The following is a 56481-nucleotide window of genomic DNA, read 5'->3' as shown; positions in this document are numbered from 1 at the left end:
ACGTGCTCGAGGGTGAGGTCATCATCGCGACCCCCGAGGCGACCGTGCACCTCGTCGCGGGCGACTATGGCGTCGTGCCCATCGGCGTACCGCACGCCTGGCGGTCGGTGGGGGACACCGACGCCGTCTGGGCCGACCTCTTCACCCCGCCGGCGCGCGAAAAGTACGGCTTCGACACCTACCGCGTCGCAGACCTGCCCGTCGTCGACCCCATTGCCGTCGATGCTCGCGACCCGCGCACTCGCTCCTTCGGCAACATCACGACCGAGCACATGAACCCGGGCAAGCAGTCCCAAGAGCTGCTCGCCGTCTCCGCGAGCATGCGCACCGCCCTGCTTGTCTACAGCGGAATCAGCCTGAAGATGATGGTCGACTCCGACCTCGGCGCCACGAGCGGCTCGATGTTCATGGTGCAGTACGAGCCCACCGGCAAGGCCGGCCCCCACGACCACCCGCTCGAGGAGGTGTACCTCATCCTCGACGGTGAGGTCGACGCCACCTTCGACGGTGACCACTACCGACTCGTGCCCGGCGACATCGCCTGGGCCGGGGTCGGCTGCGTGCACTCGTTCGAGGCCGTCGGCGCTGAAGTGCGCTGGCTCGAAACGCAGGCGCCGCAGATGCCCGCACGGCACGCCTATCGGTTCTCTCGTGACTGGGAGTACCTGGCCGACAAGCTCAAGGAGGAGCAATGACCCGCACCATCGCCGTCATCGGAGGAACCTCCGGTATCGGCCTCGAGATCGCCAAGACCGTCGTCGCCCGCGGCGACAACGTGCTGTTGACGGGGCGCGACGCTGACCGCACCGCCGAGATCGCCGCATCGATTGGCGAGAACGCGACCGGCCTCGCCCTCGACATCTCCGAACCCGAGACGATTGCCGAGGCGCTGAAGCCCTGCGGCCAGATCCACGGTCTCGTGCTCGCCGCCATCGAGCGCGACGCGAACAGCGTGCGCGAGTACAACATTGCCCGCGCTCGGCGCCTCGTCACCCTGAAGCTCGTCGGCTACACGGAGGTCGTGCACACGCTGCTCGACCGCCTCGAGCCGACCGTCGACACCGGCATCGTGCTCTTCGGCGGCCGCGCGAAGGATGCCCCGTACCCGGGCTCGACGACCGTGGCGACGATCAACGGCGGCGTCGAGGGCCTCGTGCACTCGATGGCCCTTGAGCTCGCGCCCATGCGTGTCAACGCGCTGCACCCCGGCATCATCGGCGACACCCCCTTCTGGGCGGACAAGCCGGCTGGCGTGCTCGAGGCGTACGAGTCGCGCACTCCCGGTGGCAAGCTCGCCACCACGGCAGACATCGTCGACGCGACGATGTTCCTGCTGAACAACCGCGGTGTCTCGGGCACGAGCCTGTACGTCGACCGCGGCTGGCGCCTCACCTAGCCGTTCGCGGTCCCGGCACCGTTCGGCTGGGACGCGAGCCCAGCATCCCTCGTCTGTGAGCCACCACGGCGAGGGATGCGGCCGTTAAGGCGGCGATGAGCGCGAGCGTCGCGACCGCCCGGAAGCCGCCGACCAGGTAGAGCGGGGCCGCCGCGGCGGTGGCCGCCGAGCCGCCGAAGAACGCCGCCGCCATGAAGACGGTGTTGGCCCGCCCGTTCTGCGCGGGGTCCACAGACGCGAGCGCGAGAGGCTGCGTCGACACCTGCTCGCTCGACATGCCGGCCGACACGAGAAGCAGGCCGGCGGCCGCCAGGGGCAGGATGCTCGGTGCCGCGACGATGAGGCCGGTTCCGATCACGACGGCCCCGACACACACCGCGAGCGAGCGCGGAGCGCCCACGCGCGCGTGCAGGGGAGCGCCGAGGATCGTCAGCACTCCGCCGACAAGGCCGGCCAGCCCGAGCAGCGCCGCGAGGCCGACGCTCGCCCCGAGCTCGTCGACCGCGTAGAGCGTCGCCATCGACCACAGGGCGATGAAGGCCATGAAGCACAGCGCGTGAACCGCCGTCAGCAGTCGCAGGGTGGGCGACGCGGCTGCCACCGCCGGGATCGTGCGCAGGATCGTCGCGTAGCGCGGCGGGGCGGCTGGCTTCTCGCGGGGAGAGGTGGCGAGGCTCACCGGGACCAGCGCGATGACGACGAGCGCGATCACGACGAGCGCGCCGCGCCAGCCCAACGCCGCCGCGATGCCCCCGAGCGCGGTGCGCACCACGAACAGTCCGACGATGAACGACCCGAGCAACGTGGCGGCGGTCCGGGCCCGACGCGCCGGTGGGGCGAGCTTCAGGGCGGCGGCCACCAGCAGCTGGCCGATCGTTGCGGTCGCGCCGGCGACGAAGCACAGGGCGACGAAAACGGCGTACGACGGCGAGGCGGCGGCGAGCACCAGCGCTGCGACGGTGATGCCGAGCTGCACAGTGACCTGCCGTCGCGCCGAGAAGCGGTCGCCGAGAGAGACGAGCAGCACGATGCCGAGCGCGTAGCCGGCCTGGACGGCGATCGTGGCGGCGCTCGCCGCGACGCCGACGACACCGAACTCGTCGGCGACCAGGGGCTGAATCGGCTGAGGCACGTAGATGACGGCAACCCCCGTGGCGGCAATGACCGCCATCGCGGCGACCCGGCGGCCCCACCGAGCCGCCTCGGACGCGGGGGCGGAGGGCGGGGTCGAGGCCTGCATCCCGTCGTGATCGGGGGTGTTTCGCATTCTGGGCATCCTCTCGGCGGGGAATGGTCGATGCGACTGGATATATCTGCCCCGACGGCGCTAGTATTTCACTCTGGCTGTACACAGTCGTACACCTTTATTGAATTGCTCAACGAGGAGGAACTCATGACCGATGCCGTCGCACCCCGCGCCGACGACTTCGCGCCCGGCCGACCCGTCGTCTTCCGCAACGCCACGGTGATTACGGTCGACTCGGCAGGCGTTCTCGAGAACGCCGACGTACTCATCACGGACGACACGATCGCTGGCGTCGGACACAACCTCGAGGTACCCGCTGGCACGCTGGAGATCGACGCCAAGGGCGGAATCCTCATGCCCGGCATGATCGACACCCACCGCCACATGTGGCAGACCGCCCTGCGCGGCTACGGCGGCGACTGGGCGCTCAGCCAGTACTTCGTCTTCTACTACCTGACCTGGGGCCACGTGTTCCGCGCCGAAGACATCGCGGCCGGCAACCAGCTCAGCGCCCTCGAGTCGGTCGACCAGGGTGTCACCACCACGGTCGACTGGTCGCACGCGCTGCGCACCCCCGACTACGCCGACGCCGCCGTCGAAGCGCTGAAGAGCATCCCCGGCCGTTTCGTGCTGGCGTACGGCAACTACCTCGGTGCGCCGTGGGAGTGGATGAACGACCCCGGCTTCCAGAACTGGGTGAAGAACTTCAAGGCCGACGACATGATGGGCCTGCAGGTGGCCTTCGACGTCAACTCCGGCCCCGACTTCCACGAGAAGGCGGCCTTCGAGGCGGCGCGCGACCTCGGACTGCGCGTCACCACCCACGCCGGTGTGTGGGGTGTCAACGGCGACCCGAACATCGAGTACATGTACGACAACGGGTTCATGACCGACCAGATCACCTACGTGCACGCCTCGTCGCTCGGCCCCGACAGCTACCACAAGATCGCCGCCACCGGCGGAACGATCTCGATCGCCACCGAGAGTGAGCAGAGCGCCGGCCAGGGGTACCCCTCGGCGTGGGTCGCGAAGAAGTACGGCATCACCGCGTCGCTGTCGATGGACACGAGCGTGTGGTGGAGCGCCGACTTCTTCTCGGCCATGCGCTCGACGCTGTCGTCGTTCCGCTCGCGCGACCACCTCGAGGCCCACAACAAGGGCGAGACGGTCAACGTCAACCGCATGAAGGCGGAAGACGCCGTTTGGCAGGCCACCATGGGTGGCGCCCACACGCTCGGTATGGCTGACAAGCTCGGCTCGATCACCGTGGGCAAGAAGGCCGACCTCGTGCTGCTGAAGAACGACGAGTCGCCGGCCATGACGCCGATCCTCAACCCCTACGCCCACGTCGTGTACCAGGCCGGCACGGCCGACGTGCACACCGTCGTGGTCGACGGCAAGGTCGTCAAGTACCAGGGCGAGCGCATCGGCATGCCGCTGAAGCCGGTCGCCGACCGCGTGGCGGCCTCGGTCGAGTACGTGCGCGGCGAGCTGGGCGAAGAGGCCTGGGCCGAGTGGATGAACCCCGCACTGCCCGAGGACGAGCCGATCGCGAACCCCTACATGTACCTCGACGAGGAGAAGTAGGCAGTAACGCAGTCGCGATCCTGACGGCGGGTGGTCCTGACGGGCCACCCGCCGTTTCGCGCGTCCCGGCGCCCTGTGCGGCGGCTGCCGAGGCGTCGAGCGCTGGTTCTGTGGTGTCGAGCGTCTCGGGCCCGTGGTGTCGGGTGTGGGCCCCGGGGCCTGTGCCGTGGCGGCGGGCTGGCGCATCCCTGTCATGTCTCGGCGGCGGGCGGCGCATCCCTGACGCGCCGTCGCGGCGGGGTCGCGCATCCCCCGCCCCGCTCACGCACACACACGTACGGGGCCGGCGCACCACCCGCGCCGACCCCGTAACCCGGTCCGGCCCCGCACCACCCGCGGGGCCGGGGTCTCTAATTTCTGCGGGTCCTCGACCAGGCGTCGAATCCGACGGCCACGAGGATGATCACGCCCAGCGCGATGCCCTGGAACAGCGGGTCGATGCGCAGCAGCGTGAACCCGTTGTAGAGCATGGCGATGAACAGGATGCCGAGCACGGTGCGCCAGACGGCGCCCGCGCCTCCGAGGATCGACGTGCCACCGACGACGATGCCGGCGAGCACCGTGAAGGTGAGCGTCGTCGCGATCGCGTCGTTCTCGGGCACCGAGGGGGTGCGGGCGAGGTCGATGACCCCGGCGAGCCCCGCGGCGGTGCCGGCAATCGCGAAGGTGGCGATCCGCACCACGTTGACGCGGATACCCGCCAGTCGCGCCGCCTCGGCGTTGCCACCGGCGGCGTACACGTAGCGGCCGAAGGTGGTTCGCCACAGCACGATGCCGAGAATGATGAGCACGACGGCCGCGATCCAGGTGGGCAGGGTCACGCCGAGCGGGCGCAGCAGCGCGAGCCACCGGAACTCCGGCACGTCAACGCGGATCTGCCCGACGCCCTCCTTGCCGAACTGCGACACGAGCTTCGTGGCACCGAGGATGATGAAGCTCATCGCCAGTGTGGCGATCAGGGGATTCACCTTCAGATAGGTACTGATGATTCCGTTGATGAGTCCCACGATCAGGCCAGCCAGGATGCCCGTAATGATTCCCAGCGCCGCTCCCGTTTCGCCTCCCACGCGCACGATGATCGTGCCGCAGATGACGGCGGTGAACATGTAGGTGGCGCCGACCGAGAGGTCGATGCCGCCGGCGATGAGCACGAGGGTCGCCGCTGCCGCGACGATGAGGATGCCGGCCTGACGGTCGAGCACGTTGCCGATGTTCTGCGCCGACAGGAAGGCGGGGCTTCCGATCGACAGCGCGATGAACACGAGCAGGAACGGCACGACGATCGCGACCGAGCGCCACGGGATGTTCTTCAGGAAGCGCTGAACAGCATCCGCATTGCCGCCGCTTGTCACCCGGCCGCGCGGGGCGGGCGGGGGTGCGGCGGGCGCCGTCTTTTCCGGGGTTTCGATGCTCATGGTGGTCAGCTCCCTACGGGGGTCGGATCGGCAAATGCCGCCGTGATGATGTTTTCCTCGGTCATCTCGTCGCCGGTCAGTTCGGCGACGACGCGGCCAGCGCGAATGACGAGCACGCGATGCGCGAGGCCGAGCACCTCCTCGACGTCGGAGGAGATGACGAGCACGCCGATGCCCTGTTCGGCCTGCTGTGCGATGAGTTCGTAGATTGCTCGCCGGCTGCCGACGTCGACGCCCCGAGTGGGTTCGTCGGCGATGAGCAGTCGCCGGGCCTTCTGCAGTGCGCGGCCGAAGAGCACCTTCTGCTGGTTGCCACCCGACAGGGCCGAGACGGCGCGGCGGTCGTCGCCGGCCACTGTGACCCGCTCGAGGAGCCCCCGCGAGGCGCGACGTTCGTCCGCGGTGCGCACCCAGCCGCCCGGCGCGACCTGCGCCATGTTCGACAGGGTCACGTTGTCGCGAATGGGACGGCCCAGCACGAGGCCCTGCTCTTTGCGCGACTCGCCGATGAGGAAGATCCCCTTCTTAAGCGTGCGTGGAACGTCGGCCGGGCAGCTCACCCCGTCGATCTCGACGAGCCCGGATGATCGGGGCGTCGACCCGTAGATCGCGTGCGCAATCTCGCTGCGACCGGCTCCGACCAGTCCGGCGAGGCCGACGATTTCGCCGGCACGCACCGTGAGCGAGACGCCGTTGACGCCGGGTGCGACGAGGTCGGTGACGCGGAGCACCTCGGGCGCGGCCGGATCGACGGTCGGCTTCTCGGGGAAGACGGAGCCAAGGGTGCGGCCGAGCATTCCCTCGATGAGGCTCGCCTCTGTTTCGTCCGCCGCGGGGGCGGTGCGAATGTGCTGGCCGTCGCGCAGGATCGTGACGGTGTCAGCCAGGTCGAGCACCTCGGCGAGGAAGTGCGAGATGAGCAGCACGGTGTGGCCCGAGTCGGCGAGCTGACGCACGACGCCGTGCAGCAGCTCGGCGTCGTGGTTCGACAGCGCGGCGGTGGGCTCGTCCATGATGATGAGCGAGGCGCCGCGGGCCAGCGCGCGCAGGATCTCGACCTTCTGCTGGTCGGCCGTGCGCATGCCGCCCACGACGGCGTCGGGGTCGAGGTCGAAGCCGGTCCGTTCGGCTACGGCCACGAACTCGGCGCGCAGTTGCTTGCGGTCGATCCAGCCCGCGGTGCGCGGCTCCCGCCCGAGGAAGACGTTCTCGGCGACGGTGAGCTCCGGCACGAGGGCCAGCTCTTGGGCGATGGTGGCGATACCGCGGTCGAGTGCCTCGCGGGGCGTCGAGAAGTGGGCGGGCTTCCCGTCGATGAGAAGCTGCCCGGTGTCGGCCGTGTACACCCCCGAGATGATCTTCGAGAGGGTCGACTTCCCGGCGCCGTTCTCGCCGACGAGCGCGTGCACGCTTCCCGGCTCGAGGGTCAGGTCGATATCGCGCAGCACGGGGGTGCCGCCGAAGGACTTGCCGACACCCCGCAGCTCGATGAGGAGCTGCGGGGTGCCAGCGGTTGCCGTGTCAGGCATGGATTATCCGGCCCACTCGCCCGTGAACTGGTCGGCGGTGTCGCGGGTCATGACGCCGTTGTTCGGGAAGTCCGCGAACGGGTCGATGTCGCCGCGGTTCACGCCGTTGCGCAGGGCGTCGACCATGGCCTCCATGGCGAGGCGTCCCTCGGTGGCCGGTGCCTGCACCACGTTCGAGAACACGACGCCCTCGGCCACGCGCTCCTTGCCCCACGCCGATCCGCCGTAGCCGATCATCAGGAAGTCGCTGAGCGAGCGTCCCGCGGCCTCGATGGCGAGCACTGCACCCTGCAGGCCCTGGTCGGAGGTCGCGATGAGGTCGATGTCCGGGTTCGCCGAGAGGATGTCGGCGACGGCACCCTGGGCGGCGGCGGGGTTGTAGAAGGTCTCACCCTCCGCGACAACCCGCACGGGCGTGCCGGCGGTGACCTCGTTGAACGCCTCCCACAGAGCGACGCCGATGGCCGAGGCCTTCACGTCGTGCAGGAACGCCACGTCACACGGGTCGAGGTTCTTCGAGGCGCAGGCCTCGACGGCTTGCTGACCGAACTTCGTGCCGATCTCCGACGGAACGAACACGACGTTCGCGGCGAGGCCGTCCAGCTGGGTCGCTCCGGTGGTGAAGTCGTCACCGAGGATCTGGTCGACGTTGACGACGGTGATGCCGGCGTCGATCGCCTGGCTGACGATGTCGACGAGCGCCGGTCCGAAGATGGGCTGAACGATCATCCCGTCGTACTGACCCGAGGCGATGACGTCCTGGATCAGGGTCACCTGGAGGTTCGGGTCGAGGTTGCCGTCGAAGACGGTGATCTCGATGTTGTTCTCGGCGGCCACGCGCTGAACCTCGGCGAGCATGGGCTCGTCGTAGGTGTTCGCGACGGCGAAGGAGATGAAGGCGACCTGCAGGGTCTCTTCCGTGGGTGCGGGTGCTGCGGTGTTGTCATCGCTCGGGGCCGGGGTTTCGCCAGCGTCGCTGGCACAGGCACCGAGGGTGAGAGCCGCCGCGGCGGCGAGTGCCACAAGCGACAAGCGCCCGCGGCGTGCGATGGGTGAACGCCTCATCTGATTTCTCCCTTGAAATCGTGGGTACCGGTGATCGACAGTGATCAGCCGGGTGGTGCTATTCAGCGTGACTATACATCTGCGTGTACCGAGAGTGAAGCCCTGGCGAAAAAAATGTTCGCAGGGCCGATTCCTGTGGGGTGATTGACAGTCCTGGCTGGACGGTGTTTATCTGTGGTAAACATGACGTACTTGCGACACCGCGCCACGCGCACCGATCTGGAGGACTCGATGAAGAGCACCGGCACCACGGGCATGAACGCCGTTGACTGGGAGGCGCGCGTTGACTTCGACCGCCTGCGCACCGACCGTCTGCTCCGGCTGAAGGCGCAGCTCGATAAGTCCGATGTGGGCGCGCTGCTGGCGTTCGACTTCTCGAACATCCGGTATATGTCGGCGACGCACATCGGCACCTGGGCGATGGACAAGCTGATCCGCTTCGCGCTGATCACTCGCAAGACCGACCCCATCGTGTGGGACTTCGGATCGGCGGCCAAGCACCACTCGCTGTACAACCCGTGGCTCGACCACACCCACTCGGAGGCCGACGCCGACCCGCACGCTCCTCACCACGGCGCCACCCGACCCCGCCTCGAATCGGGGTCGCGCGCCGGAATCTCGACGCTGCGCGGCGCCTTCCCGCCGGATGCCGGCATTGCCGACGAGGTCGCCGCGAAGATTAAGCGCGAACTCGAGAAGTTCGGCCTGCAAAACGAGCCCCTGGGCGTTGACGTCATCGAGCTGCCGATCCTGTTCGCGCTGCAGCGCGCGGGCATCACGGTGGTCGATGGTCAGCAGGTGTTCATGGAGGCTCGACGCATCAAGACGGGCGACGAGATTCGCCTCCTCACGCAGGCCGCGTCGATGGTCGACGCCGCGTACGAGAACCTGTACGAGTTCCTTCGGCCGGGCGTTCGCGAGAACGAGACCGTCGGGCTTGTTGCCAAGACGCTGTACGACCTCGGCTCCGAGTACGTGGAGGGCGTGAACGCGATCTCGGGCGAGCGCTGCTCGCCGCACCCGCACGTGTTCAGCGACCGCCTCATCCGCCCCGGTGACCCGGCGTTCTTCGACATCCTGCACAGCTACAACGGCTACCGCACCTGCTACTACCGCACCTTCGCGGTCGGCTCGGCAAGCCAGGCGCAGAAGGATGCCTACACGCGGGCCCGCGAGTACATGGACCGCGCCATCGCACTCGTGAAGCCGGGCGCCACGACCGCCGATGTCGTTGCGGTGTGGCCGAAGGCCGAAGAGTTCGGATTCCCGAACGAAGAGGCAGCGTTCGCCCTGCAATACGGGCACGGCGTTGGCCTGTCGATCTGGGAGAAGCCGATCTTCTCGCGCCTCACCTCCTTCGACCACCCCGAAGTTCTCGAAGAGGGAATGGTGTTCGCCCTCGAGACGTACTGGCCTGCCGCCGACGGCTGGGGCGCCGCGCGTATCGAGGAAGAGGTCGTCGTCACGAAGGACGGCTGCGAGGTCATCACGAAGTTCCCCGCCGAGGAGCTGCTCGTTGCGGGCAAGCGCTACTACTCGGTCGGTGGTGAGCTGTCGACGCTGCGCGACAGCCAGTCGCACCTGAACACGGTCGACGGCCGTGGTGGACGCTAACAGGTCCGTGGATGCACGGAATGACAGTTAGCATGGATGCACGATGAGCGTTCACTCGGACTGCTCACCACAGAGACGCCGGTAGTTGCGGCGAAGCGGGGAGAGGTGCAACGGTGCAGTTCGACCTGGGATCAGAACTACGCAAGGTTCGTGAGGCGCGCAAGCTCAGCTTGCGGGCGGTGGCGAGCGCCGTAGGCGTGTCTGCCAGCCTGCTCTCGCAAGTAGAGACGGGCAAGACGCAGCCGTCGGTGTCGACGCTGTACGCGCTCGTGAACTTCTTGGGCATTTCGCTTGACAGCCTCATGGGCCACGGGCCGGCGACCAGTGCGCCGCTCGGCCTGAGCTCGGCCGACGACGACCAGCCCCGCGACCCGTCTCGACGCAGCGACAACGTCGTGCAGCGGCGCGAAGACAACCCCGTCATCGAGATGGAGAACGGGGTGACGTGGGAGCGACTGTCGGTCGGCGAGTCGGCCATCGCCGACCCGCTCATCGTGACGTACGAGCCGCAGGGGTCGTCGTCGGTCGAGGGCAAGATGATGCGCCACGCGGCGACCGAGTACGGCGTACTGCTCGAGGGCAAGCTCACCCTACGCATCGAGTTCGACCGCTACGAACTTGAGCCGGGTGACTCGTTCTGCTTCGACGCGATCAAGCCCCACATGTACGTCAACGAGGGGGATGTTCCGGCCCGCGGAATCTGGTTCGTGATCGCCCGCAAAGACATCACGATCGAATCACTCGACGAGCTCGACCACGATCACGGTCACGCCGCCGAGACCGCCGACGTCGCGAAGGCGCCGGCGTCAGCGGTCGACGTGTTGCAGGTGATGCGCGGGATGCGCGCCGAACGCTCCTAGCGCCGCCGCGTTACCTCGGCGACTGCCGACCAGTCGAGGTCGGCGAGCTCGGAATCGGCCAGCGCTCGCTCGAACCGATCGCGCAGAATCGGCGCGGTGGGCAACTCGACGTCTTGTTCTGCGGCGAGCTCTTCCGCGAGCCCGAGGTCTTTGAGGCCGAGCGGCATGCGGAAACCAGGGGGGCTGTAGCGCCGCTCGGCGATCATCGATCCGTATCCGGCGTAGACGGGCCCCGCGAACAGGCTGTTCGACATCAACTCGATGAAGTCGCTGGCGTCGACGCCGTGAGCCTCAACGAGGGTGATCGACTCGGCCATCGCCTGTAGCGCGTGCAGGATCGTGAAGTTCATGGCGACCTTGACGGCGTTCGCCTGTCGCGGAGTGTCGCCGAACCGCCACTGCTTGACGCCGCAGTGCTCGAGGTAGGGGGCGACCGCGTCGCACAGTTCGGGGGCACCCGCGACGAGCAGGTTGAGCTTGCCTTCCGCGGCGACGTTCGGGCGACCGAGCACGGGGCACGAGACATAGCCAACGCCTGCGGCCTCGGCGACCGCCTGGATGCGGTCGGCCGCCGCCGCGCTAATCGACGCCATGTTCACGTGGATGCGCCCCTCACCGTCGCCGGCCAGGTTCGCTTCCGACAGCACGGCTTCCGCCGCCGCGTCGTCGGCCAGCATCGAGAACGAGACGGGCGCCGCGAGCGCCTCACGAGCATCCGCTGCCAGCCGCGCGCCGGCGGCGACGAGCTCGTCTGCGGCTCCCGCGCTCCTGTTCCAGACGACGACGTCGTAGCCGGCCCCAACGAGCCGGCCAGCGATTGCCTGGCCCATGTTGCCGAGCCCCAAAAATCCGAGCGTGATCGACATTGTTCACCCTTCGTGTCAGTTGTTCAATGATACTGAACGAAGGGGGGCGCGTCAGTACGGGTTCGCGACGAACAGATCCTGTGCCGGGAACTTCGTGAGCACCTGGGCCCCGGTCTTCGTGATGACGACCTCCTCCTCGATGCGCGCGGCTGAGATGCCGTCCTCCGCGGGGCAGTAGGTCTCCAGCGCAAACACCATTCCCGCCTTGATTTCGACGGGATTCGTCAGCGAGTTCAGGCGCGAAATAATCGGGCGCTCGTGCAGGCCGAGGCCGAGGCCGTGGCCGAACTGCAGCCCGAACGCCTCCATCTCATTGGCGATACCAATGTCGGTCGCCTTCGGCCAGAGCTTCGCGACCTGATCGGTGCCGACGCCGTCGCGCACGGTATCGATCGCCGCGTCCATCCACTCGCGAGCGCGCTTGTACGCATCGTGTTGCGCGGGGGTCGAGCTGCCGACCGAGAACGTGCGGTAGTAGCAGGTGCGGTACCCGTTGTACGAGTGGATGATGTCAAAGAAGGCCTGGTCACCCGGTCGGATCAGTCGGTCGGTGAAGTTGTGGGGGTGCGGGTTGCAGCGCTCGCCCGAGACGGCGTTGATGGCCTCAACCTGTTCGCTGCCCAGCTCGTAGAGCTTCTTCGCCGCGAGCGCCACAATGTCGTTCTCACGAACGCCAGGCTTCAGCGCGTCGGTGATGTCCTGATAGACGCCGTCGACCATCGCGGCCGCCTGGCTCAAGAGCATGATCTCGTCGACGTTCTTGATCGAGCGTGCATCGAGCATGTTCTGCTGAATGTCAACGACCTCGAGCCCCTGGCGCTGCATCTCGAACAAGAAGGCCGGCTCGACGATGTCGACGCCCACCGGCATGCCGGCGAGGCCCGCGTCGTGTAGCAGGCCCTTGATGACGGTGACGGCCTCCTTCATCAGCCCGACCTCGGGATGAATCGCGCCGCGCAGGCCCAGCATGCCGGCGTGACTGTGACCCTCGTGCAACCACGGGGAAAACAGGCGGTGGTGCTTGGCGGCCGAGCCGAAGTCCCAGAGGTGCGGCTTGCCGTCGCGGGCGAGCAGCGCGTAGCGCGACATCTTGTCGCCGAGGGCGCCACCGATCCAGGTTTGAGTCGTGTACCGGATGTTGTAGAAGTCGAAGAGGAGGAATGCGCCACACTCGGTCGCGCTCAGGGCCTCCATGGCACGCGCGAGGCGGTATTCGCGCAGACGGGCAAAGTCCACGCGCTGCTCGTAGTCGACGCTCATGTGCCCGTGGGCGGGAATCATGCGCGTGTCGAAGTCGGTGGCGGCGTCGGCGTGTGCACGCTCTGCGGTGAGGGAAGGCATGGTCAAAACTCCTGGTGTGGGCACGCTCGTGCTGGCATGCTCGTCGGTGGGCGCGAGGGTGGGCGCATTGGCGGCGCCCACCCTCGCGGTCAATAGGGGTGGATCAGCGGTGGGTGCCGATCACCACTCCGGTGCGACCGACGGGTCGGAGGCGTTTTCTGCGGTGACCTTGACGCTCGGCATGAACAGCTCCGCCTCGAACGGCGCTCCGGTCAAGACGGCATAGGCCAGGCGGATGGCGTTCTCGCCATCCCACGACGACGACTGGAACACGGTGCCGTCGAGCTCACCCGACACCACGAGCGGGTTCCCGAGGAAGGTGTTGCCGATCGAGGTGATGATGAGATCCTTCGGGTCGATGCCGCGGGCCTTCAGGGCATCGATCGCGCCAGCCACCATCGTGTCGTCCGCGGCGTAGATGCCACCGACGTTCTCCGGGCCGACCGCCGTGAGCATCTCAGAGACGGCAATCTGCGAGTCGTCCTTGTTCCAGTTACCGGGCTGCTCGGCGAGGATCGTGACGTTCGGGCAGTTCGCCTCGATCGTGTCGACGAAGCCGGCGTTGCGGTTGATCGCCGTCGAGTTGCCGGTGAGGCCGTTCACGACGAGGATGCCAATCTCCTCGCCTGCGGCGAGGTCACACATGATCTCGGCCGACGAGACGCCCTGACCGTAGGTGTCGGGGCCCGAGTAGGCCTGGATGAGGTCCTTGTCTTCCGGGTTCACGTCAGAGTTCGTGACGGTGACCGGAATGCCAGCTGCCTGAGCGGCGGTGAGGCAGGGACGGATCGTGTCACCGACGGCCGGCCACAGGATGATGAGGTCGGGCTGGGCGGCGACGGCCACCTCGCACTCGCTGGCCTGGCGGTCGGCGTCGTACTGAGAGTTGGTGATGGTCAGATTGATGCCGAGTTCGTCGGCGGCAGCCTGCATCGGGGGAAGGTAGGTCGTACCGTACGGCTGGTCGGTGCCCTGCGGAAGCAGCGCGTAGACCTCGAAGGTCTCCTGACCGCCGTTGCCGGTGTCGCCACCGGGCTCGGGCGCGGCACCGTTTGTGTCACCGTTGGCACAGCCGGAGAGCACGAGCCCCGCAGCGGCGGCGATGCCGATGGCGGAGAGCGTGATGCGAGAGGTTCGCATGGTTTGCCTCTTTCCGTATCTATTGGGGGCGGCCGGAGTGGCCGACTAGGGGTGGGGGGTACAACTCAGCCCGTTGACTGAGCCTTCTCGCGGCCCCGAAGCGACGAACGAACGCCGGCCAGAGCTGCGCGAAGATTTGCGGGGTCAGTGATCACTGCGAGTAGCAGAATCACGCCGATGAAGATGTCCTGGATGTCGACCTGGACTCCCGAGAGGGTGAGCGCCACCTGCAGGATGCCCAGCGAGAACGCGCCGATCAGGGTGCCGAGCACCGATCCGCGGCCGCCGTTCAGGACGACACCTCCGATGATCGCGGCGGCGAAGCTCGCGAGCAGCACGGTGGAGCCCGCCGTAGGATCGGCTGCCGTGCGTTCGAGCGTGTTGATCACGCCCGCCAGCGACGCGACGAAACCTGAGATGAGGAAGCCCGTCAGGATGCGGCGGCGCACGGGGATACCGGCGTCGACGGCCGCCTGGCGGTTTCCGCCGACGGCATAGAACTCGCGACCGGCCTTCATGCGCGTCAGGAAGATTTGCAGCGCCACGAACGCGGCGATGAACAGCAGGATGCGCGGCGTGATGGGCCCGACGAGGGGCGCACCGAACGCAATGCCCGCGTCAATATTCGTCAGCCGCACGGGCTTTTCATCCGACAGGACGAAGGCGAGACCGCGAAGGGCAAACAGCATCCCGAGTGTGGCAATGAAGGAGTTGATGCCCACGATCACCACGAAGAAGGCATTGATCGCACCGATCACGAGTCCGGTGAGAAGTGCCGCCACAATGCCCAGCCCGATGTCGGGAATGCTCGCCATGACGACGCCCGACACCGCGAGCGTGCTCGCGACGCTCAGGTCGAGCTCGCCCATGAGGATCACGGCGGTGAGCCCGAGCGCGACGAGTCCGATGAGCGCGACGCGACCGAGGGTCACCTGGTACGACGAGAACACGACCGGTTCGAGGAGTGCCGTCACGACGACGACCAGGGCGAGCAGGGCAAGGCCGCGGCCCTCCGTGCGTCGCGCGATCGTCACGCGCACACGGTCGAGGAACGATCCGTGGGCCTGGCCCAGTTGCATCGTCTGCTTCACAGGGGTGTCGTGCTGGGTCACTTCTTCGCCGCCCTTCGCGCGAGAGCATCCACCGAGACGGCGAGAACGATCAGCGCTCCGATCGCCATCTGCTGGAAGCCGAATCCGATACCGGAAAGAACCAGGATGTTCGTGAGCACGCTCACGAAGACGACGCCGAGGAGGGTGCGCAGAACGCTTCCGCGTCCGCCGAACACGCTCGTGCCGCCGATGATGATGGCGGCCAGCGCCCGGAACTCGTAGCCGTTCGACATCGACGACACCGCGGTGTTCGAGAAGGCGGCGAGGGCGAAGCCGGCGATCATGGCGGCCAGCGCCGTGATGACGAACGCGCCCACGACCACGGCGGTGGTGTTGACCCCCGCCAGCCGCGTCGAGGCCTTGTTCGATCCGTAGGCACGCACCGCGAACCCGAACGTGGTGCGGGTCAGCACGAACCAGAGCACGGCGGTCACAACGAGCAGCAACAGCGCCGACAGGGGGATGGGACCGAGGCGGGCCTGGCCGAACGCGCGGATCGGACCGTCTTCGGGGCCGAAGAAGATGCTGCCGCCGGAGAGCCAGCGCAGGATGCCCAGCCCGATGAACGTCGTCGACAGCGTCACGATGACCGCGTTGGCCTTGAAGAATCCGACGGCAAGTCCGTTGACCACGCCGTAGATGAGCGCAACGAGGCTGGCGACGGCAAAGGCCGCGACGAGGCCGAACTCGTTGCTCACCGCGATCATGATCACCGCGGCCGTCGCGACTTGGGCGACCACCGACAGATCGAGGTAGTTGGCGCTGATCACGACGAAGGTCATGCCGACGGCGACGATGCCGATCGGCGCCGCGCGATAGAACACGTCGGTGAGGTTCGGCAGCGTGGCAAAGCCGTCGACGAACAGCACGGCCGCGAGAATCAGAACGACCGTGAAGACGATCACGCCGCGCTCGGCGAACCAGTTCAGGATGCTCGCCCGCCGGCTCTCGAGGCCAGCCGCCGGTGGGGTCTTCCCGACGGCGATGGATTCGGTCAGTGTTTCTTTGGACATCAGGACTCCACCAGGGTTTCGCCGGAGGCGAGGGACATGACGGCCTTCTCGGTGGCGTCGGCGCCGTTGAGAGTTCCGGTGATCCGGCCGTCGCGGACCACGTGGATCACGTCGGACAGTTCGAGCAGTTCGGGAAGGTCGGAGCTGACGACGAGCACGGCGGTGCCGTTGTCGGCGAGCTCACGCACGAGACGGTGGATCTCGGCTTTCGCCCCCACATCGACACCGCGTGTCGGCTCGTCGAGCACGATGACGTCGGGCTCGCGCCCCAGCCACTTGGCGATGACCACCTTCTGCTGGTTGCCGCCCGAATACTGACCAACTTCGCGATTGATCTGCGGCGGCCGCAGGCCGACAACATCGGCGAGGCGGGTGGCGAATTTCGACATGGCGCGCCCGCTCAGCACCGAGCCTCGCGACAGGGTTGCGCGGTTCGGCAGCGCGATGTTGTCGGCGACGCTCATGGTCAGGGCGAGTCCGTCAACCCGGCGCTCTTCCGGCACGTAGCCGATGCCGGCCCGCACGGCGGAGCCGTAGCTGCCGATGGAGGTGGTGGTGCCGCCCACCGTGACGGTGACGTACCCGGCACTGCGCGGATCGGCGCCGATAATGGCCCGCACCAGTTCGGTGCGTCCGGCGCCGACGAGGCCACCGAGCCCGACGATTTCGCCCGCACGAACATCCAGATCGACGTTGTCGACGCCGGGGGCGCGGATTCCGCGCGCCGACAGAACGACCTCACCCGGGTTTGCCTCGCGACGCACCTGCAGATCGAGCTTCAGCTCGCGGCCCACCATCGCGTCGATGATCGCGCTGGGGGTGGTCTCGGCGATGCGCGTGCGTGCCACGAGTTCTCCGTCGCGGAGGATCGTCACGGCGGTGCAGATGCGGAAGACCTCGGGGATGCGGTGAGAGATGTAGATGATCGCCATGCCCGAGGCGGCCAGGCGCTCGAGCATGGTGAGGAGGTAGTCGGTTTCCGCCGGGGTCAGGGTCGCCGTCGGCTCGTCGAGGATGAGCACGCGGGGCTTCCGGGCAACAGCGCGCGCGATCTCGACGAACTGGCGAAGCGATACGGACAGGCGCGCGATCGGTTCGTCGAGGTCGACCGAGACGCCGATCTCGTCGAGGGCGTCGGCCGCGATCTTCTTGAGTTCCCGCCTGCGGGTGAAGCCGGCGGTGGTGGGAGGGGCGCCGAGCAGGATGTTCTCGGCAACCGTCATCTCGGGCACCAGGCTGAGCTCCTGATGCACGAGGGCGATGCCCGCGTCGATGGCGGCGCGTGGGCCGGGATCGACGGGCTCGCCGCCCACGGCGACGCTTCCGGTGTCCGGCGTGATGATGCCGGCCAGGATGCGCATGAGCGTTGACTTGCCGGCGCCGTTCTCTCCGACGACGGCGTGAATCTCACCGGGCTGCACGGTGAGGTCGACGTCGTTCAGCGCTACCGCGCCGCCGAAGCGCTTCGAGATTCCCTGCGCGCGGAGCGCGGGGTGCTGATCCTCAGCGGGTGTCGTGTTCATCACTCTCCATTGGGTGCTGACGCGGTGGTGCCGCTCGTCGAGTGTAAACACACACAGAACGAAAGCACCAGGCTTGGGGCGAAAATGTTATCTAAAACAGAACACGGGGGGCCTCGGGAGGCCCCCCGTGTGTACACCGGGGGTGGTTACTGCATCACCATGCCACCGTCGATCATCAGCAGCTGTCCCGTCATGTAGTCGCTCTCGGGGCTTGCCAGGAACGCCGCGGTCCCCACCACGTCTTCCGGATACGAGTAGCGCTTCATGAGAATCATGTTCTCGGCGAGCGAGTCCATCGACTGTCCGGGCTTCTCGAACTTGCCGATCGCGACGAGGTCCTTGTCGAGCTGTTCCCAGAGCTCGGTGCGCACAACGCCGGGTCCGTAGCCGTTCACGGTGATGTTGTGCTCGATGAGCGCCTTGGCCCCGCCCTTGATGAATGCCAATACCGCGTGCTTCGAGGCGGCGTATGGCACGACGTCGTCGAAGGCGTCGCGCGAGAGAATCGAGCCGACGTTGATGATCTTGTACGGGTAGTCCTGCTTGCCCTGCTTGACCATCTGCTTCGCCGCCTCCTGCATGCACACGAGGGTTCCCCAGGCGTTGACGTCCATGATGCGTTGCCAGTTCTCCTCGGTGATGTCGAGGAAGAACAGCGGCTTGTTGATGCCCGCGTTGTTGAGCAGCACATTGATGCTGCCGAATTCGGCCACCGTGTGCGCAACCGCTGCGGCAGCCGACTCGCGCTTCGTCACGTCGAGGGCAACGGCCGTGGCGACGCCGCCCGCGTCGATGATCTCCTGGGCAACGTTCTGCGCGCCCTCGAGATTCACGTCACCGAGGCAGACCTTGGCGCCCTGGGCGGCGTAGTACTTGCCGACGGCTGCGCCCATGCCCTGGGCGGCGCCGGTGATGAGAACGTTCTTGCCGGCGAGACGAGTGGTGTCCATGGGAGCGATTCCCCTTTGCTGAGTCAGTGGTCGGCGGCCGTGGAGGAGGCCGGCACTGTGTGCTTCAGCATCCCGACGACCGTGTCGGTGTTATCCCACACCATACACTTGCCCCATGCGGGGGCGTCAAGAGCCGGCAATTGCCGACAGGCAACGGTTTGCGCGCACCCTTTGCCGTGCTTGTGTACACATAAGGTGAACAGTAGGGTGAAAAAGCCCTCGGTGACGCGGCCTCGGCTGGTCCCGCGCCGGTCCGGCGCGGCGCCGCCCTGTGTTCTGTGGAGCAGTACGGGGGAGCGTCCGGCATACACTGGCACCTGACGCACGAAAGCGAGGAAGCTGGCGATGACGGAGACTGAGAACGAGTGGGCGATCGTCGGCGAGCGCATTCGCCTTGCTCGCGAGGCCCGCGGAATGAGCGTGCGTGAGCTCTCGCGCCGTGTTGACGTCTCCGCCAGCCACGTTTCTCAGGTTGAACGCGGACTCGCCTCGTTCAGTGTCCGGGCGCTCTACACGGTCGTCAGCGAGCTCGGCATCTCCATGGACAGCCTGTTCGAGGAGACTCCTGACGAGGGAGCCGCGCCGCCGTTTCCCGAAGACGACGCCGTGGTCGTGCGCTCGAAAGACACGTCCCTGGAAGAGGCGGGCATCGTGCTCCGGCACGCTGATCGCCCGACAATCAGCCTCAGCTCCGGCCCACGGTGGGAGCGCCTGACCGCGAAGCCTGAGTCGCACGCCGAGTTCATCGACGTCATTTACGCCCCGGCGCCCGGTGCCGAGCCTCCTGCCGACTACGTGCGGCACGACGGTCGCGAGTACGGGGTCATCATCCGCGGTCGGCTCAACGTGCAGGTCGGCTTCGGCACCGCGGTTTTGGAGGTGGGCGACTCTATTTCGTTCGACTCGTCGATTCCGCACCGGTTCTGGAACAGCTCAGACGAGGAAGTGCACGCAATTTGGTTCGTTCTCGATCGGGTCGACGACGAGATGCGCGAAGCGTTCTCGAGCGTCGGCTCGGCGAACCACCTACACCAGCAGCGGTAGTTCGCCGAGCCACAGCGCGCGGCGGGTGAGGGCTCGGATCAGCCCTTCCACACCGTCTTGAGGTTGCAGAACTCGCGGATTCCCGCGGCGGCCAGCTCGCGCCCGAAGCCCGAGTCTTTGATGCCGCCGAACGGTAGCTCGGGGTACGAGATCGTCATGCCGTTGATGAAGACGGCGCCGGCGTCGAGTTCGCGCATCAGGTAGTCCTGTTCGTCAGCGTCCGTCGTCCATGCCGCCGAGCTCAGTCCGAACGTCGTCTGGTTGGCGATGCGGATGGCGTCGTCGATGTCGGCGGCGCGATACAGGGTCGCCACCGGTCCAAACGCTTCCTCCATGACGAGGCGGGCGCTGTCGGGCAGGTCGGCGACCACGGTCGGCGGGTAGAACCAGCCGGCGCCCCCGGGTACCGACCCGCCGGTCAGCACGGTCGCACCCTGGGCGACGGCATCATCGACCAGCTCGGCCAGCTCGTCACGTCCGCTCCGGTTCGCGAGCGGGCCCACCTGCACGTTCTCATCCATGGGGTCGCCAACGGTGAGCGCCGCCATGGCCGCGGTGAATTTCTCGGCGAACACGTCGTAGACGTCCGTGTGCACGATGAAGCGTTTTCCGGCGATGCATGACTGGCCGTTGTTATTGATCCGGGCGGTGACCGCGGTGGCGACAGCAGCATCCAGGTCGGCCGACGGCAGGACGATGAACGGGTCGGATCCGCCGAGCTCGAGTACGGCCTTCTTCACCTGGCCGCCCGCGCGGGCGCCGACCGCGCGACCCGCGGGTTCCGAGCCCGTGAGCGTCACGGCGGCGATGCGACGGTCGTCGATGATGGCGTCCACCGCGCCGGCCCCGATGAGAAGCGTCGTGAACGACCCCTCCGGGAACCCGCCGCGCGTGAAGAGCGTGTCGAGGTACAGCGCCGACTCGGGCACGTTCGACGCGTGCTTCAGCACACCCGCGTTGCCCGCCATGAGGGCGGGGGCGGCGAAGCGGATGACCTGCCACAGCGGGTAATTCCACGGCATAACGGCGAGCACCACGCCGAGCGGCTCGTAGCGGGCCCACGCGGCGCTCGCGCCCACCACGCTGGGGTCGTCGAGCGGCTCGTCGGCGAGAAAGGTTTCGGCGTTGTCGGCGTAGAAGCGCATGTTCTTCACGCACTTGAGCGCCTCGGCGCGCGACTGCGCGATGGGCTTGCCCATCTCGCGCGTGATCATGACGGCGACCTCCTCGGCCTCCGCCTCGAGCAGATCGGCGGATGCGCGCATCCATTCGGCGCGCTGGGCGTACGTTTCGCGACGCAGCACGCGGGCAGCGGCCGCGGCGAGCCCCAGGCGGCGCTCCACCTCGGTCGCGTCATGCGCAGTGAACTCGCGCTCGGTGATTCCGGTGGTCGGGTTGGTCACGGCGATCGCCATGGGGAAGCCTCCTAGTCGGCCGCGGGCGCGGCCTCGGTGAAAATCTCGGGGTGGTCGGCGAGGAGCCGGCGGGTACGCCGGATGTGGCTCTCGACGGTGCGTTCGGCACTCTCGAGGTCGTTCTCGCGAAGGGCGGTGACGATCATGTGGTGCTCGTCGTGCACAATGCGTTGCCGGTGTGAATCGATGAGCAGGGTGTAGGCGCGGCGGTACGGCTGCGTCGCGCCCCACAGTCGGGTAACGAGATCACCGAGCACGAGCGTGTCGGCGCCGGAGTAGGTGCCGGCGTGAAACTCTCGGTCGAGCCGGAGGAACTCCTCGACGTCATCCGTCTCTGCCATGCGCGTGGCAAGCTCCTCGAGCCGATCGATATCGGCGCTGGTGAGCCGCGGCGCAGACATGCGCAGCAGCAGGGGTTCGACGCGTTCGCGCGTCTGGTACACCTCCTCGCACTCGGCGAGCGTCATGCGCGAGACCCAGGCGCCCGTGTTGGCGACGAGGGTGACGAGTCCGTCAGCCTCCAGAATCTTCAACGCTTCCCGCACGGGCACCCGGCTCGCTCCGAAACGAGCCGCTATCTCCTCCTGGCGCAGGCGAGCGCCGGGAGGGTAGGTGCCGTCGAGAATCGCCTCGCGGATCGCGTCGGCGACGCGCGCGCTCGTGTTGCCGTCGCGCGGTTGTGGTGTGGTGATTCGGGCGGCATCGCTCATCGGCCCGGCTCCCTGGTGTCCCAGAGGAGCACGGGTGACGTCTTTTCATAGGCCTTCCCCTGCGGGAAGCTCACGAGCTCGAACTGCATGCCCCAGGGGCTCAGGAAGTACACCCAGCGCTGTCCCTCGCTGGCGTTCTTGCTCCAGGTCGGCTCGCCGAGGATGCGCACCCCGTGCCCGCGCAGGTAGTCAAGCGCGGCGTCGAAGTCGTCGACGTAGAAGGCGAGGTGGTGCCCGCCGATATCGCTGTTGCGGGGCTGCGGCGCCTGCCCGTCCGCGGCGTCGTACTCAAAGATTTCGAAGTTGGTTCCGATCCCGCACCGGTAGAAGCGCAGCTCACGAATCGTGGTGCGGGGATGCACGTTGAGGTTCGTCTGCATCCAATCGGTGTCCGACACATACGGCCCCAGCGAGTAGACGTACTCGCATCCGATGACGTTGACGAAGAAGTCGTGCGCTTCCTCGAGGTTCGGGACGGTGAAGCCGATGTGGTCGGTTCCGCGCAGTCCGGGGATTCCCGTCGTCATCGTGCCTCCCGTGTCCGTCACCATTGCCAGTGCATGCAATATAGCCACACTTCGGGGCTAAGGGCCACCCTCTGGCCGAAAAACGGTTGAGATTGGATGCAATCCTGGGTACTGTGTCCTCACCGCGCATCGCACGATGCTCGCTACGCGCCACCGAAGGAGCGGCAATGCCGAAACGACGACGTTTGGAAACCGGGATCGACTGGGTCGAGTTGTCGACCACTGCCGCCGACTGGAAGAAGGCCGACCCCGGTCTGCTGCAGACGATGCTCGGGCAGCTGCACCTCATCCGGGCCTTCGAAGAGCGCGTTCTCGAGCTCGCCGGTGAAGGCCTCGTGCACGGCCCCGCCCACTCCTCCATCGGACAAGAGGGTGGCGCGGTCGGCTCGATCGTGGGCCTCCGAACGACCGATGCCGTCAACGGCTCGCACCGTGGCCACCACCAGTTCCTCGCCAAAGCGCTGACGCACGTGGCGCCCGATGGGCTGAACCCGTCCGAGCTGGTGACCCCGCGCATCCAGGAGGTTCTGCAGAAGACCCTCGCCGAGATTCTCGGGCTTGCCCAGGGCTACTGCCGCGGACGCGGCGGCTCGATGCACCTGCAGTGGTTCGAGGCCGGCGCCCTCGGCACGAACGCCATCGTCGGCGGCGGCGCGCCCATGGCGACCGGCAACGCGTGGGCGCAGAAGCGCTCGGGCACCGACGACCTCACCATCAACTACTTCGGCGACGGCGCCGCCCAGATCGGCTCGGTGCTCGAATCGATGAACCTCGCTGCGGCCTGGAAGCTGCCGGTCGCGTTCTTCGTCGAGAACAACCTCTACGCAGTCTCGACCCACATCGAAGAATCGGTCGCCGACACCCGCCTGTCGGTGCGCGGTCAGGGCTTCGGTATCCCCTCGTGGCGCGTCGACGGCATGGACCCGCTCGCCGTGCACCTCGCGATGGAGGAGGCCGCCGCCCACATGCGGGCCGGCAACGGCCCCGTCGTCATCGAGGCCGAGGTCTACCGCTTCTTCCACCAGAACGGGCCGTACCCGGGCAGCGCCTTCGGCTACCGCACGAAGGAGGAAGAGGAGGAGTGGAAGAAGCGCGACCCGCTGATCAAGGTCGCTGACGAGATGCAGAAGCTCGGCCTCATTGATGAGGCCGGCCTCGAGCAGGTGCGCCAGCAGGCGCTCGCGGCGATGGATGCGGCCACCGCCGAGCTGCTGGAGGCCGACCCCGAGAAGGAGGGTCGCCGCCGCATCCGGCCCGAGCTGTGGCCCGACCCCGCGTTTGTCAACGTGGGCGTACGGGGTGACGGCAGCGAGCTGGACGCGCTGACCGCCCTCGAGCCGACCGCCGACACCCGCCCGCGGAAAGACGTGAAGTTCGTCGACGCGGTCGCCGGTGTGATGGAACACCGGATGGGTCAGGACGACCGAATTATCGTGCTGGGCGAAGACGTTCACCGCCTGAAGGGCGGCACGAACGGTGCGACAAAGAACCTGTCGACGGCGTTCCCCGACCGCACCCTCGGAACCCCGATCAGCGAGAATGCGTTCGCCGGCCTCGGGGGCGGACTCGCCCTCGACGGGCGCTACCGCCCCGTTATCGAGTTCATGTACCCCGACTTCATGTGGGTGGCCGCCGACCAAGTCTTCAACCAGATCGGCAAGGCGCGTCACATGTTCGGTGGCGACAACCCCGTGCCGCTCGTGCTGCGCACCAAGGTCGCCATGGGCTCGGGCTACGGCTCGCAGCACCTCATGGATCCGGCCGGCATCTTCGCCACGAGTCCCGGCTGGCGCATCGTCGCCCCGTCGTGCGCCGAAGACTACGTCGGCCTGATGAACGCCGCGCTCGCCCTGCAGGACCCGGTGCTCGTGATCGAGCACGTCGACCTGTACGGAGCGAAAGACACCATCATCGACGGCGACATGGACTACATCATTCCGCCCGGGAAGGCCGCCGTTCGCCGCGAGGGTAGCGAGGTGACCGTCATCAGCTATCTGTCGATGGTCACGCACAGCCTCGAGGCGATCGAGCAGACCGGCGTCGACGCCGAGCTGATCGACCTGCGCTGGCTCGACCGCGCATCCCTCGACTGGGAGACCATCGAGAAGAGCGTCAAGAAGACCAACGCCGTCTTGATCGTCGAGCAGGGCGCCGTCGGCACGTCGTACGGCTCGTGGCTTGCCGACGAGATTCAGCGGCGCCTGTTCGACTGGCTCGACCAGCCCGTGCAGCGCGTCACCGGCGCCGAGTCGTCGCCGTCGATCTCGAAGGTACTCGAGCGTGCCGCCATCGCGCGCACCGAAGAGGTCGTCGCCGGCCTCGAGACCGTGCGCCGCCACGCGGGAGGAGCGCGCTGATGTCGACCACCATTCGCATGCCGGAGGTGCTCGCGAACGTCACCGAGGCCGCCGTGCAGAAGTGGCTCGTCGCCCCCGGCGACACCATTGAGGTGGGCCAGCCGTTCGCCGAGATCGAGACAGAGAAGGCCGTCGTCGAGTACACGGCCGAGACGGCCGGCACGGTTCTCGAGCTGGTCGTTGCCGAGGGCGACTCGGTGGACGTCGGTGCACCGATCGCGGTCGTCGGCGAGGCGGGCGAAACCCCGACGGTCGAGGACGCACCCGCGGCACCGGCCGCAAGTGCGCCCGCGACCCCGGATGCTCCGAGCGCCCCCGCGGCGCCCGTCGCGTCCCCGGCGCCCTCCGCCCCGGCGTCCCCGGCAGCGCCGGCTGCCGCGAGCACCCCCGCCGAGGCGCCAAACGCTCCGGCCCCCGCCTCTCACGGGGGACGCCAGTTCATCAGCCCCCTCGTGCGGCGGCTCGCCCGCGAGAAGGGCATCAGCCTCGACGGCGTTCAGGGCTCCGGCCCCGACGGCCGCATCGTGCGCAAAGACCTCGAGGCGCTCATCGCCAGCGGGGGCGGCCAGAGTGCCACCGCGACGGGCGCGGGCGATGCGCCCCGCGCATCCGCGCCCGCCTCGTCTGTGTCGGCCGCGAGTGGCACGCCCGCCGCGCTGCCGGAGGGTGCCGAGCTGGTGCCGCACAGCCGCATGCGGGCCACCATCGCGCGACGGCTCACCGAGAGCAAGAACCAGGTGCCGCACTTCTACCTCGAGGCCGAATGCCGAGTCGACGCACTGCTCGACCTGCGCACGCGTCTGAACGAGGGCGCCGCATCGAAGATCAGCGTCAACGACCTCGTCGTGAAGGCCGTTGCCGGTGCGTTCCTCGACGTTCCCGAGGCGAACCGCACCTGGAGCGACGAGGGAATGGTGCGGCACGCCGCGGTCGACATCGGCATCGCGGTGTCGCTGGACGACGGGCTCGTCGTGCCCGTCGTGCGCGGGGCCGAGGCGCTCAGCGTCAGCGCCCTGGGCCGCTCGATCGCCGACCTGGCGACCCGCGCCCGTGAGGGGGGTCTGCGCCCCGACGAGATGCAGGGCGGCAGCTTCTCGGTGTCGAACCTCGGCATGTTCGGCACCCGCTCGTTCAGCGCGATCATCAATCCGCCCCAGGCGGGCATCCTTGCGGTCGGCGCGGCGCGGCAGGCGCCGGTCGTCGTCGACGGTGCGCTCGAGGTGGGCACCGTCATGGCGGTCACGCTCTCGGCTGATCACCGCGCGTGGGATGGGGCGCTTGCCGCACGCTGGCTCGCCGCCTTCGTCGCGCGCATCGAGAACCCGCTGACGATCCTCGCCTGAGGCGTCACGCACAGCCCGATCGGGGGTCCGTCGCGAGGTGGTAGCGGCGGACCCCCGGTCGCGATACGTTCGCCCTGATCGGGTGAATTTCTCCCCCCTAACTCGAAGGTGAGTTCAGACCCATGCAGATTGCCATCCGGCGCGAGCCGATCGAGGGGGAGCGGCGCGTCGCCGCCACCCCCGCGACCGTCGCGACCTATGTACGGGAGGGGTACCAGGTCGTCGTCGAGAGCGACGCGGGGGCCGCTTCCGGATACACCGACCCCGCGTATGCCGACGCGGGCGCCACGATCGTTGACACCGTCGACCTCGCCGCGGCCGACGTCTTCGCTCACGTGCGCCCGCTCGACCCCGCCACGATCGCCGCGCTGAAGCCCGGCGCGGTGACCGTCGGTTTCGCGGCACCCGCCGGCGAGCTGGAGGCCGTTGCGGCGCTCGCCGACCGTGGCGTGACGGCGTTCGCGCTCGAACTGGTGCCACGCATCTCGCGTGCTCAGTCGATGGACGCCCTCACCTCGCAGGCGCTCATTGCCGGCTACCGCTGCGTGCTCGAGGCCGCCACCCGCTTCCCCCGCTTCCTGCCGCTCTACATGACGGCGGCCGGCACTATCCCTCCGGCGAAGGTGCTCGTGCTGGGTGCGGGTGTCGCTGGCCTGCAGGCGATCGCGACGGCGAAGCGCCTCGGGGCCAAAGTGTCCGCGTACGACGTGCGCAGTGCATCCGCCGATGAGGTGCGGTCGATGGGCGGCACGTTCATCCACCTCGACCTCGACGAGAACGCCGATGCGGCGGGCGGCTACGCGAAAGAGCTGGCCGCCGACCGCGCGGCCCGCCAGCGCGAACTGCTGACCCCGCACGTGCAGGCGGCCGACATCATCATCACGACGGCAGCCATCCCTGGCCGCCCCGCTCCGCGTCTCATCACGGCCGACATGCTGAGCGGCATGACGCCGGGCAGCGTGATCGTCGACCTTGCAGCCGAGTCGGGCGGAAACGTCGAGGGTGCGGTCGCCGGCGTCGACACCTCCGTGGCCGTCGATGGCGGCGCGATCACTCTTGTCGGCATGAAGGATCCGGCGTCGACGATGGCGTTCGACGCCTCGCGACTGCTCGCCCAAAACATCGCCCAGCTGATCGGCCTGATGACGGTCGACGGCGCCCTCACCCCCGACTTCGACGACGAGGTCGTCGCCGGGGCGTGCCTCACCCACGGCGGCGCTGTCCGTCACGAGCCGACCGCGCAGGCGGTCGCCGAGCGGAACGGAGCCGCCTGATGGAGGCCATCACCCTGCTCACCTTCTTCGTCCTCGCCGTCTTCGTCGGCTTCGAGGTCGTGTCGAAGGTGTCGAGCACCCTGCACACTCCCTTGATGTCGGGCGCGAACGCGATCCACGGCATCATCCTCGTCGGCGCGGTCATCGTCGCGGGCAGCGCCGACGACCCGCTCACGCTCGTCATCGCCCTCATCGCCGTGCTCATGGCGACGGTCAACCTCGTCGGCGGCTTCGTCGTCACCGACCGGATGCTCGAAATGTTCCGCGGCCGCGGCTCCGCCCCGGCCGCTCGCGAGGGGAGTGACGCCTGATGACTGTGCTCACCCCCGAATGGACCGCCCTGCTCTATCTCGTTGCCGCGGTCTGCTTCATCCTGGCGCTCAAGGGACTGGGGAGCCCCCGCACCGCGCGGCGCGGCAACCTCGTCGGAGCGCTCGGCGCCGTCATCGCCATGGTGGTGGTCTTCCTCTCGACCGAACTCGACAACCTCGCGCTGATCCTCGGTGTCATCGCGGTCGGCACGATCATCGCCGTGCCTGCCTCGCGCATGGTCAAGATGACGCAGATGCCGCAGCTCGTCGCCCTGTTCAACGGCGTCGGCGGTGGCGCTGCCGCTCTCGTCGCGCTGCTCGAGCTCGAGCACTCTGTCTCGTTCGGCGCGTACCTTGCCGTCGCCTTCACGGTGCTCGTCGGCTCGATCGCGTTCTCGGGCTCGGTCATCACCTTCCTCAAGCTGCAAGAGCTGATGCCGACCCGCCCGATCGTGTTCACCGGTCACGCGGCCGTCATCGTCGTGCTCGCCGTCGTTGGCCTCGCCGCCGCAGCGATCATCGTGCTGCCCGAGGCCTGGCTTGCCAGCGTCGGGCTCGGCGGGCTGAAGTGGAGCGCCGCCGTCGCCGGCCTCGGCGTCGGCTCAGTGCTCGGCGTCCTGCTCGTGCTTCCCGTTGGCGGCGCCGACGTGCCGATCGTGATCTCGCTGCTGAACGCCGGCACCGGGCTCGCGGTCGCGGCGTCCGGTCTTGTGCTGAACAACACACTGCTGCTCGTCGCAGGCACCCTGGTCGGTGCCTCCGGGTCGATCCTGACCCGCGAGATGGCGAAGGCGATGGGCAGAAGCGTCACGGGCATCCTGTTCGGGGCGTTCCGCGGCGCCTCCAGCGCCGGGTCGACCGCCGCGAGCGACCGCCCGGTGCGCTCTTCCAGCGCCGACGACGTGGCGATTCTGCTCGGCTACGCCAACCGGGTGGTCGTGGTGCCCGGGTATGGACTCGCCGTCGCCCAGGCACAGCACACGATGGCCGAGCTCGCGCAGACGCTCGAAGCGAAGGGCATCGAGGTCGTGTTCGGTATTCATCCCGTCGCCGGCCGCATGCCCGGGCACATGAACGTGCTGCTCGCCGAGGCGAACGTGCCCTACGAGGCGCTCGCCGAAATGGACGAGGTGAACCCGCAGTTCAAGACCGCCGATGTGGCGCTGGTGGTCGGCGCCAACGACGTGGTGAACCCGGCCGCGAAGACAACGCCCGGCTCGCCGATTTACGGCATGCCGATCCTCGACGTGCAGGAGGCGCGTCAGGTGGTGTTCCTGAAGCGCTCGATGCGGCCCGGGTTCGCCGGCATCGAGAACGACCTGCTGTTCGACCCGAAGACGACGCTGCTATTCGGCGACGCCAAGGAGTCGCTCACGAAGGTGCTCGGCGCCGTCAAGAACCTGTAGCGGCGGCGGGCGTCCGCGCGGGATGCCCGGGGCTGGCTAGACCTTGTCGCGCCAGCTTCCGGGCGCCCCGGCGTCCGCATCCTCGATGACGGGCATCGCGGCCGTGTCGAGCGTGGGCACGCCGATCGACTCGGTGGTCGGCGCGATGACCGTCGCCTCGTCGCGCCGGTGGCGGAGCACGGTGTCGATGTACGAACTGAGCGCTTCGGCGAGCGAGATGGCGCGCGACTCGTTCTGCGACAGGAACCAGCGGTGCTCGAGCAACTGGTGGAAGACTTCGGGCTCTTCGAGCTTCCCGCGCAGGTCGCGGGGAATCGCACGGATCACCGGCTCGAAGACGCGGCTCAACCACTCGTGGGCGACCTGCTCCTCGTCGACGTCGGCGCCGGGATAGGTCGCGGCTGAGTACGAGTCGAGGTCGTTCAACAGGCGACGCGCCTGGTTCTCGCCGGCGTCGATGCCGGTGAGGCGAAGCAGCCTGCGTGAGTGGTGTCCCGCATCCACGACCTTGGGCTTGATGCGCACCTGCGTGGAGTCACCTGCCGTCGTGATGGCGAGTTCTTCGATGTCGAAGCCGAGGTCGTTGAGGCGCTCGACGCGCTGGGTGATGCGCCAGCGCTCCGTCTTGTCGAAGGCCTCCCAGCCGGTCAGTTCGCTCCACAGCGAGCGGTAGGCGTCGACGATGCCGTTCGACACGTCGATCGCGTCGATGTTTTCGTCGAGGCGGCCGCCCGCCTCCAGGTCGAGCAGCTCGCCCGCGATATTGACTCGGCCGATCTCAAGGTCGTTCTCGCGCTGCCCGTTCGACAGGCCCCCCTCGTAGAGTTGCCCGGTCTCGGCATCGACGAGGTAGGCGGCGAAAGCTCCGGCGTCACGGCGGAACAGCGTGTTCGACAGCGACACGTCGCCCCAGAAGAAGCCAGCGAGGTGCAGCCGCACGAGCAGAACGGCGAGAGCATCGACGAGGCGGGTCGCGGTGGAGGGGCGCAGTGTCTGCGAGTAGAGCGCGCGGTACGGCAACGAGAAGCGCAGGTGCCTCGTGACGAGCACGGGCATGAGCGGGTCGCCGTCGTCAGACTCGCGGCCGGTGATGACGGCGACCGGCTCGACACAGGGCACGTCGAGGCGCTGCAGGGTGCGCAACATGTCGTACTCGCGCCTGGCCATCTCCTCGGTCGTCTCCTTGATGGCCACGACGTAGCCGCTCAGGTGCACGAAGCGCACGAGGTGACGCGAGATGCCCTTGGGCAGCGACGCGATCGCGTCGTCCGGCCAGCTGTCGAGGGGCAGATTCCACGGCAGATCGAGCAGCGCAGGGTCGACGACGGCGGAGGTGATGTTGAGCGAGGCACTCATGGATGCTCCCTGTCCGAAACCAGCGGATGTCGCGTCACGACAACGGGGGCGGGGCGTCTGTGCGACACCCGCGCCCCCGGTGGTGCGGTCGGCCCGAGCGTTAGCCCGAAACGACCGGCTGCGTGTTGAGGCGGTCGCCGCTCTCGGCGTTGAACACGTGCACGTGCTTCGGCTCGGGCGTGATGTAGACCGTCTCGCCGCTGTGCGGGTGCACGCGGCCGTCAACGCGGGCGACGATGTCGACGCGCTGGCCGACGACATCGGCGTGACCGTAGAGGTAACCGTCGGCACCGAGCTCTTCGACGATGTCGACCTCGACGGGCAGGCCCTCGCCGGTGGTCGAGACGATCAGGTCTTCGGGGCGAACGCCCACGGTGACGACCTTGCCGCCAGCGGCGTCGATGATGGCGCGCTCGACCGGGGTCACCGCGTTGCCGAACTTCACGCCGCCGTCGGCGAGCTCTGCCGGGAAGAGGTTCATCGCGGGCGAACCGATGAAGCCGGCCACGAAGACGTTGTTGGGCGTTTCGTACAGCTCACGCGGCGTACCGACCTGCTGCAGGATGCCGTCCTTGAGCACGCAGATGCGGTCGCCCATGGTGAGCGCCTCGGTCTGGTCGTGCGTGACGTAGACGGTCGTGACGCCGAGGCGGCGCTGCAGCGAAGCGATCTGGGTGCGGGTCTGCACGCGCAGCTTCGCGTCGAGGTTCGACAGCGGCTCGTCCATGAGGAACACCTGGGGCTGGCGCACGATCGCGCGGCCCATGGCGACGCGCTGACGCTGACCACCCGAGAGCGCCTTCGGCTTGCGGTCGAGGTACGGCTCGAGGTCGAGCAGCTTCGCGGCCTCGAGAACGCGGCTGGCGCGCTCGTCCTTGCTCACGCCGGCGATCTTCAGGGCGAATCCCATGTTCTCGGCCACCGACATGTGCGGGTACAGCGCGTAGTTCTGGAAGACCATCGCGATGTCGCGGTCCTTCGGCGGAACGTCGGTGACGTTGCGGTCACCAATGTAGATGTCGCCCGCGTTGACCTCTTCGAGGCCGGCGAGCATGCGCAGCGAGGTCGACTTTCCGCAGCCCGAGGGGCCCACGAGGACGAGGAACTCGCCGTCGGCGATGTCGAGGTCGAGAGCGTCGACCGCGGGAACCTCGCTGCCCGGATACAGGCGCGTGGCCTTGTCGTACTTAACAGTTGCCATGACTGTTTTTCTCCTTCACCGGCAGGTACGTGCCGGACGATCCGTAGTGAATGGATGAGGGCCCGTCGCCGAGCCCCCGGGCGTCGTTGCCCGTTCGGGACAGTATGCCACCTTCGGTCAGTTGGCGCCGCCCGAGGGTGCGGTCGTACCATCGGTGAGGCGCCACGGGCGCCGCCGACCCGCCGCGGTGCGCCGCGGAATAGAAGGAGCACGAGCATCCATGCCGAATGCTGACGGCGCCACCGAGCGTCAAACGAAGAATGCGCGCCGCGCGGAAGCCCGCGAAAAGGCCCGCCAACTGCGAGAAGAACAGCGCAAAAAAGAGAAGCGCAACACGCTTCTCATGCAGGGCGGTATCGGTCTCGGCGTCGTTGCCGTGATCGCGATCGTCGCGGTGCTCATTTTGAATTCCACCCAGCCGGCAGCGCCAGGGCCGCGCAACATGGCGAGTGACGGCATCACCGTCGGCGCCGACTACATCGCCGTGACCACTCCTGGGCTTGCACCCGAGGCGACCCCGCGACCCCTTCCCGAAAACGAGCCAGGAATTGTCGCCGTCAACATCTGGGTTGACTACCTGTGCCCGGCCTGCGGCGCCTTCGAGGCAGCGAACGCTGACACGCTGCGCTTCCTCATCGAGTCGGGTTCTGCCACGGTGACGTTCCACCCCATCGCGATTCTGAGCAACCAGGGGGCGAGCCAGCGGGCGGCCAACGCGGCAGCCTGCGTTGCCGACCGCGCCCCGAACAGCTTCTTCGACTTCAACGAGCTGCTGCTGACCAGTCAGCCGGGAGACGGCACGGGGTGGAGCGACGAGCAGCTTGTCGACTACGCCGCCAGCGTCGGAGCCGGTTCGTCGGCCGTCGCCGAGTGCATCACGTCGGGCGAGTTCTCGTCGTGGGTGACCGCCGCGACGAACCGCGCCCTGGCCGGACCGCTCCCGCTCGAAGGAACCGACCTGGCCTCGATTCAGGGCACGCCGACCGTGCTCGTTAACGGCGATCAGTTCCTGCCGGCCAACATCGCCGACCCCACCGAGTTCCAGCAGTTCGTTCTGCAGGCGGCCGGGGAAGACTTCACCCTCAACCCGACGCCCGAGCCTGAGGAGGGTGCCGACGACGGCGGCGAGGGGGAGGGCGACGAGTAGTCGTCGCCTGCGCGCCGCCACGGATGCTCGGGCGGCGGTACGCTGAAAGAGCGCCCGCGGGCGCATGGCCGGCTTGGCGCAATTGGTAGCGCACCCGACTTGTAATCGGGCGGTTGGGGGTTCGAGTCCCCCAGTCGGCTCTCTGGCGGAATGCTGGCGCGCATTCCGGGGTTCGAGTCCCGCAGTCGGCTCTCTGGCGGAATGCTGGTGCGCATTCCGGGGGCACCGCCCCCAGCCCGCTCACGGCCAACGCGCTGCTAACGCTCATCGAACCCCCTGCGTACCGGACACGAAAACGCAATACCCCCGTGAGGGGGGAGGAATTTCGGCGACACGCCCCCAATAAAGGGGGTTTCTGTTCGTTTTTCGATTACACGCACTTGGCATATCTCTGCAGGCTCTCTAGCGTGATAAACGTCCGGTCGGGGGGATCGGATACACACACAGGTTCTGGGGGGAGCCTCTTATGTTGCGATCATTTTTCGCAGGGACGGCGCTTGCGACCGTCATTCTGGTGGTGATGCCGTTCGTCGGTTCACCGCCGAGCGATGCACCGGCGCGGGCCGGCGTTTCGGGGGGAGCGCCCGTTCCCGTCATCTCGACCGCCACGGTTGATCCGGATGACCTGTCGCGCGTTTCCATCACTGACCTCGCTCAGCGCCGACTCGGCAGCGAAGCTGACCGCTCCGACGTCGTCGACGCTGACGAGGCGGACGTCGATGAGGCGAAGGTCGACGAGACCGAGGCCGAGGAGGCCGCCACCGACGAGGACGAGGCCGACGAACCGCAGTCCGGCGCCACGGGCTCGAGCGGTTCGACCGGCTCCACCGGTTCGACCAGCTCCCGTGGTTCGACCGGTTCCAGCGGTTCCACCGGTTCGACCGGCTCAAGCGCGCCCGCGCCCGCCCCGTCAACGCCCGCGCCCGCCCCGGCGCCTCCCGCGCCGAAGCCGACGCCCACCCCGTCGCCGACCCCGCCGCCCTGCCCGGGCCCGATCGGTGGATCCACGCCCGGAGCGCCCGGCCGCACCTCCGCCCTCGGCGTCGGCGGCACGACGAGCGCCGACCTCAACGACTTCGCGCAGCGCTTCAACGCCATCCGCGTCGCCAACTGCTTGCCGCCGGTTCCGCCGTCGAACATCCGCTACGACTCCTGCATGGAGGACCGTCTGTTTTGGATGGCCGAAGACCCGAGCGCCGACCCCATGAGCGCGTGGGGGCACAAGGGTCAGGCGAAGCGCAGCGACGGCGTCCCCGACACCGGCTGCGACGGCAACCTCGCGGGCGGCTCGGGCGTGACCGGTGCCACCGCCGCACAGCGCTGGTGGGATTCGAGCGGCCACCGCGCGTCGCTGTACAAGCCGGGCACGAGCGTGCAGGGCGTGTGCATCCTGTTCGCGATGAGCCACGGTGGTGTGCCGAACGAGCCGTACAGCTTCACGCGCGCCGCCGCCCGCTGGGTGAACTGCTAGGCCACTGACATCACACGACCCGCGACCCCTAGGCTGGGGCCGCGGGTCGTGTGACGTTCCTCCCGCGACATGGAGGCGATGATGGCGACACATTCACTCGGCTGGGGCATTCTGGCGACCGGCGGTATCGCCCACTCGTTCGCCTCCGACCTTGCCCACGAGGGCTTCCGGCTCGCGGCGGTCGGTTCGCGGCGAACGGATGCTGCGCACGCGTTCGCAGCGGAATTCGGCATCCCGAACGCGCACGGCAGCTACGAGGCACTCGTCGCCGACGAGAGCGTCGACGTCGTGTACGTGGCAACACCCCACCCGATGCATGTCGAGAACGCGCTGCTCGCGATCGAGGCGGGTAAACATGTGCTGATTGAGAAGCCGGTCACGCTGAACGCGCGCGATGCGGCGCGCATCGCAGAGCGTGCATCCCAGAGGGGTGTCGTCGTCATGGAGGCGATGTGGACCCGATTCCTGCCGCACATGGTGCGCATTCGCGAACTGCTGGCCAGCGGGGTGCTCGGCGAGGTGCGCACCGTCATTGCCGACCACACCCAGTCGCTGCCGACGAACCCCGAGCACCGACTGCAGAACCCCGACCTCGGGGGCGGCGCGCTGCTCGACCTCGGCATCTACCCGGTTTCGTTCGCCGTCGATGTGCTCGGCCTGCCGCAGGGCGTGCGCGCGCACGCATCGATGACGGCGACCGGTGTCGACCGCCAAACCGCGATGATTCTCGACTACCCCGACGGGCGCCAGGCGGTGCTGCACACGGCTCTCGACACGGCGGGTCCCAACCGTGCCGCCATCATCGGCACCGAGGGCACAATCGAGATCGACCGCGTCTTCTACACCCCGACCTCCTTCACGCACTACGACCGGTCGTGGCAGGTCGTCGAACGCTTCGAGCAGCCCGTGGCGACGCGCGGCATGCACTTCCAGGCGGCTGAGCTGGAATCGCGGGTCGCGGGCAACGCGCCGACCGTGCTGCCCTTCGACGAGTCCGTGCGGATCATGGGCGTGCTCGACGAGGTGCGCCGCCAGATCGGCCTGACCTATCCCGCGGAGGTCACCGAGCCTGGCTCGGTATCATGAGCGAGTGACTGAGCCCGAGCAGCCGCGCACGCGACGGGCGGCTCGCCCCGAGCCCGCGGGTTTCGCCGCGTGGGTTCGACGCCACCCTGTCGCCCTCACCGCCACTGGCCTATCGCTGGCCTTTGTGATGCTGGCTGCCGTGGCTCTCGGGGTCGGCATCGCGGTTGGCGACGAGCGGGCGTCCGCGGCCGTCGCGGTGGAACGCGAGCCGGAGCCCGAACCCGAGCCAGAGCCAGAGCCCGAACCTGACCCGCGCCCCGTGCCCGATGAGCTCGTCCCCCCGAGTCCGCTGCGCACCTGCACCATCGCGACCCAGGCCGCCGACCCTCGGCTCGGGCAATTCCAGGCGCACGTCATCGACATCTCCACCGGCGATACGCTCTTCGACCGCGACGGCGCCGTTGCGCAACCCGCCGCGAGCAACATGAAGGTGCTGACGGCCGCCGCCGCCCTCGCCGCGCTCGGCCCCGACTATCGACTGACGACCCGGGTGGTCGCCGGCGAAGAACCCGGCACCGTGGTTCTGATCGGCGGCGGCGATGTGACCCTCAGCGCGCTCCCGCCGGGGCAAGAAAGCTTCTATCCCGGCGCGCCAAAGTTGGCCGATCTCGCCGCCCAGACCGTTCACGCATTCGCGGCCGCGAACCCCGAGGAGCCGGCCATCACGCGGGTGCTGCTCGACACCTCGTACTTCCCCGACGACGACCGCTGGGATTCGAGCTGGGACCGCAGCCTGCAGACGATCGGCTATGCCTCCGAGGTGACCGCACTGCAGGTTGATGCCGATCGCGCGAACGCTCGTGCGCAGGAAAGCCCCCGTAGCACCGACCCGGTCGGCCGCGCTGGTCAGGCGTTCGCCCAGGCGCTCGCCGCCGCCGGTAACCCCGGCGGCGCTCCGGCGGTCGAGCGCGGCGCTGCCGGGGCCGGTGCGCAGCTCGCCGCCGTGCAATCGCAGCCGATGGCGCAGCTGATGGAGCGCATGGTGCTCGACAGCGACAACTCGCTCGCCGACGCGATCGGTCGCGTCATCTCCCGGCACTACGGCCTCGGCGGCACGGCGGCGAGTCTGACACCTGCCTTCATCCAGGCGCTCACGCCCTACGGAATTCCCACCGATGGTCTTGTCGTGCGCGACGCATCCGGGTTGTCGAACCTGAACCAGATTCCGCCGGTCTATCTGGCGCAGCTGTTCACCGTCATCGAGCGCAGCCCCGACCTTCAGATCATCACCCGCTCGCTGCCGGTTGCGGGGCAGTCGGGCACGCTGCGCACCCGGTTCGGCGGAGCCAATGCGGTGGCCGCCGGCCAGGTGACGGCGAAGACCGGCTGGATCGACAACGTCTTCACCCTCTCCGGGCTCATGACCGCCTCGGACGGCGCTCGCATCGCCTTCAGCCTCTACGCACTCGGCCCCGTCAGCTTCAGCGCGCGGGACGCCCTCGACACCGTCACCGCAGCCATCTATGGTTGCGGCGACAACCTCGCCAACATTTGACCCGATATCCCTCCGGAGGCGTCATGTCCCGCGCACTGCTCATCATCGACGTGCAGAACGACTTCACCGAGGGCGGCGCGCTCGGCGTCGACGGTGGGGCCGCGGTCGCGGCGGCGATCACCAACCACCTGCGCTCGCACCCCGACCTGTATGACGTGGTGATCGCATCCCGTGACTGGCACGACGAAGACAACGACAACGGGGGCCACTTCGCGAAGCCGGATGCTCAGCCCGATTTCGTCGCGACCTGGCCGGTGCACTGCGTGGCCGGCACCGACGGCGCCGAGTATCACCCGGCCATCGACACGGGCCTCATCGACATTCACGTGCGTAAGGGGCAGGGTGTTCCCGCCTACTCGATCTTCGAGGGGACGACAGACGACGGTCGGCCCCTGCCTGTGGCGCTCGACGCCCTGGGGGTCACCGAGGTCGATGTGGTCGGCATCGCCACCGATTACTGTGTGCGCGCCTCGGCGCTCGACGCGCTCGGCTCGGGTCGTGAGGTGCGGGTGCTGCGCGATCTGGTGGCGGGGGTTGCGGCAGAGTCGAGCGAGGCCGCGCTGCACGAGATCGCGCAGGCGGGTGGCCGCGTCGAGGTGGCGGGTGGCGCGTAACCCCTAGTCGACGGCGACGTCGTCTTTGGGCACCAACAGCTGGTGCTGTGCCAGATCGCGGTAGAGCGGAACATCGCGCACGAGTTCGGCGTGCGTGCCGGTGCCGATGACCTGGCCCTGGTCCAGCACGACGATCTGGTCGCTGTCGACGACGGTCGACAGACGGTGGGCGATCACGATGAGGGTGCGGTTTTCGGCCACCGCGTCGATGGCGTCGCGCATGAGCTGTTCATTCACGCCGTCGAGCGACGACGTCGACTCGTCGAGCAGCAGAATCGGGGGAGCCGCGAGCAACGCTCGAGCGATTGCGAGGCGCTGACGCTCGCCGCCCGACAGCATGACGCCGTCCTCCCCGACCTGCGCGTCGAGGCCGGCGTCGGTGCGGTCGAGCACTGTGCCGAGGTTGACGCGACGCAGCACCTCGATGCACTGCTCGTCGCTCGCGCCGGGCGTGCCGAGCAGCAGGTTGTCGCGCAGGGTGCCGGCGAGCACGGGAGCGTCCTGCTCGACGTAGCCGATGCGGCTGCGCAGTTCGGTGCGGTCGAGTGCACGAATGTCGACCCCGGCCATGCGGATCACGCCCTCGGTGGGGTCGTAGAAGCGCTCGATGAGCGCCAGCACGGTCGACTTGCCCGCGCCGCTCGGGCCGACGAGCGCCGTGCGCGAGCCCTGCGGCACGGCGAATGAGACCCCGCGTAGCACGGTGGTGTCGCGCGGCTGGTCGCCCACGACTTCGGCGATCGCCTTCTCGGCGTCGGTCTTGTGCGCCGCCTCGGGGTAGCGGAAGTGCACGTCGTGGAAGGCGATTGCCGCATCCTCGTCCGTCGCGGGGGCGGGGGTGAGGTGGGCGTCGCCCTCCTCTTCGCTCGGCAGCGCGATGATCTCCTGGATTCGCCCGAGTGCGCCGAGCGCGCTGTTGACGCTCGTGACGGCACCGAAAGCCTGGCCGAGTGGCCCGATCATCAAGAACAAGAACAGGATGAACGCCACGAGGTCCGCGATTCCGATCGCCCCCGAGGCCACGCGGAACCCGCCGACCCCCAGCACGACGAGGAACGAGATTTGCAGCGCGATGGAGGAGATGGGCACGACGAGGGCCGAGATCTTCGCGACGGTGATTCCTTGCCGCCACGCGCCCCGAGCATCCTCGTCGACCGTCGCGATCTCGCGATCGGTCGCGTTGGCGGCGCGCACCGTGCGCACCGACGAGATGGCCCGCTCGACGGCGGCCGTGAGGTCGCCCACCTTCTCTTGCGCCTTTCGGCTCGCGACGCGGATGCGCAGCGACAGCAGCACAACGGTCACCACCGACACCGTGATGACGAGCAGCGTGAGACCGAGCAACAGCGGGTCGATGACGAGCATGGCGATGAGCGCGCCGACGAAGATCAGGCTGCCGCCGATCGCTTCGACGAGCCCCTGCGTGAGCACGGCGCGCAGCAGCGTCGTGTCGCTGCCGACGCGGCTGACGAGGTCACCTGTGCGGCGCTGGTCGAACTCGCTGATCGGCAGGTGCAGCATGCGCCGCACGAGCGCCCGCCGGCTCGACAGCACGACGCCCTCACCCGTGCGCTGCAGCAGGTAGTGGCCGAAGCCGCTCAACAGCCCGCTCGCGACGACCAGGGCAACCAGGATGATCACGAGGCTGCCGAGGGGTTCGGCCGCCTCGACGCGCGTGATGACCTGGCTGACCAGCAGAGGCTGGGCCAACGACGCGGCGGCTCCGAGCACCGAGATCACGATGACCCACGACAGCACCGTCTTGTGCTCGAACAGGTAGGGCAGCAGCTGTCGGAAGCTAGCGCGCGGGCCGTCATCGGGTGACCGGCCGAACCCGCGGCGTGCGCGGGCGGAGGAGGCGGTGCTCATGACCCCATCCTGCCCGAGCCCGGCTTGGGGCTGGCCGGAGGTCGTTTACGGCCGAACGGGTCTATGCTCAACTCTCGTGCCAGCGCCCGTCATCACCGCATCGTCGCTCGTCAAGAAATACGACGACTTCACCGCCGTCGCCGGCATCGACTTCGAGGTGGCACCGGGCGAGTCGTTCGGGCTGCTCGGGCCCAACGGTGCCGGCAAGTCGACGACGATGCGCATGATCGGCGCGGTGTCGACCCGCACGGGCGGCGAGCTGTCGATCCTGGGGCTCGACCCGAACCTGCACGGTCCGGATATTCGTTCGCAGCTGGGCGTCGTGCCGCAGCAAGACAACCTCGACCTCGACCTGCGGGTGCGCGACAACCTGCTCGTCTACGGCCGCTACTTCGGCCTTCCGCGCCGGGTCATCGCCGAACGCGCCGACGAGTTGCTGGAATTCGCCCAGCTCGCCGATCGCAAGACGGCGAAGGTCGACGAGCTGTCCGGCGGAATGAAGCGGCGCCTGACGATCGCACGCGCCCTCATCAATGACCCGCGCATCCTGCTGCTCGACGAGCCGACGACGGGCCTCGACCCGCAGGCCCGGCACATTCTGTGGGATCGCCTGTTCCGCCTGAAAGAGCGCGGCACGACCCTCGTGCTCACCACCCACTACATGGACGAGGCCGAGCAGCTCTGCGACCGCCTCGTCGTCGTCGACAAGGGCCAGATCATGGCGGAGGGGTCGCCGGCAGCGCTCATTCGCGAGTACTCGAGCCGCGAAGTGCTGGAGGTGCGGTTTGGCAGCGACAAGAACTCCGAGGCCGCCGAGCGCGTCGCCGGCATCGGCGAGCGCATCGAGGTGCTGCCCGATCGACTGCTGATCTACAGCGACAACGGAGAGGCCGAGCTCGAAAAGATCACGAAGCTCGGACTGCACCCCATCACGTCGCTCGTCCGCCGCTCCTCGCTGGAAGACGTCTTCCTGCGTCTCACCGGGCGGAGCCTCATCGAATGACGGCAACTGTCCCCGAATCGGCCCGTGCATCCGGGCCGGATAATGAGGATGCGCGGCGCGCGCTCGCCGCGGGCGTCGCGCCTCGCAGATACGGCGCCCTGTACATCGTTGAGCACCGCATCCGTGCTCTGCGCGGCTACGCGAGCTCGGCGATCCTCACGAGCCTCGGCAACCCGATCGTGTACCTGTTCGCGCTCGGGGTGGGTCTCGCCAGCCTCGTGCCCGAGGGCATCGGTGGCGTGAGCTACCTTGAGTTCGTCGCCCCGGCGCTGCTGTGCGCGGCCGCCATGACGGTGGCCGCGAACGAGACGACGTACCCGATCGTCGCCGGCTTCAAGTGGAACCCCATCTTCTACGGGATGAACGCCTCGCCGATCGTGGGAGCCCAGATCGTGCAGGGCATCATGATCTTCCTGGCCTTGCGGATGACCTTCGCCGTCGGCGTCTACTACGCCGTGATCCTTGCCTTCGGTGCGGTGCCCAGCGTGTGGGGCATCGTGACGGTGCCCATCGCGGTGCTGACCGGCATGGCGATCGGCCTGCTCATCTCGTCGTACGCGTCGACGCTGAAGGATGAGCGCGGGCAGCTCGCCATGGTGATGCGCTTCGGGTTCACCCCGATGTTCCTCTTCTCGGGCACGTTCTTCCCGCTTGAGCAGCTGCCCATCTACCTGCAGCCGATCGGCTGGGTGTCGCCGCTCTGGCACGGAGTCGAGCTGGGTCGCCTCGCCGCCTACGGCCACGAGATCGCGCCGTGGCTCGTCGCCGTGCACATCGGCTATCTCGTTTCACTCGTCGTGATCGGCCTCTGGTCGACCAGCCGTACCGTGACGAGGAGGCTCGCCGGATGACCGCTCTCGCCGGCCGCACCCGCGGGCTCTACGCGGGCAACACCCGTGCCGTCGTCGCGCGCGGGCTCTTGGCGACGAAGAGCAACAACTGGCTCATCATCGTCTCAGGCTTCTTCGAACCGGTCTTCTACCTGCTGTCGCTCGGCATCGGATTTGGCGCGATCGTCGGCACGGTCCAGACATCGACGGGCGCCGAGGTGCCGTACGCCGCGTTCATCGCGCCGGCACTGCTCGCTGTTTCGGCCATGAACGGTGCGGTGTACGACTCGACCTGGAACGTGTTCTTCAAGCTGCACTACGCGAAGCTTTACCAGGGCATGCTCACCACGACGCTGGGGCCGCTCGATGTCGCGCTCGGCGAGATCATGCTCGCGCTCTTGCGCGGCGCCCTCTACGCCTCCGGCTTCATGATCATCATGCAGGTGCTGGGGCTCAACCTGTCGTGGACGGCGATCCTGGCGCTGCCCGCCGTTCTCATCATCGCTTTCGGGTTCGCGAGCCTCGGCATGGCGATCACGAGCTACCTGAAGACCTTCCAGCAGATGGACTGGGTCAACTTCGTGATGCTGCCGATGTTCTTGTTCTCGGCCACCTTCTACCCGATCAGTGTCTACCCGGAGGCGATCCAGTGGATCATCCAGGCGCTGCCGCTGTGGCACGGCGTCGAGCTGATCCGGGGCTTCACCACCGGATCACTCGACGCCATGGTGTGGGTGCACCTCGGCTACTTCGGGGTGATGATCGCGCTGGGGATCGTCGTCACGACGCGCCGCCTACGCGCCCTGTTCCTGAAGTAGCCGAGGTGCGCGTCCCGGTTAGGGCCGCGAGGTGAACACGGTCGCGTTGCCCGGCAGCACGTACACCGTGCTCGCCTGGCCGCTGTAGAAGCGGTCGGCGGTGTCCCAGTTACCGTTCGAATTCGTGAACGTGAATCCGAACGATGATGGGGCGTTCTGCACGGTGATGGTCCACCAGTGGCGGCCGTTGATGAAGCCCTCGTACTGCATCGGGAACGTGCCTGAGATGCCATTCCACGTGTGGAGTGAGTAGCTCTGCGCTGACTGCCATTCGGCGAACTTCACGGTGACGGAACCCGAGTTCGCTGGCGGTTGCCCTGTGCCGCTCGGCGTTGCCGCGTACTGTTTCGTCACCTCATTGAAGGTGATCGTGTACGTCGTGTTCGCCTGCACGGGGATGTTGCCCCCGTTCTGTACCGCTGTGCCGCTGGCAGACGTGCCTCCGTAGTTGAGGTTCCAGTTGCCGAACACGTCGAACTTGAAGCCCTGGCCGCTCCCTGCCCCGAACGACACGTTCGACGCGGTCCACACGTCGCCCGACTTGGTCATCGGCGTCGACAGTCCCCAGCCGTTGTGGGTTCCGCGCACGTATACGCTCGGCCATGCGCTGCCAGCCGGTCGGAACCGGTCGATGAGCTGTGCGTAGCGGAAGGCCCCGGTTCCCGAGGCGACCTGGTTGACGCGCAGGACGGTCATGCCCGAGTACGAGTGGTTGCTGAACGCGTCGTTGACGTTGTCCCATCCGAAGTTGGTCGTGGCACCGCCGGCGAGCGCGTTTTCCCCCTTGATGTCGACACCCTGTCGGGCGGCCTCATCGGCGACCCAGCCGACCAGGGTCTTGGCCTGCGACCACTGCGGCGCGAAGTTCTCGTTGCCGAGCTCGAGGCAGGTGAAGTGCAGCACGATGTCGCGCCCGGAGCTGTCGAACCGCGTGGCGAGGCTCACGATGTTTTGGTATCCGCGACCCGTCGCCGGCGAGAAGATGTCGACGCTCGTCTGGATGAGCCCGGCGGCGACCTCCGCCGCGCGCGGCACGGGGCCGCCCATGGCCCAGTGAATCCCGGGGATCTTGTAACCGATCTTCGCGTTCGGGAAGGCGCTTCCGAGCTGGGTGATCACGGTGCCCAGCATCAGCTCGCCGTGCGCGACAAGCGAGCCGTTGTACCAGTCGATGAAGTCGCGACCGTACTGCGTGAAGCGGTAGTCGCCGGACGAGAAGAAGAAGCCAGCGTTGCTGGGCGGCTGAATCTGGGAGGCACTGGTCAGGCTGGTGCCCCAGGCGGCGTTGATCGCGGCGAGAGACCCGTACTTGGCGACCATCGCATCCTGCAGACTCTTGATTGCCAGCGGCGAGTACGCCTGAAGCGCACCGCGCGTGGGGTAGCCGGTTCCCGAGTCGTGGCTGTTGTACGACGGGTAGCGCAGTTCGCCTGCCGGCCCGAGCGAAACGTTGATCTCTTGCATGCGGGTCGCGTATTGCGTGCCGTAGCGGGCAACGAAGGCCGCCGTGAAGTCGGCGTACTCGTTCGTCACGAGCGGTGTCGCCCAGCCCTGAACGGTTTCCCGCGAGAAGTTGCCCTGCTCGCTGCGGTGCCGCAGGCCGTTGCCGTCGAGGGTGACGCCGTTCAGTGTCGCGCCCGTGTACTTGCCCCAGAGCCAGTTCGGCAGCGGAATGTCGCACGTGTCGCCGACGTTTCCGCCGCACTGGTGGAACGAGAAGATCGGCACGATGTCGAGGCCGGCGTTGGTGATCGTGGCGAACAGCTGGTCGTAGTACCCCCAACTGAACTGGTTGTCTCCGTTCGCCTCGACGAGCCCCCACCACACGTCGACGCTGACGGCATCCACGCCGTACGCCTTCACGGCGTTGAGGTCGTTCGTGAAGGCTCCCCAGTTGTCGACGATGAGGGGCGCCATGACGTTGGCGGTGAACTCCGACGAGGTGTTCGCCTGGGCGACGGGCGCCGGTGTTGGTGCGGCGACGAGGCCGGTGATCAGAGCAAACCCGAGGAGGAGCCCCCCGAGTCGCCGAACGGGTGATGGAATGCGCATTCGCTGTCTCCTGCGCCGGCGGGTGCGACGTCATCGTCGCTGTGGAGCCCCCGGTCTGCAGTGAGTATGACCCGCGCGATTACGGGTCTGCAATCGGTTCCACAAGTTTCCGACGGGATGCGTGAAATCCCAGTTCGTTGCACATTTCGCCCGGGAAATCAGGCCGTCGCATTCAGGAACAGAACGTGCGTTCCACCTCTGCGAGCATCCCTCGATGAGCGCGCATTCGGTATGCGACTGTCCCCGACACGGGGGTGTTGCCGTCACTCCTGGGCGGGCGTACGGTGGCGGCATCCCAACTGGGGGGTTGGGTTCACACACGATCGGGGGGTCGCCGTGATGCTGTCACGTACGCTGTGGGTCACTCTGGCGCTTGCGCTCATCACACCGTTGGCCGTCATCGCGCCGGCGCCCGCGCAGGGCGAGCTCGAGACCTTGGCCATCGCGGCGCCGAAGGGCGCGTCTGCCACACTCATCTCGGCCACGACCTCGAGGTGCCCCGCGGCGATTCGAGGCTCGACACCGAAGGCGCCCGGGAAGGTGTCGCCACAGGGCGTCACGGGGACGACGACGGCGGACCTTCAGTCGTTCGCCACGCGCATGAACCAGATCCGTGTGGCCAACTGCCTGCCGCCAATCCCCTTCCGTAATGTGCGCTACGAATCGTGCATGGAGCGCCGCTTGTTCTGGATGGCGGAGGACCCGAGCACGAATCCGATGAGCGCGTGGGGGCACCGCGGTCAGGCCAAGCGCAGCGACGGTGTGCCGGACGTGGGATGCGACGGCAACCTGTCAGGCGGCAGTGCCAACACCGGGGCAACGGCGGCCGAGAAGTGGTGGGCATCGACCGGCCACCGAGCATCGCTCTACCGACCCAGCACGAAGACGAGCATGGCCAACACCTGCATCCTGTTCGCCATGACGCACGGCGGCGTGCCGAACGAGCCATACAGCTTCACGAGGGCAGCAGCCCGCTGGGTGCGCTGCCCGTAGGGGGCTGCCCCCAGGGTCGCTAGCCGCGGATCTCGGCGAGCAGCCGGGCGGTCGCGAGCGCGGCCTCGGCTGCCTCGGCGCCCTTGTCCTCCTTGGACCCCGGAAGACCGGCACGGTCGATGCCCTGCTGTTCGTCGTCAAGGGTGAGCACGCCGAAACCGACCGGCTTGCCGGTGTCGAGCGCGACCCGCGTGAGCCCATCGGTCGCGGCAGCCGACACGTACTCGAAGTGGGGAGTTCCGCCGCGAATGATCACGCCGAGGGCGACCACAGCATCCGCGCCCGCGTCAAGCGCCGCCTTCGCGGCGACCGGCAGCTCGAACGAACCGGGAACCCGGTACTCGACTATCGTCGCGCCCGACGCCTCCAGGGCGCGGCGCGCGCCGGCGATCAGACCGTCGCTGATCTCGGTGTGCCAGAGGCCGGCAACGATCGCGACCGTGAGACCGGTGCCGTCGATGGAGAGGGTGGGGCTTCCGTGGCCGCTCATGCGGTGCGTCCTTCCAGGGTGGTGAAAACGGGGGCGGAGGTGATCGAGTCGGGCAGTTGGTGGCCCATGCGGTCGCGCTTGGCGTTGAGGTAGCCCTCGTTGTCGGCGCCCACGCCGACGACGAGCGGCACGAGGCCGGTGACCTCGATGCCGTACTGGGTGAGCTGTCGCATCTTCTCGGGGTTGTTCGACAGCAGCCGCACTTTCGTCACGCCCAGGTCGCGCAGCATGTCGCTGGCGGCCTGGTAGTCGCGGGCGTCGGCGGGCAGGCCGAGCGCGAGGTTGGCGTCCAGGGTGTCGTAGCCGTCCTCCTGCAGACGGTAGGCCTTCAGCTTGTTGATGAGGCCGATGCCGCGCCCCTCGTGCCCGCGCATGTACAGGACGGCGCCGCCTTGACGGTGGATGACGTCCAGCGCCGCATCGAGCTGGGGGCCGCACTCGCACTTCAGCGAGCCGAAGGCCTCGCCCGTCAGGCACTCTGAGTGGACGCGCACGATCATGTCGTCGCGGGGCATGCCGCTCACGATCGCCACGTGGTCGGCGCCGGTTTTGCGGTCGCGGTAGGCCCTCATCGAAAAGGGGCCGTGATTCGTGGGCACCGTCGTCGCCACCTCGAAGCGCACCGAGCTGCCCTCGTCGATCGGCGTGACGTCCTCGATGTCGTCGTTTGGTGCCCCCGATTCGAGGTAGTCGATGAGGTCGGCGATGGTGACGACGACGACACCTTCGGCTTGACCGAAGGCGATCATCTCGGGCAGGCGCATCATGTCGCCGTCGTCGCTGACGAGCTCACCGATCGCGGCAACCTCGCTCAGCCCGGCCAGACGCATGAGTTCGACGGCCGCCTCGGTGTGACCAGGGCGCTGACGCACCCCGCCGTCGACGGCGCGCAGGGGAAGGATGTGACCCGGGCGGATCACGCTCGACGGCGTCGCCTCGGGGTTCGCGAGCACCCGCAGCGTGTGGGCGCGGTCGCGCGCGCTGATGCCCGTGGTCACGCCCGACGCCGCGTCGACCGTGACGGTGTAGGCGGTGCGCAGCGAGTCCTCGTTGCGCTTCACCATGAGCGGCAGCTCAAGTCGGTCGGCGATCGCGTTCGTCATCGGCGCGCACAGGAAGCCGCTGGTGTGCCGAATGGTCCACGCGATCCACTCGGGGGTGGCGAGCTCGGCCGAGATGATGACGTCGCCCTCGTTTTCGCGGCTCTCGTCGTCGGCGACGAGCACGGGACGCCCCGCGCGCAGTTCAGCCAGGGCCTGGGGGATGCTCGCGATGCTCATGCCTCGCTCCTTCCGTATGCGACGGCGTCGCCGACGCTCTCGCCGAACCCGAACCGCGCAAGACGCGCGACGTGCCGGGCGAGGATGTCCGTCTCGATGTTCACGAGCTCGCCGACCTGGCGAGCCCCGAGGGTTGTCCGCACGAGGGTCTCGGGAATCAGCGAGACCTCGAACCAGTCATCACCGGCAGCGCTCACGGTCAGCGAGACACCGTCGATCGCAATCGACCCCTTGTCGACGACGAGGGGGGCGTGGGCGGCGTCGAGGCTGAAGCGCAGCACCCGCCAGGTGCCCTCGTCGCGCACGTCGACGACCCGACACGTGCCATCGATGTGCCCCTGCACGATGTGCCCGCCGAGGCGGTCGCCCACGGCGGCGGCGCGCTCGAGGTTGACGGTGCGGCCGACCGCCCACTGGTCGGGGTTCGACATGGCGAGCGTTTGGCCCATGACGTCGGCGCTGAAGTGTTCGGGGTCGAGCTCGACGGCGGTGAGGCACACGCCCGACACGCTGATCGAGTCGCCGCTCTTCGCGTCGCTGACGGCCAGCGGGCCCCGCACGGTGATGCGCGCCGAGCCGTCGTCGCCGTGGGTGAGCGCGACGATCTCGCCCAGCTCTTCGATGATTCCCGTGAACATGGGTTACTGCTCCTTCGCGGGGCGGGCCACGACGAGGATGTCGTCGCCCAGGGTCTCAATTCGGTGGATGCTCAGCTGACGCGCATCCCGGATCGTTCCGATTCCGAGGTCGCCGATTGCCGTCTTCGGCCCGCCGAGCAGCATGGGCGCGAGGTAGACGAGGTACTCGTCGACGAGCCCGGACTGGATGAAGGCGCTCGCGAGCGTCGGGCCGCCCTCGACGTAGAGGCGGCGGATGCCGCGCGCGTGCAGCTCAGCGAGGGCGCGAGGAAGGTCGCGGTGGCCGAGCTCAATGAGCCCCGCCGGGTGCTGGCGCAGGTTCGCGCCCTCGGGCACGGGGCGCTCGCCGAAGACGACCGGGATCGGCTGCGTTGGCAGGAGCTCGCCGCCGTCGCCGCGTGCGGTCAGGCTCGGGTCGTCGGCGAGCACCGTGCCGGTGCCGACCGCGATGGCGTCGTGGGCGGCGCGCTGCTCGTGCACGCGCTGGCGAGAGGCGGCGCCGGTGATCCACTGACTGGTGCCGTCAGTTGCGGCGGCGCGACCGTCGAGGGTCGAGCCCCACTTCACGGTGACGAACGGGCGACCCAGGCGAACGCTCGTGAGCCAGGGGCGCAAGAACTCTTCGGCCTCGTCGGCCAGCACCCCGCCCGTGACCTCGACGCCGGCCGCGCGGAGGCGCTCGGCGCCGCCGCCCGCCACCTCACCGGGGTCGGCAATCGCGTAGACGACGCGGGCGACTCCGGCATCGATGAGGGCCTGGGCGCACGGTCCGGTGCGGCCCGTGTGATTGCACGGCTCGAGCGTCACAACAGCGGTGAGGCCCGCCGGGTCGGTGACGCGCGAGAGGGCGTCGACCTCGGCGTGCGGGGTGCCGGCGCCGCGGTGCCAGCCTTCCGCGACCTGCGCGCCGCGTGCATCCAGCAGAACGCAGCCGACCTGCGGGTTGACGCCGACCGCGGGGCCGCGTGACGCGATCGCGAGCGCGCGACGCATCGCCGCCTCGATGGCGGCGTCGCTGGCGCGGTGCGCGGTGTCGGTCATCCCGGGGCCTTCGGTGTCGGGCGCATCCGGGGTCGCGAGCGCAGACAGGCATGCCTGCTGCACGCGCGCTCCTCCCATCCGGACTGTCACCGTCGGTGCCGGAATTTCACCGGCTCAACCGCCACCTCACACCCGAATGGATGCGCGGTGCCGGGTCGCGGACTCTCACCGCCGGCTAGGAATTACACCTACCCCGGAGCACGTTCTTACGTATCAGCGTAGTCAACAGTCTGCGCGCTGGGTTATTCCCGCACGGTGGCTGGGAACTCGTCGGGCCTCTCGAGCAGCTCTTTCGCGCTCGCATCGTCGACGATCAGGTCGGTGATGAGGCCGGCGCGCAGTGCACCGTGCAGTGCGGGCAGCTTCGATGCGTCGGCAATCACACAGATGCGGCGGGGGATGCGGCGCAACGTGTCAAAGTCGGGCCCCGTCGCGCGGCGATTCAGATCGATGTTGTCTGACGACCCATCGGGGCGAAAGAACACCGTGGCAACATCGCCAATGACGCCCTGCTTCTCGAGCAGCCGGTAGTCGGCCTCGTCGAGATACCCGCCGATGTAGACGTGGCTCGGAATGTTGGCGAACGGCGAGCCGATGCCAAACAGGGCGATGTCGAGGTGCGACTGCATTTCGAGCACGCGCTTGGTCGAGCGTTCGCGCCAGAGGGCCTCGCGCGTCGCGGCCGAATCGAAGAACGCCGGCACGGGAAACTGCTGAAGCCGCGCCGAGTAGGCCTCCGAGAAGCGGCGCAGAATTTCGCTGGCGTAGTCGATGCCCGTGGTGTGCGGGTTTCCCGCGCCGTTCAGCTGAACGATGTCGCTGTTGTGGGTCTCTTTCGGCACGATGTGGCGGCTGATGGCGCCCATCGTCGACCCCCACGCGACCCCCAACGCCATGTTCGAATCGAAGACAGTGCTGAGAAAACGTGCAGCGTACGCCGCAACTGTCTCTTGACGGTCGGCGCCAGTGACACTAGACGGCATCGACACCACGCGTGCAGTGAGACCGAACCTTCTGCCGAGTTCTTCCTCGTCTCTGGCGGTCAATTCGGCGAGCGAGCGCACTCGAATATCGACCAGTCCCACCTCGCGCGCATAAGAAAGTAGGCGGGAAACAGAGGACCGAGAGGTGCCAAGGTCTCGCGCGATGGCATCCATCGTCCAGTCCTGCAGGTAGTAGAGGTGGGCGGCCCGGACAGCGGCGCGAGCGCGTGCGCTGGCTCCCGTCATGGAGTTCACTCAGCCACCTTTCAGTTGCACATTTGTGCAGTTGGGTTGGTATCGAGTCTGCGGCCTGATGAGCATTGATGCAAGGCACTCGTGCCGTCTCCTCTCCACACGCAGATTCGAGGTCGATCCGCATGCCGACGCCGACGTCGTCACCCCGCGCAGCAGTTGCCGCTCTCCGCGAGCGGCCCACCGCCGACGTGCTCATCATCGGGGGAGGGATCAACGGCATCGCGACGTTCCGCGACCTCGCCCTGCAGGGCATCGACGTCGTGCTCGTCGAGCGTGACGACTACGTCTCGGGTGCGTCCGCCGCCTCGTCGCACATGGTGCACGGCGGCATCCGCTACCTCGAGAACGGCGAGTTCCGTCTCGTTCAGGAGTCGGTGCACGAACGCAATGCGCTGTTGCGCCTCGCGCCGCACTACGTGCGTCCGCTGCCGACCACCATCCCGATCTTTTCGACGTTCTCGAGCATCGTCTCCGCGCCGTTCCGCTTCCTCGGTTGGAAGGGCGGCGCCAAGAAGGAGCGTGGGGCGGCTCTCATCAAGGTCGGCCTCACGATCTACGACACGTTCTCTCGCGACGGCGGCCGGGTGCCCCGGCACCAGTTCCGCGGCGCCAAGGCGTCGAAAGAGCTGCTGCCGAAGCTGCGCGACGACGTGAAGTACACGGCGACCTACTACGACGCCTCCATGCACGACCCGGAGCGGCTGGCGCTGGATGTCCTGAACGACGGGCTCGCGGCCGGCGACAACGCCCGCGCGGCCAACTACGTCGAAGCGGTCGACATGACGAGCGAGGGCGTGCGGCTGCGCGACGTCACCACCGGAGACGAGTTCGACCTCAAGGCGACCCTCGTGGTGAACGCGTCGGGGCCGTGGACCGACCTCACGAACAAGGCGCTCGGTAACGACAGCGCCTACATGGGCGGAACCAAGGGCTCGCACATCGTGCTCGATCACCCAGAGTTGCTGGAGGCCTGCAACGGCCGCGAGATCTTCTTCGAGTTCACCGACGGCCGCATCGTGCTGATCTACCCGCTGAAGGGCCGCGTGCTGCTCGGCACGACCGACCTCGCGCACGACATGAACGAGCCGATTCGCTGCACCGAGGAAGAGGTCGACTACTTCTTCGACCTCGTGAAGCACGTCTTCCCCTCCATCGAGGTCGACCGCTCGCAAATCGTGTTCCGCTTCTCGGGTGTGCGCCCGCTGCCGCGCCAAGACGCCGACTCCACCGGTCAGATCTCACGCGACTACCGCGTCGAGAAGGGCGAACTGCACGGCACGCCCGTGCTGAGCCTCGTCGGCGGCAAGTGGACCACCTTCCGCGCCCTCGGTGAACAGCTCAGCAACCAGGTGCTCGAGGTGCTCGGAGTCGACCGGGTCGTGTCGACCGACGGCCGCCTCATCGGTGGCGCCGTCGGCTACCCGACGACCGACGCCGACCGTGACAGCTGGTTGGCGACCCACGGGGCCGTCATCGGGCGCGAGCGCGCCGCCACGCTGCTCGACCGGTACGGCACGAGTGCCGAGGCCATGATCGCGAGCTTCGCCACGGGCGACGACACCCCACTCGTCTCCGCCCCCGAATACACCCGCGCAGAAATCGCGCACCTGATCGAGACCGAGCAGGTGGTGCGACTCACCGACATCGTGCTGCGCCGCACCTCGATGGCGTTCGTCGGCGCGGTCACCGGCGAGGTGTTGAGCGAACTCGCCGACATCGCCAGCGATGTGCTCGGGTGGAGTGCCGACGAGCGGCGCGATCAGATCGCGTCCGCCGCCGACTACCTGGCCGACGTGCACGGTGTGCACACGTCGGTCGAAACGGCAGGAGCGAAATGAGCGCTCACCCGAATCGGATGCTCGCGGCGCGCCGCGAGCATCCCCCGCGCTCCCGAGGCTGCGCTGGCGCAGCAGCGGGGCGGTGCGTCAGAAGGAACTGACAGCCGCGCCCTCGCCAGACGGACAGGGTCTGGAGAGGTTCACCCCCAACACACGATGAGGACAGGTCAACGTGGACAATCTCTTAACAGTATTCGTGTCAGAAATCGTCGGTACGGCGATGCTGCTTCTGCTCGGTGGCGGTGTCGTCGCCAACGTGATCCTTGCGAAGAACAAAGGCTTCGGCGGCGGCTTCCTGATGATCAACTTCGGCTGGGGCCTCGCGGTCTTCGCCGGTGTTACCGTCGCCTACGCCTCCGGCGCCCACCTGAACCCGGCCGTCACCATCGGTCTGGTGACGAGCGGCCTCACCGAGTTCGCACCCGGCGTCGCCGTGAGTGTCTCCTCGGTGCTGCTGTACTGGGCCGCCCAGCTGATCGGTGCCTTCATCGGTGCGGTCATCGTCTTCCTCGCCTACAAGAAGCACTTCGATGAGGAGCCCGACGCGGGCACCAAGCTCGCCGTCTTCTCGACCGGCCCGGCGATCCGCAGCTACGGCTGGAACACCTTCACCGAGATCGTCGGCACGTTCGTGCTGGTGTTCGTCGTCATCGGCTTCGGCCGTGCAGAACCGGCCGGTCTCGCCGCGCTCGGCGCCCTGCCCGTGGCCCTGCTCGTTGTCGGTATCGGTGCGTCCCTCGGTGGCCCGACCGGGTACGCCATCAACCCAGCACGTGACCTCGGCCCCCGCATCGCGCACGCGCTGCTGCCCATCAAGGGCAAGGGCTCGAGCGACTGGGGCTACTCGTGGGTGCCGGTCGTCGGCCCGCTCATCGGTGGCGCCATCGCCGGTGTCGCCGCGACGGCGCTGCTGCCGGTCCTGTAACAGACGGGGCGCGCATCCAACCACCAGGGGATGCGCGCCCGCACCCCCCTCGGACCGGCGCGTCGTCGGTCACCCCGCCATGAAGAACGTCAACAAAGGAGTGAACAGTAATGGCTGAGTACGTACTCGCAATCGACCAGGGCACCACATCGACCCGCGCCATCATCTTCGACAAGAAGGGCTCGATCGTCTCGGTCGGGCAGATGGAGCACGAGCAGATCTTCCCGAAGGCCGGCTGGGTCGAGCACGACCCGAAGGAAATCTGGAACAACACCCGCGAGGTCATCGGGTCGGCGCTGTCGAAGGCGAACCTGACCCGGCACGAGATCGCGGCCGTCGGTATCACCAACCAGCGCGAGACCGCTGTGGTGTGGGACAAGAACACCGGTGAGCCCGTCTACAACGCGATCGTGTGGCAGGACACCCGCACGCAGCCGATCGTCGACCGGCTCGCTGCCGACGGCGGAGTCGAGCGCTTCAAGAAGACGGTCGGTCTACCGCTGGCGACCTACTTCTCGGGAACCAAGATCGTCTGGATCCTCGAAAACGTCGAGGGTGCGCGCGAGAAGGCCGAGGCGGGCGACCTGATCTTCGGCACGACCGACACCTGGGTGCTTTGGAACCTCACCGGCGGCACCGACGGCGGCGTGCACGCCACCGACGTGACGAACGCCTCGCGCACCATGTTCATGGACCTCGAGTCGCTGTCGTGGGACCAGTCGATTCTCGACGCGTTCGGCGTTCCGGCGTCGATGATGCCCGAGATCCGTTCCTCCAGCGAGGTCTACGGCCACGTGCACTCGTCGTCGCTGCTGCGTGAGGTGCCGGTGGCCGGCATCCTCGGTGACCAGCAGGCTGCCACCTTCGGCCAGGCCGCGTTCGAGCCGGGCGAGTCGAAGAACACCTACGGCACGGGTAACTTCCTGATCTTCAACACGGGCGAGGAGATCGTCCACTCGAAGAACGGGCTGCTCACCACCCTCGGCTACAAGCTCGGCGACGAGAAGCCGCACTACGCGCTGGAAGGCGCCATCGCGGTGACCGGTTCGCTCGTGCAGTGGGTGCGCGACAACCTCGGCATCATCAAGGACGCCCCCGAGATCGAGGAGCTCGCCAAGACGGTCGACGACAACGGTGGCGCGTACTTCGTGCCGGCGTTCTCGGGTCTGTTCGCCCCCTACTGGCGTTCGGACGCGCGCGGTGCCCTCGTCGGCCTCACGCGCTACGTCAACAAGGGCCACATCGCTCGCGCGGTGCTCGAGGCCACGGCGTTCCAGACGCGTGAGGTGCTCGACGCCGTCAACGCCGACTCGGGTGTTGACCTGACCGAACTGAAGGTCGACGGCGGCATGATCGCGAACAACACGCTCATGCAGTTCCAGGCCGACATTCTCGGTGTGCCCGTCGTGCGCCCCGTCGTCGCCGAGACGACCGCGCTCGGTGCGGCCTACGCCGCGGGTCTGGCCACCGGCGTCTGGGGTTCGCTCGACGAGCTGCGCCAGAACTGGCAGGAGGACTCGCGCTGGACGCCGTCGATGGACGACGCCGAGCGTGACCGCCAGCTGCGCAACTGGAAGAAGGCCGTGACGAAGACCTTCGACTGGGTCGACGACGACGTCAACTAGTCGTCACACGTGACGCTGGCACGTCACATCGCCCCACAGTGGTGGTAGCTGCGGGGCGCGCGGGCGGGGTGCTTCGGCACCCCGCCCGCTGCCGTTTCTGCTCGAACTCGTGCGGGTTCTGCCCGAACTCGTGCCGGTTCTCCCTCAACTCGTGCGGCTTCTGCCTCAACTTGTGCGGGTTCTGCCCGAACTCGTGCGGGTTCTCCCTCAACTCGTGCGGTTTCTGTCTGAACTCGTGCGGGTTTGCGCAGTTCGCGCGTGCGCAAACCCGCACGATGTGCGCGGCCCCGCTCGACGTGGGTCGCGCCGCGGCCCGCCCGAGGTCAGGCGAGCAGCGCGGGTAGCTCGGCGAGCGAGGCGATGCGGGTGACCTCCGGCGGCGCCGTGCCCGCGCACGGCACCGCAGCACCTGGCGCCGTCGCGGGCGCATCGTGCGGACCGGCCTCGACGCTGGGCGCATCGTGCGGGTCGGCCCCGACGCTGAGCGCATCGGCGACGAGCGCGTCGGCGGCGGCCGACGTCAGGTTGCGGTCGGGGCGCGCGAGCCAGACCCCGCGCATCCCCGCTGCCGTCGCCCCGATCGCGTCGGTCGCGAGCCGGTCGCCGACGTACAGGCAGGATGCTGCGCTCACCCCGAACGCGGCGGCCGCCGCCACAAAGATGGCCGGGTCGGGCTTCGTCACCCCGAGCTCGCCCGAGGCCACTAGCCTGCCGCGTCGCTCGGGCTCGTCGACCGAGCCGTCGGCGCGCACGGGAGTGAGATCGAGCCTTTCCCACAGGTGGATGCGGTGCAGCTTGTCGGTCTGAAACGCGAGTTCGCCGTTGGTGATGATGCCGAAGCGCACACCGGGTACGACGGTTTCGAGCGTGTCCAGCACGGGCAGCGCGTCGTCGTACAGGGTCCAGTTGTCGCGGTAGCCGTGCAGGTACTCGGCGAACCAGCGCAGTGCGGCCTCGTCGTCGAGCTCGACGCCGTAGGGCAGCAGCAGGTCGCGCGCGCGCCAGATGCGCTGACCGAGGTAGTCGAGTTCGCCGCGCAGGTAGCGCGCGTAGTGCCGCTCTTCAAGGTGCCGCCAGCGCTGCTGCACGAGCCGCGCGTCAGCCGCAGCGAACGCCGCAAACCCCGAAGCGTCACCACCAGCAGCTCCGGACGCCGCGAGTTGCCCCGCCACAGCCTGCGCCCGCTCGATCGCCAGGTCGACCGCGCGCGAGTGCGCCATAAGCGTGTCGTCGAGGTCGAACAGGACAACCTCGACGGGGGACAGCGACATGCCTTATCCGCGCGGCAGGAAGCCGACCGCGTCGTACACGCGGCGAAGCGTCGCGTCGGCGATCTCTTCCGCCCGCCCGGCGTTGATCGCGAGGAGCCGGTCGAGCTCGGCCGGGTCGTCGAGCAGCTCGAGCGTGCGCTCGCGGATGGGTCGGAACGCCTCAACGACAGCCTCGGCGACGCTGCCCTTCAGCGCCCCGTACTGCAGCCCGTCGAAGTCGCCCTCGACGTCGGCCACGGTCCGACCGGTGACGATCGCGAAGATCGACAGGAGGTTGGATACGCCCGGCTTCGACTCGACGTCGTAGCGCACGACGCCCTCCGAGTCGGTGACGGCCGACTTGATCTTCTTGGTCAGTGCCTTGTCGTCATCCATGAGCCACAGGATGCCCGCGGGGCTCTCGCCCGACTTCGACATCTTCGCCCCCGGGTTCTGCAAGTCGTAGATCTTCGCCGTCTCTTTCAGGATGCGCACCTCGGGCACGACGAGCGTGTCGCCGAACCGCGAGTTGAACCGCCCCGCGAGGTCGCGGGTCAATTCGATGTGCTGGCGCTGGTCTTCGCCGACCGGCACGACGGCGGCGTCGTACAGCAGGATGTCGGCCGCCTGCAGGATCGGGTACGTGAACAGGCCGACCGACGCGGCATCCACGCCACCGCGAGCCGACTTGTCTTTGAACTGCGTCATGCGCGACGCCTCGCCGAAGCCCGTGATGGTGTTCAGCACCCAGGCGAGCTCGGCGTGCGCCCGCACGTGCGACTGCACGAACAGCGTCGAGTGTTCGGGGTCGATGCCCGCGGCAATGTACTGGGCGGCGGTGCGACGGGTGCGCTCGCGCAGCTCGGCCGGGTCTTGCGGCACCGTGATGGCGTGCAGGTCGACGACGCAGAAGACGGCGTCGTGGGTGGCCTGCATCTCGCGCCACTGCAGCAGCGCCCCGGCGTAATTGCCCAGGTGCAGGCTCGACGCGGACGGCTGCATGCCAGAAAACAGGCGCGGAAGACTCATGGTCTCCATTCTTTCAGGTGGATGCTGGGCTCACGTCACCCGACGAAGCGAAGCTTCGTCGGCGCCGGCGTCGCGGGGGGGGGGGGGGCGCACCACACCAACACCCCGCCGGGAAGCAGCCGACCCGAGCCGGGGGGGGGCGACCCCG

General features: G+C 68.0%; 48 protein-coding genes, 1 tRNA gene and 1 riboswitch (1 of these 50 only partly in view). Of the genes, 24 read left to right on the top strand and 25 right to left on the bottom strand.

Going from position 1 to position 56481, the window contains the following annotated elements; translation table 11 throughout:
• Nucleotides 1-695: the 3' portion of a cupin domain-containing protein gene (locus ACK4SC_RS10855; protein ID WP_409617873.1), read on the top strand. Its footprint begins 202 nt before the window's first position; the window shows 695 of its 897 coding nt (coding positions 203-897); the start codon falls outside the window, past its left edge; its stop codon occupies nucleotides 693-695.
• The gene (locus ACK4SC_RS10850; RefSeq protein WP_409617871.1) at nucleotides 692-1396 is read left to right on the top strand and encodes an SDR family oxidoreductase; all 705 of its coding nucleotides are present in this window, start codon (nucleotides 692-694) and stop codon (nucleotides 1394-1396) included. The genes ACK4SC_RS10855 and ACK4SC_RS10850 overlap by 4 nt, the downstream gene beginning before the upstream one ends.
• On the opposite strand, the gene ACK4SC_RS10845 is transcribed toward ACK4SC_RS10850, so the two are convergent.
• Nucleotides 1389-2663, bottom strand: a complete 1275-nt coding sequence (locus ACK4SC_RS10845) for an MFS transporter (RefSeq protein WP_409617869.1) — start codon at nucleotides 2661-2663, stop codon at nucleotides 1389-1391. The genes ACK4SC_RS10850 and ACK4SC_RS10845 overlap by 8 nt on opposite strands.
• Before the next feature lie 126 nt (nucleotides 2664-2789).
• Between ACK4SC_RS10845 and ACK4SC_RS10840 the strand changes: the two genes are divergently transcribed.
• The gene (locus ACK4SC_RS10840; protein WP_409617867.1) at nucleotides 2790-4229 is read left to right on the top strand and encodes an amidohydrolase family protein; all 1440 of its coding nucleotides are present in this window, start codon (nucleotides 2790-2792) and stop codon (nucleotides 4227-4229) included.
• A 350-nt stretch (nucleotides 4230-4579) separates the two neighbouring features.
• Here ACK4SC_RS10840 and ACK4SC_RS10835 read toward each other — a convergent pair whose 3' ends face one another.
• The 3 genes from ACK4SC_RS10835 to ACK4SC_RS10825 are packed head-to-tail and all read right to left on the bottom strand — an operon-like array spanning nucleotide 4580 to nucleotide 8238.
• A complete protein-coding gene (locus ACK4SC_RS10835; RefSeq protein ID WP_409617865.1) occupies nucleotides 4580-5644 on the bottom strand; it encodes an ABC transporter permease in 1065 nt (354 codons plus the stop codon).
• Nucleotides 5645-5649: 5 nt separating this feature from the next.
• Nucleotides 5650-7173: a sugar ABC transporter ATP-binding protein gene (locus ACK4SC_RS10830; protein ID WP_409617863.1), complete on the bottom strand. Its 1524-nt coding sequence runs from the start codon at nucleotides 7171-7173 to the stop codon at nucleotides 5650-5652.
• Between the two features lie 3 nt (nucleotides 7174-7176).
• Nucleotides 7177-8238, bottom strand: a complete 1062-nt coding sequence (locus ACK4SC_RS10825; protein WP_409617861.1) for a sugar ABC transporter substrate-binding protein — start codon at nucleotides 8236-8238, stop codon at nucleotides 7177-7179.
• Between the two features lie 183 nt (nucleotides 8239-8421).
• Between ACK4SC_RS10825 and ACK4SC_RS10820 the strand changes: the two genes are divergently transcribed.
• Both ACK4SC_RS10820 and ACK4SC_RS10815 read left to right on the top strand, forming a co-directional pair.
• Nucleotides 8422-9852, top strand: a complete 1431-nt coding sequence (locus ACK4SC_RS10820) for a M24 family metallopeptidase (RefSeq protein WP_409617859.1) — start codon at nucleotides 8422-8424, stop codon at nucleotides 9850-9852.
• Between the two features lie 113 nt (nucleotides 9853-9965).
• The gene (locus ACK4SC_RS10815; protein ID WP_409617857.1) at nucleotides 9966-10712 is read left to right on the top strand and encodes a helix-turn-helix domain-containing protein; all 747 of its coding nucleotides are present in this window, start codon (nucleotides 9966-9968) and stop codon (nucleotides 10710-10712) included.
• On the opposite strand, the gene ACK4SC_RS10810 is transcribed toward ACK4SC_RS10815, so the two are convergent.
• The 7 genes from ACK4SC_RS10810 to ACK4SC_RS10780 all read right to left on the bottom strand — a co-directional run bounded on the left by ACK4SC_RS10810 (nucleotide 10709) and on the right by ACK4SC_RS10780 (nucleotide 18657).
• A complete protein-coding gene (locus tag ACK4SC_RS10810) occupies nucleotides 10709-11578 on the bottom strand; it encodes an NAD(P)-dependent oxidoreductase (RefSeq protein ID WP_409617855.1) in 870 nt (289 codons plus the stop codon). The genes ACK4SC_RS10815 and ACK4SC_RS10810 overlap by 4 nt on opposite strands.
• 51 nt (nucleotides 11579-11629) lie before the next feature.
• Entirely contained in the window at nucleotides 11630-12919 is a 1290-nt protein-coding gene (locus ACK4SC_RS10805; RefSeq protein WP_409617853.1) for a M24 family metallopeptidase, read from the bottom strand.
• A gap of 120 nt (nucleotides 12920-13039) precedes the next feature.
• The gene (locus ACK4SC_RS10800) at nucleotides 13040-14059 is read right to left on the bottom strand and encodes a sugar ABC transporter substrate-binding protein (RefSeq protein WP_409617851.1); all 1020 of its coding nucleotides are present in this window, start codon (nucleotides 14057-14059) and stop codon (nucleotides 13040-13042) included.
• 65 nt (nucleotides 14060-14124) lie between these two features.
• Nucleotides 14125-15171 carry an ABC transporter permease gene (locus ACK4SC_RS10795; RefSeq protein WP_409617850.1) on the bottom strand — a complete coding sequence of 349 codons (1047 nt, stop codon included), beginning with the start codon at nucleotides 15169-15171 and terminating at the stop codon, nucleotides 14125-14127.
• Complete coding sequence (locus ACK4SC_RS10790) at nucleotides 15168-16184, bottom strand: ABC transporter permease (protein WP_409617849.1); 1017 nt, start codon at nucleotides 16182-16184, stop codon at nucleotides 15168-15170. Before ACK4SC_RS10790 ends, ACK4SC_RS10795 begins: the two co-directional genes overlap by 4 nt.
• Nucleotides 16184-17707, bottom strand: coding sequence for a sugar ABC transporter ATP-binding protein (locus ACK4SC_RS10785; RefSeq protein WP_409617847.1), 1524 nt, complete (start codon nucleotides 17705-17707; stop codon nucleotides 16184-16186). Before ACK4SC_RS10785 ends, ACK4SC_RS10790 begins: the two co-directional genes overlap by 1 nt.
• 146 nt (nucleotides 17708-17853) lie before the next feature.
• Nucleotides 17854-18657 (bottom strand): SDR family NAD(P)-dependent oxidoreductase, encoded by an 804-nt coding sequence (locus tag ACK4SC_RS10780; RefSeq protein WP_409617845.1) that lies wholly within the window; start codon nucleotides 18655-18657, stop codon nucleotides 17854-17856.
• Nucleotides 18658-19002: 345 nt separating this feature from the next.
• Between ACK4SC_RS10780 and ACK4SC_RS10775 the strand changes: the two genes are divergently transcribed.
• Nucleotides 19003-19701, top strand: coding sequence for a helix-turn-helix domain-containing protein (locus tag ACK4SC_RS10775; protein WP_409617843.1), 699 nt, complete (start codon nucleotides 19003-19005; stop codon nucleotides 19699-19701).
• A gap of 38 nt (nucleotides 19702-19739) precedes the next feature.
• Here the strand turns inward: ACK4SC_RS10775 and ACK4SC_RS10770 are convergent, their stop codons facing one another.
• Genes ACK4SC_RS10770 through ACK4SC_RS10760 form a run of 3 tightly spaced genes read right to left on the bottom strand, consistent with a single transcriptional unit; the run spans nucleotide 19740 to nucleotide 22374 of the window.
• A complete protein-coding gene (locus ACK4SC_RS10770; RefSeq protein WP_409617841.1) occupies nucleotides 19740-21116 on the bottom strand; it encodes an NADP-dependent succinic semialdehyde dehydrogenase in 1377 nt (458 codons plus the stop codon).
• Nucleotides 21117-21127: 11 nt separating this feature from the next.
• The gene (locus ACK4SC_RS10765; protein WP_409617839.1) at nucleotides 21128-21826 is read right to left on the bottom strand and encodes a GntR family transcriptional regulator; all 699 of its coding nucleotides are present in this window, start codon (nucleotides 21824-21826) and stop codon (nucleotides 21128-21130) included.
• Complete coding sequence (locus ACK4SC_RS10760) at nucleotides 21823-22374, bottom strand: VOC family protein (protein ID WP_409617837.1); 552 nt, start codon at nucleotides 22372-22374, stop codon at nucleotides 21823-21825. Before ACK4SC_RS10760 ends, ACK4SC_RS10765 begins: the two co-directional genes overlap by 4 nt.
• Before the next feature lie 146 nt (nucleotides 22375-22520).
• Here ACK4SC_RS10760 and ACK4SC_RS10755 point away from each other — a divergent pair, with 146 nt between their 5' ends.
• The 5 genes from ACK4SC_RS10755 (at nucleotide 22521) to ACK4SC_RS10735 (ending at nucleotide 29044) form a co-directional block, all read left to right on the top strand.
• Entirely contained in the window at nucleotides 22521-24710 is a 2190-nt protein-coding gene (locus ACK4SC_RS10755; RefSeq protein ID WP_409617836.1) for a thiamine pyrophosphate-dependent enzyme, read from the top strand.
• The gene (locus ACK4SC_RS10750; RefSeq protein ID WP_409617834.1) at nucleotides 24710-26053 is read left to right on the top strand and encodes a dihydrolipoamide acetyltransferase family protein; all 1344 of its coding nucleotides are present in this window, start codon (nucleotides 24710-24712) and stop codon (nucleotides 26051-26053) included. The genes ACK4SC_RS10755 and ACK4SC_RS10750 overlap by 1 nt, the downstream gene beginning before the upstream one ends.
• A 122-nt stretch (nucleotides 26054-26175) precedes the next feature.
• Nucleotides 26176-27327, top strand: a complete 1152-nt coding sequence (locus tag ACK4SC_RS10745; protein ID WP_409617833.1) for a Re/Si-specific NAD(P)(+) transhydrogenase subunit alpha — start codon at nucleotides 26176-26178, stop codon at nucleotides 27325-27327.
• Nucleotides 27327-27638, top strand: coding sequence for an NAD(P) transhydrogenase subunit alpha (locus ACK4SC_RS10740; protein WP_409617831.1), 312 nt, complete (start codon nucleotides 27327-27329; stop codon nucleotides 27636-27638). Before ACK4SC_RS10745 ends, ACK4SC_RS10740 begins: the two co-directional genes overlap by 1 nt.
• Nucleotides 27638-29044 carry an NAD(P)(+) transhydrogenase (Re/Si-specific) subunit beta gene (locus tag ACK4SC_RS10735; protein WP_409617829.1) on the top strand — a complete coding sequence of 469 codons (1407 nt, stop codon included), beginning with the start codon at nucleotides 27638-27640 and terminating at the stop codon, nucleotides 29042-29044. The genes ACK4SC_RS10740 and ACK4SC_RS10735 overlap by 1 nt, the downstream gene beginning before the upstream one ends.
• A gap of 36 nt (nucleotides 29045-29080) precedes the next feature.
• On the opposite strand, the gene ACK4SC_RS10730 is transcribed toward ACK4SC_RS10735, so the two are convergent.
• Both ACK4SC_RS10730 and ACK4SC_RS10725 read right to left on the bottom strand, forming a co-directional pair.
• On the bottom strand, nucleotides 29081-30400 hold the full coding sequence (locus ACK4SC_RS10730; RefSeq protein ID WP_409617827.1) for a DUF4032 domain-containing protein: 1320 nt from the start codon (nucleotides 30398-30400) through the stop codon (nucleotides 29081-29083).
• A 100-nt stretch (nucleotides 30401-30500) separates the two neighbouring features.
• Complete coding sequence (locus tag ACK4SC_RS10725) at nucleotides 30501-31601, bottom strand: ABC transporter ATP-binding protein (RefSeq protein WP_409617825.1); 1101 nt, start codon at nucleotides 31599-31601, stop codon at nucleotides 30501-30503.
• 220 nt (nucleotides 31602-31821) lie between these two features.
• On the opposite strand from ACK4SC_RS10725, the gene ACK4SC_RS10720 reads away from it, so the two are divergent.
• The 6 genes from ACK4SC_RS10720 (at nucleotide 31822) to ACK4SC_RS10695 (ending at nucleotide 37414) form a co-directional block, all read left to right on the top strand.
• The gene (locus ACK4SC_RS10720) at nucleotides 31822-32748 is read left to right on the top strand and encodes a DsbA family protein (protein WP_409617823.1); all 927 of its coding nucleotides are present in this window, start codon (nucleotides 31822-31824) and stop codon (nucleotides 32746-32748) included.
• A 67-nt stretch (nucleotides 32749-32815) separates the two neighbouring features.
• Nucleotides 32816-32888: transfer RNA gene (locus tag ACK4SC_RS10715), tRNA-Thr, on the top strand.
• A gap of 326 nt (nucleotides 32889-33214) precedes the next feature.
• Nucleotides 33215-34219 (top strand): hypothetical protein, encoded by a 1005-nt coding sequence (locus tag ACK4SC_RS10710; protein WP_409617821.1) that lies wholly within the window; start codon nucleotides 33215-33217, stop codon nucleotides 34217-34219.
• A gap of 81 nt (nucleotides 34220-34300) precedes the next feature.
• Entirely contained in the window at nucleotides 34301-35305 is a 1005-nt protein-coding gene (locus ACK4SC_RS10705; protein WP_409617819.1) for a Gfo/Idh/MocA family protein, read from the top strand.
• Nucleotides 35306-35309: 4 nt separating this feature from the next.
• Entirely contained in the window at nucleotides 35310-36800 is a 1491-nt protein-coding gene (dacB, locus tag ACK4SC_RS10700; RefSeq protein WP_409617817.1) for a D-alanyl-D-alanine carboxypeptidase/D-alanyl-D-alanine-endopeptidase, read from the top strand.
• A gap of 23 nt (nucleotides 36801-36823) precedes the next feature.
• Entirely contained in the window at nucleotides 36824-37414 is a 591-nt protein-coding gene (locus tag ACK4SC_RS10695) for an isochorismatase family protein (RefSeq protein ID WP_409617815.1), read from the top strand.
• Between the two features lie 3 nt (nucleotides 37415-37417).
• Here ACK4SC_RS10695 and ACK4SC_RS10690 read toward each other — a convergent pair whose 3' ends face one another.
• Nucleotides 37418-39283 carry an ABC transporter ATP-binding protein gene (locus ACK4SC_RS10690; RefSeq protein WP_409617813.1) on the bottom strand — a complete coding sequence of 622 codons (1866 nt, stop codon included), beginning with the start codon at nucleotides 39281-39283 and terminating at the stop codon, nucleotides 37418-37420.
• Between the two features lie 76 nt (nucleotides 39284-39359).
• On the opposite strand from ACK4SC_RS10690, the gene ACK4SC_RS10685 reads away from it, so the two are divergent.
• From ACK4SC_RS10685 to ACK4SC_RS10675, 3 genes are read left to right on the top strand one after another with little or no spacing between them, the layout of a single operon-like run.
• A complete protein-coding gene (locus tag ACK4SC_RS10685) occupies nucleotides 39360-40286 on the top strand; it encodes an ABC transporter ATP-binding protein (RefSeq protein ID WP_409617810.1) in 927 nt (308 codons plus the stop codon).
• Complete coding sequence (locus ACK4SC_RS10680; protein WP_409617808.1) at nucleotides 40283-41137, top strand: ABC transporter permease; 855 nt, start codon at nucleotides 40283-40285, stop codon at nucleotides 41135-41137. Before ACK4SC_RS10685 ends, ACK4SC_RS10680 begins: the two co-directional genes overlap by 4 nt.
• Nucleotides 41134-41934, top strand: a complete 801-nt coding sequence (locus ACK4SC_RS10675) for an ABC transporter permease (protein ID WP_409617806.1) — start codon at nucleotides 41134-41136, stop codon at nucleotides 41932-41934. Before ACK4SC_RS10680 ends, ACK4SC_RS10675 begins: the two co-directional genes overlap by 4 nt.
• Nucleotides 41935-41952: 18 nt before the next feature.
• On the opposite strand, the gene ACK4SC_RS10670 is transcribed toward ACK4SC_RS10675, so the two are convergent.
• A complete protein-coding gene (locus tag ACK4SC_RS10670; RefSeq protein ID WP_409617804.1) occupies nucleotides 41953-43986 on the bottom strand; it encodes a family 14 glycosylhydrolase in 2034 nt (677 codons plus the stop codon).
• A gap of 336 nt (nucleotides 43987-44322) precedes the next feature.
• Between ACK4SC_RS10670 and ACK4SC_RS10665 the strand changes: the two genes are divergently transcribed.
• Nucleotides 44323-44979 (top strand): hypothetical protein, encoded by a 657-nt coding sequence (locus ACK4SC_RS10665; protein ID WP_409617802.1) that lies wholly within the window; start codon nucleotides 44323-44325, stop codon nucleotides 44977-44979.
• A 19-nt stretch (nucleotides 44980-44998) separates the two neighbouring features.
• Here ACK4SC_RS10665 and ribH read toward each other — a convergent pair whose 3' ends face one another.
• From ribH to ACK4SC_RS10640, 5 genes are all read right to left on the bottom strand, one after another.
• A complete protein-coding gene (gene ribH, locus ACK4SC_RS10660; RefSeq protein WP_409617800.1) occupies nucleotides 44999-45469 on the bottom strand; it encodes a 6,7-dimethyl-8-ribityllumazine synthase in 471 nt (156 codons plus the stop codon).
• Entirely contained in the window at nucleotides 45466-46749 is a 1284-nt protein-coding gene (gene ribA / locus ACK4SC_RS10655; protein ID WP_409617798.1) for a GTP cyclohydrolase II, read from the bottom strand. Before ribA ends, ribH begins: the two co-directional genes overlap by 4 nt.
• The gene (locus ACK4SC_RS10650; protein ID WP_409617796.1) at nucleotides 46746-47387 is read right to left on the bottom strand and encodes a riboflavin synthase; all 642 of its coding nucleotides are present in this window, start codon (nucleotides 47385-47387) and stop codon (nucleotides 46746-46748) included. The genes ribA and ACK4SC_RS10650 overlap by 4 nt, the downstream gene beginning before the upstream one ends.
• Before the next feature lie 3 nt (nucleotides 47388-47390).
• Nucleotides 47391-48428, bottom strand: a complete 1038-nt coding sequence (ribD, locus tag ACK4SC_RS10645; RefSeq protein ID WP_409617923.1) for a bifunctional diaminohydroxyphosphoribosylaminopyrimidine deaminase/5-amino-6-(5-phosphoribosylamino)uracil reductase RibD — start codon at nucleotides 48426-48428, stop codon at nucleotides 47391-47393.
• A 62-nt stretch (nucleotides 48429-48490) separates the two neighbouring features.
• A riboswitch (FMN riboswitch) is annotated at nucleotides 48491-48633 on the bottom strand.
• A 37-nt stretch (nucleotides 48634-48670) separates the two neighbouring features.
• Nucleotides 48671-49657 (bottom strand): sugar-binding transcriptional regulator, encoded by a 987-nt coding sequence (locus ACK4SC_RS10640; RefSeq protein WP_409617794.1) that lies wholly within the window; start codon nucleotides 49655-49657, stop codon nucleotides 48671-48673.
• A gap of 131 nt (nucleotides 49658-49788) precedes the next feature.
• On the opposite strand from ACK4SC_RS10640, the gene ACK4SC_RS10635 reads away from it, so the two are divergent.
• The 3 genes from ACK4SC_RS10635 (at nucleotide 49789) to glpK (ending at nucleotide 54054) form a co-directional block, all read left to right on the top strand.
• The gene (locus ACK4SC_RS10635) at nucleotides 49789-51504 is read left to right on the top strand and encodes a glycerol-3-phosphate dehydrogenase/oxidase (protein ID WP_409617792.1); all 1716 of its coding nucleotides are present in this window, start codon (nucleotides 49789-49791) and stop codon (nucleotides 51502-51504) included.
• Between the two features lie 220 nt (nucleotides 51505-51724).
• Nucleotides 51725-52429 carry an MIP/aquaporin family protein gene (locus tag ACK4SC_RS10630; protein ID WP_409617921.1) on the top strand — a complete coding sequence of 235 codons (705 nt, stop codon included), beginning with the start codon at nucleotides 51725-51727 and terminating at the stop codon, nucleotides 52427-52429.
• Between the two features lie 110 nt (nucleotides 52430-52539).
• Nucleotides 52540-54054 (top strand): glycerol kinase GlpK, encoded by a 1515-nt coding sequence (glpK, locus tag ACK4SC_RS10625; protein WP_409617790.1) that lies wholly within the window; start codon nucleotides 52540-52542, stop codon nucleotides 54052-54054.
• A gap of 323 nt (nucleotides 54055-54377) precedes the next feature.
• Here the strand turns inward: glpK and ACK4SC_RS10620 are convergent, their stop codons facing one another.
• Together ACK4SC_RS10620 and trpS are read right to left on the bottom strand one after the other, a co-directional pair.
• Nucleotides 54378-55325, bottom strand: a complete 948-nt coding sequence (locus tag ACK4SC_RS10620) for an HAD family hydrolase (RefSeq protein ID WP_409617788.1) — start codon at nucleotides 55323-55325, stop codon at nucleotides 54378-54380.
• Nucleotides 55326-55328: 3 nt separating this feature from the next.
• Entirely contained in the window at nucleotides 55329-56333 is a 1005-nt protein-coding gene (gene trpS / locus ACK4SC_RS10615; RefSeq protein WP_409617786.1) for a tryptophan--tRNA ligase, read from the bottom strand.
• Nucleotides 56334-56481 lie beyond the last annotated feature (148 nt).

This window comes from Microcella sp. (genome assembly GCF_046293215.1).
In the GTDB taxonomy this organism is placed as follows: domain Bacteria; phylum Actinomycetota; class Actinomycetes; order Actinomycetales; family Microbacteriaceae; genus Microcella.
This window is presented reverse-complemented; position numbering and strand designations above follow the sequence as displayed.

Excerpts from the sequence above, each read along its gene's own strand:
- ACK4SC_RS10850 (WP_409617871.1), top strand. The coding sequence starts at position 692 with ATGACCCGCACCATCGCCGTCATCGGAGGAACCTCCGGTATCGGCCTC.
- ACK4SC_RS10845 (WP_409617869.1), bottom strand. The coding sequence starts at position 2,663 with ATGCGAAACACCCCCGATCACGACGGGATGCAGGCCTCGACCCCGCCC.
- ACK4SC_RS10840 (WP_409617867.1), top strand. The coding sequence starts at position 2,790 with ATGACCGATGCCGTCGCACCCCGCGCCGACGACTTCGCGCCCGGCCGA.
- ACK4SC_RS10835 (WP_409617865.1), bottom strand. The coding sequence starts at position 5,644 with ATGAGCATCGAAACCCCGGAAAAGACGGCGCCCGCCGCACCCCCGCCC.
- ACK4SC_RS10830 (WP_409617863.1), bottom strand. The coding sequence starts at position 7,173 with ATGCCTGACACGGCAACCGCTGGCACCCCGCAGCTCCTCATCGAGCTG.
- ACK4SC_RS10825 (WP_409617861.1), bottom strand. The coding sequence starts at position 8,238 with ATGAGGCGTTCACCCATCGCACGCCGCGGGCGCTTGTCGCTTGTGGCA.
- ACK4SC_RS10820 (WP_409617859.1), top strand. The coding sequence starts at position 8,422 with ATGACGTACTTGCGACACCGCGCCACGCGCACCGATCTGGAGGACTCG.
- ACK4SC_RS10810 (WP_409617855.1), bottom strand. The coding sequence starts at position 11,578 with ATGTCGATCACGCTCGGATTTTTGGGGCTCGGCAACATGGGCCAGGCA.
- ACK4SC_RS10805 (WP_409617853.1), bottom strand. The coding sequence starts at position 12,919 with ATGCCTTCCCTCACCGCAGAGCGTGCACACGCCGACGCCGCCACCGAC.
- ACK4SC_RS10800 (WP_409617851.1), bottom strand. The coding sequence starts at position 14,059 with ATGCGAACCTCTCGCATCACGCTCTCCGCCATCGGCATCGCCGCCGCT.
- ACK4SC_RS10790 (WP_409617849.1), bottom strand. The coding sequence starts at position 16,184 with ATGTCCAAAGAAACACTGACCGAATCCATCGCCGTCGGGAAGACCCCA.
- ACK4SC_RS10785 (WP_409617847.1), bottom strand. The coding sequence starts at position 17,707 with ATGAACACGACACCCGCTGAGGATCAGCACCCCGCGCTCCGCGCGCAG.
- ACK4SC_RS10780 (WP_409617845.1), bottom strand. The coding sequence starts at position 18,657 with ATGGACACCACTCGTCTCGCCGGCAAGAACGTTCTCATCACCGGCGCC.
- ACK4SC_RS10775 (WP_409617843.1), top strand. The coding sequence starts at position 19,003 with ATGACGGAGACTGAGAACGAGTGGGCGATCGTCGGCGAGCGCATTCGC.
- ACK4SC_RS10770 (WP_409617841.1), bottom strand. The coding sequence starts at position 21,116 with ATGGCGATCGCCGTGACCAACCCGACCACCGGAATCACCGAGCGCGAG.
- ACK4SC_RS10765 (WP_409617839.1), bottom strand. The coding sequence starts at position 21,826 with ATGAGCGATGCCGCCCGAATCACCACACCACAACCGCGCGACGGCAAC.
- ACK4SC_RS10755 (WP_409617836.1), top strand. The coding sequence starts at position 22,521 with ATGCCGAAACGACGACGTTTGGAAACCGGGATCGACTGGGTCGAGTTG.
- ACK4SC_RS10750 (WP_409617834.1), top strand. The coding sequence starts at position 24,710 with ATGTCGACCACCATTCGCATGCCGGAGGTGCTCGCGAACGTCACCGAG.
- ACK4SC_RS10745 (WP_409617833.1), top strand. The coding sequence starts at position 26,176 with ATGCAGATTGCCATCCGGCGCGAGCCGATCGAGGGGGAGCGGCGCGTC.
- ACK4SC_RS10740 (WP_409617831.1), top strand. The coding sequence starts at position 27,327 with ATGGAGGCCATCACCCTGCTCACCTTCTTCGTCCTCGCCGTCTTCGTC.
- ACK4SC_RS10735 (WP_409617829.1), top strand. The coding sequence starts at position 27,638 with ATGACTGTGCTCACCCCCGAATGGACCGCCCTGCTCTATCTCGTTGCC.
- ACK4SC_RS10730 (WP_409617827.1), bottom strand. The coding sequence starts at position 30,400 with ATGAGTGCCTCGCTCAACATCACCTCCGCCGTCGTCGACCCTGCGCTG.
- ACK4SC_RS10725 (WP_409617825.1), bottom strand. The coding sequence starts at position 31,601 with ATGGCAACTGTTAAGTACGACAAGGCCACGCGCCTGTATCCGGGCAGC.
- ACK4SC_RS10720 (WP_409617823.1), top strand. The coding sequence starts at position 31,822 with ATGCCGAATGCTGACGGCGCCACCGAGCGTCAAACGAAGAATGCGCGC.
- ACK4SC_RS10710 (WP_409617821.1), top strand. The coding sequence starts at position 33,215 with ATGTTGCGATCATTTTTCGCAGGGACGGCGCTTGCGACCGTCATTCTG.
- ACK4SC_RS10705 (WP_409617819.1), top strand. The coding sequence starts at position 34,301 with ATGGCGACACATTCACTCGGCTGGGGCATTCTGGCGACCGGCGGTATC.
- ACK4SC_RS10695 (WP_409617815.1), top strand. The coding sequence starts at position 36,824 with ATGTCCCGCGCACTGCTCATCATCGACGTGCAGAACGACTTCACCGAG.
- ACK4SC_RS10690 (WP_409617813.1), bottom strand. The coding sequence starts at position 39,283 with ATGAGCACCGCCTCCTCCGCCCGCGCACGCCGCGGGTTCGGCCGGTCA.
- ACK4SC_RS10680 (WP_409617808.1), top strand. The coding sequence starts at position 40,283 with ATGACGGCAACTGTCCCCGAATCGGCCCGTGCATCCGGGCCGGATAAT.
- ACK4SC_RS10675 (WP_409617806.1), top strand. The coding sequence starts at position 41,134 with ATGACCGCTCTCGCCGGCCGCACCCGCGGGCTCTACGCGGGCAACACC.
- ACK4SC_RS10670 (WP_409617804.1), bottom strand. The coding sequence starts at position 43,986 with ATGCGCATTCCATCACCCGTTCGGCGACTCGGGGGGCTCCTCCTCGGG.
- ribH (WP_409617800.1), bottom strand. The coding sequence starts at position 45,469 with ATGAGCGGCCACGGAAGCCCCACCCTCTCCATCGACGGCACCGGTCTC.
- ribA (WP_409617798.1), bottom strand. The coding sequence starts at position 46,749 with ATGAGCATCGCGAGCATCCCCCAGGCCCTGGCTGAACTGCGCGCGGGG.
- ACK4SC_RS10650 (WP_409617796.1), bottom strand. The coding sequence starts at position 47,387 with ATGTTCACGGGAATCATCGAAGAGCTGGGCGAGATCGTCGCGCTCACC.
- ribD (WP_409617923.1), bottom strand. The coding sequence starts at position 48,428 with ATGACCGACACCGCGCACCGCGCCAGCGACGCCGCCATCGAGGCGGCG.
- ACK4SC_RS10640 (WP_409617794.1), bottom strand. The coding sequence starts at position 49,657 with ATGACGGGAGCCAGCGCACGCGCTCGCGCCGCTGTCCGGGCCGCCCAC.
- ACK4SC_RS10635 (WP_409617792.1), top strand. The coding sequence starts at position 49,789 with ATGCCGACGCCGACGTCGTCACCCCGCGCAGCAGTTGCCGCTCTCCGC.
- ACK4SC_RS10630 (WP_409617921.1), top strand. The coding sequence starts at position 51,725 with ATGCTGCTTCTGCTCGGTGGCGGTGTCGTCGCCAACGTGATCCTTGCG.
- glpK (WP_409617790.1), top strand. The coding sequence starts at position 52,540 with ATGGCTGAGTACGTACTCGCAATCGACCAGGGCACCACATCGACCCGC.
- ACK4SC_RS10620 (WP_409617788.1), bottom strand. The coding sequence starts at position 55,325 with ATGTCGCTGTCCCCCGTCGAGGTTGTCCTGTTCGACCTCGACGACACG.
- trpS (WP_409617786.1), bottom strand. The coding sequence starts at position 56,333 with ATGAGTCTTCCGCGCCTGTTTTCTGGCATGCAGCCGTCCGCGTCGAGC.